Origin of the sequence: Paenibacillus phytorum (genome assembly GCF_013141715.1) — a bacterium.
Classification (GTDB): domain Bacteria; phylum Bacillota; class Bacilli; order Paenibacillales; family NBRC-103111; genus Paenibacillus_E; species Paenibacillus_E phytorum.
In genome coordinates, this window is record NZ_WHOA01000198.1 from 1 (window position 1) to 57,671 (window position 57,671).

Here is a 57,671-nt window from a genome sequence, read left to right on the forward strand (position 1 = left end):
GTTCACTCCTGTGATGGCTGCCGGCGATTTGATGCTCATGAGATTCAAAGCTACATCAGCCGGAACAACCCACGCAAATTCCATTTCCGACAAACCGACATTTCCCAAAGCATTACCGACTATCTGGAATTTGACCCATGTCACCTTCTTGGCAGGGAAATGTAGAGTATAAGCGCTCCCGTCAGTCGGGATTCCTGTAAACGTCAAAGTGCTTCCGTCGCTGAAAGTAAGCGTTCCGCCGGTCGCCCAGTCGCCCAAGTTGGGCCGATCATAGAAGGTAATCATGCTGATCGTTTGATCCGTCTGCCAATTCACCTGGATCCATGGATTCTGTTCTAGTTTGGAAGCCCATTCGTAATTATTATCTAGATCTCTTTTGCCATCGATCACTTTGTTGGGCGTATAACGGTTATTGGAATATGATGAAGCGGTAGCGGTAGCGGTAGTCGTCGACACTGAGAACTTATTAGCAATTACTCTAATGCTTGTTGTCAAAGGCACGTTATTGGGATTTGCTACTAAAGTTGGCAAAGTTACAGTTCCATTTACATTGAAGGTCTGTGGAGTCTTTACATTGGGATCATAACTTGAAGCATCTACATTCCATGTCACCTTGGCTTCCACACTGGTTCCATCATCGGTAACCAAGGAAACTGTCCCTGGCAATCCAAGGGCGGCCGCTGTCTTCGCCGTTCCGAATGCCACATCTATTACGTCAGCAGGCGCAGTGATGCTGTTTAAATTAACATTGTGAGCCATAATCTCAAGGTCCTGCGACGAACGGTTATACATGGAATCGTCGGCGAATACCCTGATTATATATGGCGTATTCGGCGACAAATCTGTAACCTTATAATGCTTGTATCCCTTGTATGGTCTGTCCATCGGCATCGAACCGCTGTTAAACGATTTGTCCACTTTCCCAGTGAGCTTGTTGATAAACTGAACATTATATTCCATAACGCTCACATTGTCAGTTGCTTCCTTTAATGTAAAACTAACTGAGTTGTTAGTGAAGTCCAAGGAATCGACCTTAATACTACTCTCATCAAGCTGCGGAGCTATGAGGTCTCTTATATCTTTCCTGCCATACGTAAAGGCATCTTTGCCTTCGCCAACGATTTTTACAGAAGGTATCCCTACATATTCATTTGTAGCAAAATTATACTGTTTGATGATCATTTTCGTACCGTAAACCTCTAAGAAATTCGTGAGCTTAGGTGTGGTAAGATATGGGAGATAATCTCCTTCTAAATATCCGCCGTATGGACCGCTATCAATCTCAGTGGAATAAGTACTCCCACCGGCGTCGAGAAACGTAGCCGAACCTTGAGTCTGAGAACGTTCGTCGGTCGGGTTGTATTGCGTATGACCATTCATATATACAACCTGCGAGAAGTTATTGTTGGCAAGAAATTGTCCCATAACATTACTTGCCGCGCTGCTCCATCCCCCTCCCCACACGGTTCCGCCTATAGGGAAGTGAGAAGATACGAATATGGGTTTGGTTGGATCGTAATCCGCTTCATTTTTAATTTGGTTGAGGAAATTGGTGGCTTTTCCCACCGTATTGCTGCTGTTAATATTTCCGTCAAAACCCACAAAATTATATCCTTTTACATTCACCCTATAAGCATCGTTATAGAAATTGTTATCGTATGAATTCGTTGAGGGGTTCCACGCGCCCGCCGTACCGATAGGTATAAAATTTTGGGAACCGACCCCATCATGGTTGCCTTTTACCATGTACCACTTCTTATTGTTTAACAAACCCTCATTTGTAAGTTGAGTGTGTATGTCTCGCATACCTTTCATAGCCACATCATTATCTGAGCCGGTAATGTCGCCAGGAATAAAGATTACGTCGGCCTGTGGGAATAATCTCAATTCTGTTCTGTAATCATTTAATCTGCCTACGTTTACCTTGGGATCCTCACCGACTTCCGGGTCGCTGTCCATAATCACATTTAAATTGGCCGGAGTTAATGTTTTATTGCTTTTTTGATAGATGAATATGGCGTTGCTTAGTTCACGTTTGGAATAATTGATGGTTTCCTGTGTATATAATTTTACGTTTTGCGTTGTTGCAACCGTAGATGCCGTATTCAAAACCTTCTTCAAAAAATCAAAATCGGTTTGGCTGAAGCCGTTGCCGAGACCGCCTGCTACTATTGTATTTGCTTCTGATATTGTGTCGTTAAGTGCGTTCATATCTACTTTATTTAAACCGTAACTTTTATAATCAGCTTGAACTGAATCATTGCTTAATGCACCTTTCCAAACCTTTAGATCAGCGATATCGAATGAATTACCACCATTGCCGCCCACTCCGTCGCTGCCTATATTTAAGGGGTTCGATGTATCTAAAGATCCGAGCCCCAGCGAAGTTTCAGCCATTTCGTAACCATCAATATACAACGATCCGAGCATTTTATCCCTGTCTACAACAAATGTCACGTAACGCCAAGTGGAAGCATTAAACGTGTCGCGCCCAAAATTTACTGATGCGGCCGGGAATCCTAAATTCATATTGACCGAATTGGTTGATGTATAAATCGCCCAGCCTGCGTTAGAGCTCTTACCAAAATCCTTGTTTGATAATATGACCTGATTATTCTTAGTGTCGCCCTTATACCAGAAGGATGTGGTAAAACTGTCATTACCAACATTCAAGCTTTGCGTCGTACTGACATAATTGCCGTTTCCGCTTTCTAAGTGCAAAGCTTTGGTCCCTGGTAATACACCGTCTACATAACTATAATTTCCGTGTGCTATCAACGATTGCCCTTGATTTGCATCGTCGTTTAAATTATTGTCGAATTTAATCGATGCAAGAAGGGGGTTGGCATTTGATACGACATTCTCTGCATTTACTGCGGTGACCGATAACATACTGAATAACATCATGAGTACGAGGGTAAAGGATAAACTTCTTTTCACTACAGAAAACCTCCATAATTTAGTTTTTTTAAGAGTCTACGACTATGACGCATAGGACAAACAATGATGATCGAAAAAGTCTGATTCGATAAATAATGGCCATCTCAATCCTTAAGCACCACCTCCCAAAATTCTCTCATCCCTGTGGAAAAAACTTGCATATCGAAAGTGAATGACTCGTTTAATACTTGGGGATGTCAACCCTTGGCTCAAACAGCGATTTTCGCGTTTAAATTCCGATGACTTACGTTCAATATTTTTATTACATTTATAATTTTCGCATTAAATAATCTGTTATTTTATGTGAGTACAAAAATTACTGTACAACAAACTCGCATTCAATTGGTTAACTCCATGTAAAAATCCTCACAACAGGAACAACAAAAAATGAGGTTTTCTCTAAAAAATAATAAAAAAGACCCTCTGAACAAGAGGGCAAATGTCATAAATAGTAAGTCTTGCCGGCCTTCTGAGCAGGCCTTCCAAATTCACCAAAAAGAGGTTCAGTCTATCGGTACTGATCGGCTATACAATTGGAGATAATGTGAACAACACGCTTCGAATCCAATAACCATAGCAGCGCTTTCAATTTAAACAATACCTCGGAAACCAGCGAACTTAATACCGCTAAAATAAACCATTCACTACCTTGTTCAAATTCTGTACATCCGCTGAGCAAATGACTCCTTTCTTCGTAGTCTCAATGTCTTTTTTAGCTAATAGTGCTTTAAACCCTTAAAAATTCAAGACTCTCGATTTAAAAGTTCCAGATAATTTTGGTAAAGATAATTTAACGGAAATGAAAAGGAAACCGTACTGCCATTCAAGAGCATATCGAGTTTGAACTTAGCAATGGAATCTCTTCATCTCTGCGTTCTTGCACTTGATCCATTTGAACAAATGAGTACAGCCAAATTCCGAGGTCTATCTCGCATGTAGAAAGCATCGCCAGTTTCGGCAGTCGGCAAGCTTGAGCAAGCTGCGCTCACAGTAACATGCATGCTGGTTAATGCAACTGTAAAAATCTTTTCATTCCTACTCCTCCATATCTAATGTTTGTGTTACATAATCATCTTAATGAACTGTCGTCAGTGAAAATCCGAAAAATCGATACAACTATCGGAGAAAATGAACATACACTCTGCAAAATAAAAATAAGGGACTGTCCCTTATCCATACTTCGTGGATATAGGACAATCCCATTACGAATGAACAGTTATACATCGGCAATCAACAATCTATTTTTTGATGGCCGAGAGAATTAATTTAACAGCTTCTGCTCTCGTGCTTTGCTCAAGAGGAGCGAATTGATTGCCGTCTCTCCCTTGAATAAAGCCCGCCTTATACGCCGACGCAACGTAGGTGGCAGCCCAGTCCGGAATTTGAGAGGTATCGGAGAACGTGGATGCAGCAGTTGAATTCACGTCTAATTTCAATGCCCGCACAACCAATGTCGTCATTTCGGCACGGTTAATTCGGTTATCAGCGCGGAAGGTATTGTCTTCATACCCGTTCACAATGCCTGCCGCTACGGCTGTCGATATGCCCGGCCTTGCCCATTGCGGGATGCGATCGTCATCTGCGAAGTCCGTCAATGCATCCTCAAGGCCAGGGAGTTGAAGCGCTCGAGTCAGCATAGCCGTAAATTCCGCACGGGTAACGAGTCCTTGCGGGCGGAACGTATGGTCTTCAAATCCATTCACGAAACCTATTTTTACCGCTTGCTCGATCGCTTCTTTCGCCCAATGATCGGCAATATCCGTGAATGCTTCAACCTTGCCGCCCTTGATCTCGGTTGTGATTCGAGCGTCGGCCTTTTGTGTAACTGAAGCCAATTGACTGCTTACCAGCTTCACCTCGTTCAGTTCTACTTTGGTTTTACCATTGCCAATTGCATCAAATGCAAGTGTACATAGGAGCGCATCTCCATCCTCCCCAGCTTTATCCCCGATCATGGTATTCGCAAATTGAATACTGCCGTTCTTCACGATTGGCGTTATGGACATGCCAGGAATGTCGCTCTTGGCCTTCTTGAAACGTAGTAGTTCAGGATCATATCCCAAGTTGACTTCATAAGCGTATAAGTCCTTAAGATCATGCCCTTTTACGCTAACTATGACCTCTTGGCCAGCTTCCGGTTTTTCGTTTGATATCGTTAAAGTAAATGAGGCACTCTCTGCCGCTAAAGCTGCGAATGGAATCAGTAAACTGAGCAGCAACAGGATCAGGTTAGCCGAAAGAAGTTTTCTTTTCATTTGATTTATCCTTTCCTGAGTTCATTTATCCGAGAATCTTTTTGGCAATGGCAGCTGCAACTTGGGCAGCCCCGGCAACTTCAGCAGTTTTGGCTGTTTTAAAACCATTGAAATCCTCCTATCCATCACCCCCTTTTAATAGGATTGAAATGATACGTGATGCCCGGTAGATTTCTATGCTTACGATAATTTCGCCTCTGAGTAATCATCTAGTTGCCCTCTTAGATTCCATCGTATCGCTATCATAAACAAAGTGAACGTATATCCTGAACAACAGAAATACATGAATTCTTCAAAGTTTGAAGAAGATGCGTCTACATTTTTTAAACTTTTCTCTAAAATCTGCGAAATAGATCTACTTGCTATTTAATTTGGTAAACTGGAATATTAAGATTCCTGCAAAAAAATATCGGCTTGCGGTCTGCAGTTTCATGCGAAACATGCAGATTTACAAGCCGATTACAATTTAATGAATAGTCATGTTGTTACTTTTTCATTTCCAACATAACGAGAATAAGCACTGTAGCTTCATCGTAGTGCTTTTAGTTCAAAATCGCTTTGGCTACAATGGCAAGGTCTACAATGTCTACTTTGCCGTCATGGTTAACATCCGCTTTCTCATTCCAACCCGCTTGACCTTGTTGTTTGCCGTAAGCAGCTGCAACGGAAGCCAAGTCGCCGATTGAGACACCGCCTCCATTGATATCTGCGGTTATTTTCTTGCTTTCGAACACTTGAACTGCCGCTTCCAATGCGACTTTCGCGCTATCCACCTGCAGTTGTGTAGCATTCGAATTGTTTGCTGCAGATTTGGCTGCATCGATAGCCGACTGTAATTGCGCTTTGGAGCCAATCGCATACAGTCCATCTCCATTCCCTTCCACTGCTGCATCGTACTTCGCCTGAGCGCTTGCGATCGTTGCGTTCAAGAGCGACTTATCTACAGGTATAGTAGGTACAGTGATTTGTATCTCACGGGAAGCTCCGCCGACCTGCAGCTCATTCCCCTGTGCATTGGCAATCTTAACATGGTCTACAGAAATTGTCGTATTGGTGGCCTCGGTTACAGATTTGGCCGTAAATTTGATTGTGAGCAAATCGCCTTGGGCAGGCACGTTCGCGCCCACGCTGGCAGCCACAATCCGGATATGACCCGGTGCCGTCTCCTTTTGATCGATGACTTGGAACCCGTCTTTCAGGGATGTCACCGAATCGAACTGCACACTTGCAGGGTCATACTGTAGTGTCAAATCTTGGGCGTAGACTTGCTGATTTACGCTTTGCGTAACACCAGTCAGCCCTATTGTCAGATTGAAAGTTTGGCCAGAATTTACTTTCTCCGCACCAGTTATAACAGTTTGCGGCACTACCGGCACTACCGATGGTTCCACAGTTACTTGAGCAGTAGCTTTGATACTTGTTCCGCTTACTGTACCTTGCACAGTAAATTCACCGACATTTGCATAACTTGCAGCCTCAATGGAATCCCATACTACTGCAACAGCTTGTTCTGATTCATCGTTGTACACGGCTGTTACTTTAGTTGGCAAAGAAGGTGCAATTCCTTGATTCGTATTGACCGTTAAAGGCTTGATGGCCGTTATGCCATAGTCTGAAGGAATCGTATAGTTTTGGCCATACAAGATCAATTCAGCGAACCCTACTCTAAATCCACCACCGGCAGATATATCCTTTATAGTTACGCGAACATAATTGATATTCTTAAATGGCTTAGCAAAAGCCTCCGGTGTAAAGTGTTGTCCCCCTACTTGGTAGTTATCAATAGCTTTACGCCATACAACGCCATCCGTTGATACTTCTAAATCATAGGTATACCAGTTACTATCCTTTTCCCAGAAAATGCGGCTCCCCGCTATAGTTTGGGGTGTCTTAAACTTAACAGTAACGGACTGTGGCATTTCATTTGATTTTGCCAACCAGCCTGTTCCTATGTTTGTATCTCCATCCCTTAACTTATCCGTACCTCGACCATCTTCAGTTTCCGATGATGCTGTTATTGAGTCGATGGCACTATCAGTAATAATATCATCCGGGATTTGTTCATCTGATGGTATAACCTTAAACTCATACAGGCATGCCCAGTAATTGTTAGTAATGCTGCCTACAACGGATAACCTTACGTATCTGCCTCTAGTATCAGCCAAAGCTGTCTCTTTACCGTTTTTAGATGTATTGGTTGATTTATCGATAACCTTAGTCCAATTCACGCCATCTTTTGAAACTTCAATGTAATATTTATATACAGCATCAGATTTCTCCCATAGCATCTGGAAGCCTTGCAATGAGTAAGTTTTCCCTAGATCAACCTGCAACCATTGGGGCAAAGAACTTCCATCTGCACACCATCTTGTAGATTCACTATTGTCTACTGCATTCTTAGGAGGGTTTCCTGGTTGCTCAGACGATGCTGTAATAGGTTTTCCAACAGCAATATTTTTATAGAATGAATCTTTAGGTTCGAATTTCTCGACTCCGCCAACCCATGGAATATGTTGTGCGACTGACACAAACTGTCCTTGGTAGGGTAACGTGCTTACAGTTGTCGTTGCTGAGGTGAGGCCTTCTGAAGTAGCAGTTATTTGTATATCCCCACTTATGTCAGAAGCTCTTACAAATGCAAAGCCTATTCCTGCTTCAACAGTCTGATCTTCAACGCCAATTCTTGGCATGCCTTTGCCTACAAGCTGACCTTGTCCTGTTACATCGATATGAATGGTATTTAACGCATTTGGAACTACTGTACCGTTTGCATCAACAACCTTGAAATATACAGGTATTAAGTCAGAACCATCCGCTACAGGTTTTCTACCTCTATCGCGAACTTCAATTTCTAGTTTATTTGCCTGACCAGGTGTCTTAACAGTGTGAGTTTTTACAACTTGTCCATCTAAGATAGCATCGGCTCTAAGTTCTCCCGCAACAAACTGGGGCAATGTAAATTTGAATATCGGGCTGCCACCTTTTGCTACTGTGTTAGGAACATCCGTTGAAGCCTGTGCTCTTGTAATTTCTTTCACCAGTACATTGTTTTGATACAACTTAACAGAATCAGCATTGCTGAATACATTGACATTAAGACTTGATGTTGAAGAATAAGTGCTTCCGATAAATACCATTGGTCCATATACAGGGTTTCTCGCTGATTGCATGGATTGCAGCCAATAGTAACCGTATTTTTCATATCTGTCTATATCTACTGTTCCGGCTCCTGCTGTCACAGAGTTTGACCCACGAGTATGGTCATTCCAAACCCACATGAAATAACCGCCTATTCTCGCATTAGCATCCATCCCGCCCCAGTCAGAATAACCATCACCATTCAGCATTCTCTGACGGTTAAGAAGTGCGGAGGTAACAGCAGCTTCGCCTTGTGCTCTCAAAGCCCTGCTACCATCGCCCCAATCACCCCATTCACGTGTTAAGAACGCTTTATTGGGAGCAAAATCCGTCCATTTACTTGGATCTGCTTGCCAATTAGTATCAACTCCCTTGTAGTTAACGTCATAGTATTCACCATGAAGCCCATAGTCGTTCGCGGTATACATCTGGTTACCCGGATATTCCGCATGAGCAATTTGAGTTACTGCTTGGTTCCATGTTGCCGGAGCAGTTGGTGTTTCATTCAACGCTGCTTCCCATAAGACGACTGAGGGTCTGTTCCGATCGCGTCTTATCATTTCGCGTGTATCTCTTAATGTTAAATCATAAAATTTGGTGGTGTTTGTCCAGTTCTGCCAACCAGGCTGACACTCTACGACCAACAAGCCAATTTCATCGGCTGCATCTAGAAATGCAGGATCATTCGGATAATGGGCAGCCCGCACCGCATTAAATCCATCTTCTTTCATTAGCAATGCATCGCGATATTGCATGGAATCAGAAGCTGCATCCCCTATATTTTGATACTGTTGATGACGATTTGCTCCACGTATAAATATCTTCTGACCATTGATATATAAACCGTCTGGCTTATACTGTATCGTTCGGACACCTACTTTAGTAGTCGTAGAATCTACTAAACTCGAAGCATTATAAACCTCGCTTACCAGAGAATATAAGTAAGGAGAATCCGGACTCCACAAACTTGGATTGGTTACAGTTAAGTTTTGATTGAATTGATAATCTCCGCTCGCAGCTATACTTGTTGGATCGGTTTCACCTTGTGCAACAACGTTTCCGTTCTTATCTACAAGCTTGCTGATTACTTTGGCCTGCGCGGAAACAGTATCTGCATTAACGACATGCGTTTTCACATTAACCGTTGCGCTTGAGCTTGTTACCTGAGGGTAGGTAACAAAAACACCGCCACTGGCTGTTTTATCGGCCTGTAAAGCATCGGAAATGTGCAAATTATTTGTAATTCTCATTTTTACATCTCGATATATGCCACCGAAATAATGGAAGTCAAGACCCGCATCAGGTTTCCCAGGAGGCGTATCAGGATTGTCGAAACTGGATACCCTTACCGCTAGAACATTGGTCTGGCCATACTTTACCTTATTCGTTATGTCCACTGAAAAACCAACATATCCGCCATTGCGCGTATAAACTTTTTCACCATTCAAGTAAATATCACTATCGATCATTACACCTTCAAAATCAATATTTATTGTTTTTCCTCTATACTGCTCATCAACTGTGAAATAATTTCTGTACCAACCTATCCCTTGGTAAACGGATTGGGCGCCATTTGCATGTTTTTTTTCAAGTCTCATTGTATGAGGAATTGTAATATTTGCAAATTTGCTGTCGTCGAAAGCAGGGGCCTCTGCGCCAGTCAAGTCACCTAGGTAAAATCCCCAATTATTGTTAAAGTTCAATATTGTTCTTTGATTCGCCCCATTTGTTTCCTGGCCAGCGCTTGCGGAAGCCTCTGAATTTGGGAGGAACATTCTTAACATAAGAGTAAGGAGTAGAAGCATAGGAGTTATTTTCTTCAATGTTAGCACCTCTTTCTTTAAAATAAACATAATCGACAATCACTAACCGCTTCACTTGATGCATTTTGTCAAAGAGAATCCTACGAATCACCCAAACTTCATGAAAATCAAAGATAGGTATGGTAAATTATTTGCCTGCTGACTTACGTGATGGTTTACATGTTTTCGAAATAATTCAAATAACTTAAATACACTTACACCCCTCCTTACATATTCTCGCCCTTTAAGAAGTATTACCGATTTATAAAACCTTCATAAAGCAGCCTTCAATTAGAATGTAACATAGTTCGGAACAATTCCCCCTTAAGAATAATGATATTTTATATTAAAATTCTCATGAGTTGTTAGATAATATGTCGGGAATATCTCATTATATGTTAAATACATGGCAGGAATACACCTGAGTTTTACCGTGGCAACTTAGATCTTTTCGCAGCAGATGGGTTTTTCAGTTTTCCACTTGGTAGTACAGATCTCCTAGCTGCTATGCATGCTTTTTGGCATTTTCCATATTTTTGGTGCCTTTAATGATTTGTACAGTAGCCGGAGATACCATGGATCAGGAAATGCGATCTTGCCTTTTAGATTCGGATTGAGAAGATCCTCAAAGCCTTCAATTTTAATATCGCCAATCAGCTTCTTGTTCACTAAAAGCACCATATGAATGAACTTTGTTTCGAGTAATCGATCCCTCAGCATTTTTATCCGAGTTTATAATAGCGCTCTCATTTTCTGGATTATACGGTTCAAAATAACTACGAATCACATTCCTTTGTTTGAAGATTATTTAGATGCCCGGTAGATTTCTATGTTTACGATAATTTCGCCTCTGAGTAATCATCTAGTTGCCCCCTTAGTTTCAATCTATCACTATCATAAGCAAAGTGAACGTATCTCCTGAACAACAGAAATACATGAATTCTTCAAAGTTTGAAGGTCATGCGTCTACTTTTTTTAAACTTTTCTCTAAAATCTGCGGCTGACAGTTATATTCCATCCATAATTCCTTGAAAAAAACGATACAATCATCCAAGAAAATGAACATACTCTCAATCATCGATATTCAACTGTCAACTACATAGGCTGCCTCATTTTCTGCAAAATAAAAATAAGGGACTGTCCCTTAACCATACTTCATGGATATAGGACAATCCCACTACTAATGAACAGTTATGCATGGGCAATCAACATATTTTTTTAATGGCAGAGAGAATTAATGTAACAGCTTCCGATCTCGTACTTTGCTCTAGTCAGCATAGCCGTAAATTCCGCATGGGTAACGAGTCCTTGCGGGCGGTACGTATGGTCTTCAAATCCGTTCACGAAACCTTGGTCCCTTGCTTGCCAATAACAGCCGGATAGAGCCCGAAATCGCTTTCTCCTCGATAATAGCCACTCCGTCCTGCAATGCGATAGATGAAACGTAATCAAAAATGATCACTCAATAATTTTTCTTGCCATATAGGCCAGATCTACGATATCAATTCTGCCGTCCGGTACGAGATCTGCATACTTGTAAAGATCCCAATCTGAATCAGCGGACGTTTTACCGTATGCCCGTGCGACCTTAGCCAGGTCGCCAATTGTAAATTTGCCGTCACCGTTCATATCGCCTGGAAGGCTCGTATTGACAGACGCTTCGAAGGCTCGAACTGCCGCCGTCAAGTTATTCAATGCCTGATCCACTTGCGTCTGGTCGGCAGTCGCAGCGTTCGCGACAGCATTGGCCTGCTGTATCTCAGCCAAGAACGCCGCTTTCGCTGCAGCCGGATATTGTCCAGGTTTGCTGCCCTCTACAGCCGCATCGTATTTGGCTTGTGCATCAGCAATCGCTGTGATTAAAGCATCTTTGTGAATCGTTTCAATGTTAATTCTAAACTGGTTACCATTAACGTTCACTTCTGCTCCTTGATTGTCAGCAATAACCAAAGTACTTACGGAAATATCAGTGTATGTTGATTGCGTAACCGATTCATTTTTTGCTGTAAAAGCTAGTTTTAGCAGATTCTCGCCTGATTGAATGCTGGAACCAAGAGCTGCCGCCAACACTCTGAGTTTGCCTGGCTCTAGCTCTTTTTTCTCAACGATGTCAAATTGATCTTGCATGGAAGTAACATCATTGAGAAGGACTTGCTGCGGATTGTAATTGACGATAAAGTCAAGCGCATACACGCTTTGTGTAACACTGTCCAATCGTAAAGCAAGGTCAAACGGCTGGTTAGACTTTACCAAGCTTTCACCGCTAAGAACAGCAGAAGGGTTTTTGCTTGGAATGAGCTTGGCGTCTGCCCAATCTCCATGATCATTACCGTTGCCGTCGCCATTATCCCTGATGACCAGCTTCAGTTCTTTCACACCTTTTACATCCAGATTAACCGCTTTGGAAACCGTCGTTGCGCTCATCATGCCGCTATCGAAAGCCTTGACTCCATCCAGGAACACCTGGAACACAATCGAGCCTGCTGTGCCACCAACCTCTTGGTCAACGCCAACGACCGCCGAGAAGGATTCAACATTTTTACCTGCCAAGTTATAAATGATTTCGGAATTCGCATGCGTGCCGATTCCCTTCGCATAGGTGACCGTTCCTGACGGGCCTCTCAGGCGAAGCGAATTACCGTCGATGCTCTTATCCTTTTTGATCGAGGACCAACCGACTGTTGCACTTACCCAATCCATGTCGCTCAAATAATGATCAACCACTTTGAATTGAATTTCATACGTCTTGGTGATGAGGCCGTCTGCAGAGGATACGGTAATGACGGTTTTGCCGTTTACATCTGCTGCAGGAGTCACTTGTACCTTTACCGTGTTGTTTGATGATTGCACATCAACCGTCGGCACTTGGTTATTGCCGCGAAAAATATTGTACGTGTAGCTTAATTTCTCAGGATCGAATCCGTCCAACGCTAGTCCATTTACTTGGATGGATTTCACCAGATTGATCGTCGTCACGGATTTGCTCAGCTGCATCAAATCCGCTGTATGAGCGGCAATTGGTCTGAGCGTATAACTGTAACTATAGTCCTTATTCGCAAACAGCCTGTATTCATCATGAGGTCTGGCTTTGCCACTCCAACTGTCATCACCGCCAACGCCCATTTGCTTATAGTTGACGCGAAGCGTGATGTCATCGCGATGAGTCGCTTGATACGGATGCGCCGGTCCAGTCAGATCATCCGGCGTGTAGTGCAGCGCATTAGCCTCAATGACTGGAGCACCGATTGCCATCAGACCCGATCCGGCGTCGTTCGTCAAAGCAACCCAACGCACATCGGTTTTATTGCCCGTTTCCGAAGGCAGAATATAAGGGAAAAATTGCGCTTCTACGGTGCTATTATACATCCCGACATCAGAACCGGAATTTCTGTCCTGATAGTTTTCGTTCGGTCCGCGGCCATACCAGGTAATATGCTCAAACTCTTGCGGAATCGTCAGCATGTTTCCGACCTCAGGCATATCCGGAAGCGAACTGGAGCCCGGCTTCATATAATTGGCCACCGTGATGTCGCCGTTGCCGAAGATTGTATAAGACGTTTTATAGGAGGAAACCGTCGTCGTTGGCAGCGTTCCTTCCACATCAATGCGTACAATTTTATCCCCGATTGGGGTGACAGTTGCTCTGGTTACGTTTCTGTTTTTTCCGGCATTTTTCCAGGTTGCGGTTCTGTTAGGATCGTTGCCTTTATCGTTATCGGTAGGCGCTCTCCAGAAGTTAGGCGTCGGACCTTGTCTAATCAAGTCTTTACCTAGATATTTGAAAGTATCGATTGTGCCTGTTGATTTGTTGAAATTGATCTGCAAATCAGTAGTATTAATCGTTACTTGTGTTCCTTGATCCTGCACATTCAACGCCGGCAATGTAGAAAGATCGACGGACGGTTGCTGAGGAGCATTCATGGATAGGCTTAGCTGCTGACTCGCGATCTCGTGACCTTTCTTCGCCCACAGCGTATCCGATTTCAATTTGAAGCTGAAATTCAGCCAGTATTCAACGCCAGGTTCAGCCGTCGGCAAGCTGTAAGGAACTGTAATTTGTCTCGTCGTCAAAGCGGGAATATCCAGATTGTCCAAAATGCCTTGCTGAATGACTTCGTTATCCGCTCGCAATTCCCAGCTTGCATCGTAGGCGTTGACATTGGTGAACAGGAATTCATTTCGGATGTCGACCTTGCCTTTCGCAAGATCTGCGGCTTTCACGAGAATGTTTTGATAAACATGCTTCACTTGGGAAAGCTGCGGCTTTGGCGTGCGGTCTGCCTGGAGAAGACCATCAGCGAGTGTTGTACCATCATTATTTATATCCCCGAAGTCTCCGCCGTAGCCGAAGAATTCGTGCTTCTCAAGAGGCATGGCATTCTCTGTATTGAAATCCTGCCACAAGACAGCAGTTGCATCTGCTGTACGCGTATCATCGTTTAGCTCCGTCAACGATAATGCGCGATTGTAAACGCGTACTTTATCGAAGCTCATTCGGGAAGAGCGGCCTGTCTCCTTATCCGTACCGATGGTAAGCGGGTAGCTGTTGGAGCTCAAGCTGCCTGTGAAAGCTCTCGTTGCGACGACAGTACCGTCCACATAAAGATTTAAGTTCGCTCCGTCATAGGAACCGGCAACATGATGCCAGTTATTCAACCAGTTCGCGGGCAATGCTGCGGAGACTGATGTCCAGCCATTTTTATAAACGAAAAATTCCAATTTGGTCGTGCCAGCCATTTTCAAAGCGAACTGCTTATCCCCTTTGGCAATGATCGGACTGTCCGAAACATTCATTAACGGTTTGACCCAAGCTTCCAGCGTGAGCGGTCCTGTGAGATTGTATTTCGCATCGTTCGGCATCGTCATTGTAGCGATGCTTGCATCGTTCGGCTGAAGAACGCCGCTTGCAGCACCGTCATTGTCTATAACAGTTCCCGTGTATTTAGCTTGATAGGTTCCGCCTGCGTCTGTCAAATACCGTATGCGTGGCGTTTGATTGACCCAATCCCAGATGAATCCACCCTGGAGATTCGGATACTTTTTGATCACATCCCAGTAATCCTGCACACTACCGTTACTGTTACCCATGGCGTGGGCATATTCACACATAATATACGGTCTTGGATCGCTGCTCTTGGCATACGTTTCCAATTCCGCGACATGCGGATACATATTGCTGACCATATCCGTTACGGTCTTATCGTTGTATTGCTCGTAATGAATCGGACGGGTAGGATCGAGACTGCGGATAAAATCGGATTCGATTTTGAAATCACTGCCGGAGCCCGCTTCATTGCCTAATGACCAGATGATGACAGAAGGATGATTTTTATCCCTTTGGACCATGCTGTTTGCGCGATCCTTTATGTTTTCCACCCATTCAGGTTTGTTGGTCGGAACTGTGTCCAATACGCCATGCGATTCCAAATTGACCTCATCGAGCACATAGAGACCGTATTTGTTCGTCAGATCGTACCAGAACGGATGGCTCGGATAGTGAGAGCTACGAACCGCATTCATGTTGTATTGCTTCATTAATTCGATATCTTTGATCATCAGATCCAGATTGGTCGCTTTCCCCGTATCGGGGCTTGTATCGTGACGGTTAGCACCTTTGATCATAATTGGCTTGCCGTTGAGCTTCATTTGCTGCTTGCCACTGCCATCGGACATCGTCTTGATTTCAAATTCCCGGAAACCGACTCGTGTACCAGCCGTTTCGATTACATTGCCGGAAGAATCTTTCAAGCTCAGGACAAGCGTATACAGGTTCGGATCTTCAGCCGACCATTTCTTAGGATTGGCGACTAGTTTGGAAGAACTGACCTGAACCTCAGAATTGCTGCCAAACGCTGTTTCCATGATGACTGGCTCATTAAATACCGGCTGATTGTTGGCGTCATACAGCATCGCTTCTACTTTATGATTGGCCGGCGTGGTGCCATCGTTATAATTTTTGACGTTTACTTTCAGATTTAGCGCAGCATCCTGATAGGAAGCATCCAAATCCGTAACGACGCCAAAATCCCGCATATGAACCGAAGGCGTACTGAAAAGAAACACATCACGCACAATGCCGCTTAACCGTATGGAATCTTGGTCTTCGAGCCAACTGCCGTCCGACCAACGATAGACTTCAACAGCAAGCGTATTCTCGCCGGACTTCAGATACGGGGTAATGTTAAAGTCTTTGGGTGAATAGCTATCTTCACTGTATCCGACTTTTTGGCCGTTAACCCACACGTAGAATGCGGTTTCTACTCCCTGGAAGGAAATGAAGGTTTTCCGGTCGGACCAATTGTCCGGAACCGTAAATGTGCGCTTATATGATCCTACCGGATTATATTCCGTAGGAGCGACAGGCGGCTGAACATTGTTGGAGTTGCCATTGCCCCAGAACGGATACGTAATATTGGTAACTATGGGGAAATCATAACCTTGCATTTGCCATTCGCCAGGTACTTTAATCTCATTCCATGAACTCGTATCATAGCTATCTTTGTAGAAGTCTAAAGGACGAGCATCAGGGTTCTTCGCGAAGTTAAATTTCCATTGACCGTTGAGAGATTGGTAGAAAGGGGACAGATGCTCCGTCATCGCAGATATCATGTCCGCTCCCCGCAAGGCAGAGGGCACATCACCATACGGAATAAAGCTGGCATGTGCAGGCTCTCGGTTCACCTGGAAAATATCCGGATTGTTATTCCATTCCGGGTACCCGTTTGCAGGAGCAGCCGATGCGCCTAAAGTACTAAAGCAGTTGACCGCCATAAGGAGCATAAGCGTCAACGATATTTTCTTTTTCCACTTCATAAATGTCCTCCAAATCGATTTCTTTAGATTATATCCATCTCATTGAGTAAATAACTTTGTTGTCTAAGTAGATGGCAACGCTTACAAAAATACGTGCTTTGTTCCATCAATCCCGCCTTCAAGTTCCTTCACGTTCCGCAAGCAATTCGACAAGCTTACCTGAAATCGCTTTGGCAGATACGAGAACACTCATGGAGGTTCTAAGCGAAGTTTCGACCGTATTAAGCCACAAGCCTTCAATTTCAAAAGCCCATCTTCCCAATATTCTGGCTTGTTCAAATTCTGTACATCTACTGATATGGATCTTTATTGCTCTACATACTAGGATCGGATGCTTGTCTCCCCCCCCATGATCAACAGAAATTGTGGTGCTTGTTGCCTGGGTTACAGATTTGGCTTTAAATTGGATTGCGAGCAAATCGCCTTTGTTGTGATTGCCAATGCAGAGGGGGATGAGTTGCAGGCCGCCATATGGCTGTCCCCCCAGGTCGTATCCGGACTCCATTGAATCATGCCAAATGGAACTGCAGCTCCCGGAAAAGTCATCCCTGCGCCGCCCCCGGTCCCATGATCTGCTGTTGCAAAATCGGAGCCTGAGAACGGATTTACATATTGCGTTAGATTCATTTCTGCAACTTGGGCAGCCCCGGCAGCTTCAGCAGCTTCGGCTGTCCTTGGTGTACTAAACCCAGTAGACAATAAAGTAACTACGAATGATACCGATAGGAAAGCAAATAGCTTTTTTTTGAACATCGAATTCCTCCTATTTCTTTGATTAAAACGCTTGGATGATTAGTTAAGTGTCAGAAGTCCAACACCCCCTTTGATAGACATTGATATGATACATTTTGTAACGTGTAGCGCAAAAAAATGACAAAGTTAATTGTCAGTATAAAATCATTTTTTTTCATATCTTCGAAATCACTTTCATTTGTTTGTTGATTATTGAGATGTACCATAGATCTCTAGGCTTACCATAATTTCACTTCGTTTCCATTCTATCGCTATCATAAGCAAAGTGAGCGTATATCCTGAACAACAGAAATACATGAATTCTTCAAAGTTTGAAGAACGTGCATCTACTTTTTTTAAACTTTTCTCTAAATTCTGCACCTTCAGAAATCGCATTTATTTTTTTGCCGCTGTCCACGCATCCAAGCGATCTCCAGAAAATGAAAAAGTCTCCAAAACCCGAGTGGTTTTGAAGACTTTTTGCTATTTCCCGTTAGCTTTACGCCATTCGTCCAACTGCTTCTGTTTCTCGGTGATAACCTTATCGACACCGGATTTCTTCAGCTCGTCGATAAATTCCGGTTGAATTTTGTCAGGATCGGCCGTTCCTGTCGTCAGTGCAGATAAATATTGATCGATCACGACTTGGCACTGCGCGATTTCCGATTTGACAGCTTCCGTATTAAAAGTAAAACCGAGGATTGGAGATAAATCGGAAGTTTTATTCAATTGATCCCACTTTTCAGTCGCATCAGATGCATCGTTCTCCGTTTTCCATAAGATCAAATTATTTCCGAATACCCATGGAAAGTTCGGATCATATCCGCTATCTTTGATCCGCTCTATACGTGTATCGGATATCTTCTTATAATGTTTGCCTTCGATACCGAAGTTTAATAAATTGGCAACTTGCGGATCGCTGTTCATCAGTTCAAGAAACATCATAGCCCGCTCCGGATTTTTGGATGTTCGGGAGATAGCCGTGATTGTCGCCGCTGCACGGTCAGTCGTTATGATTGGCTTGGTAATACGTTTTCTGTACCATTCCACCCCAGTTATCGCTTTCAACCCCCCACTACTAAAAGAATCTTCAGTCGAATCGAGCGTTTGGTATGCTGGCATCGCCATTACATATCTGGCTGCTTTTCGGTCAGCTGCTATCTCTTTCGTTGTGGCAGCATCTTTTCGAAAATACTCTTTTTCATACCACTTTCGGGATTGTGCAATGAGTTTCTTGAACTCCGATGTGTCGTATTGGTCGACTACTTTCAAGTCTTTATCGTTCAAACGAACCCAGCCGGGCATTCTTTGATCACCGATAATATCGAAACCATACAATGGTGGGGCACCTACAAAAATGTCTCCAGTCTTCGAGTATTCCAGCGGAATCTTATTAGTCTCCCCTTTTTTCACAGCATTCAGAAAAGGCTCCAGATCTTCAAATGTTTTTGCATTCTTCCAATCAAAGTGATATTTATCAGCGAGTTCTTTTTGTACATCGAATCCATAGCTGGTAGCCATAACCTGGTAGTTGATCGCACCATACAACTTGCCGTTCACTTTGGCAGCATTCCATATATGAGCCGGTACACCTGCTTTTGTTTGGGGGCCATACTTATCAAGCAATTCGTCTATCGCTACATAGGCTCCTTTGGAAGCATTTTGAAAGTAGTTGTTGATCCATGTCGATGTAAACGCCAGATCGAATGGTTCGCCTGAAGCGATCATGAAGTTCATCTTCTGATCATAATTCCCAAGGTCAATCATGTTCAACTTAACTGTGGCATTTATTTTGGGTTTAATTAATCTGTTCAACTCTTCATTAATGGCTTGCAAATCCTTTTGCGGCGGGGAAGGGAAGTAATAAACCAGTTCTACTTGCGCCAGATCTTTCTGACTTGGAAGATGAGTTGCCCCGACTTGTTCAGTTGTCCCAGGCATATCTTTGGCTGGTTCCTTGGAGCCACATCCTGAAATCAATGATGCCGTTGCAAACAGGATTGCCAAAATCAATTCAGACCGCTTGGACTCCCTTTTTCTCATCAAGTTTAATCCTCCAATGGAATTTATAAGACCTATTTTCCAGTTATCTACATTCTTCATTCCATCAAAAAATGCATTTTTCTACAAATTGTATAGTTATTTATATATCGTGAAAACTTTGTGAAGGATAAAACCATGGTCTTGGAGAAATGAGAAGTACAATAAACTATCTTTAAGGAGGTTAACTCGAGCATGGAAATCCCTCATAAATCTCCTCGCAAGACCTTATTTGCAAAAATGTTGTTAACTCTTACAGTAACGGTTACTTTTTTGATTATAGGACTATCGTCGCTTCTCTATCAAAATTTCTTTACGGCTTCTTTGGATAATATCAACCGAATGAATACTTCTATCCTGTCTCAAACCAGCTACAGTATGAAGTACATGGATACTTTGGTTAGCAAATTTATAAATACCGTTATCATGAGCCCTTATACATCCGTTCTGCTGCATAATAAGGAAAACGATATGGTTACGCTCGGAGCAGCATTGCGCAACCTTGATAGCCTTTCACTTCCGCACGATTATGTACACTCCGTATATACGATCAATCTCGCTTTGAACCGTATCGTATCCACAGAGACGGGCAATTTTTATACAAAAGAAGATTTCTACGATCAAGACATTATATCATTGTTGCAAACGGTGAACAAAGACTCACTTGCCGAAATGCCTATTGCCAGAAAAATCCCAAAATCCCAAGCCGCAACAGTTTCGGAACTTGCTAATGTATACACCTATATCATGCTCGACAGTCTGGAAACGAATCCATCCTCGCGCAATGCGACTGTCATCAATATCAAAGCAAGTGTGCTTCGGGATCTGATTGCTTCATTGAATGCCAAAATGGCAGGTTCCGGCAACGAAATTATCGTGATCGATTCCAAAGGAACGATTGTCAACCATACATCAGAAAGCATGTTTCTGCACAGCGCGAAACAAGAATCATATATCCAAACTTTACTTGCAGCTGATCAAGAATCGGGAAGCTTTAAAACGAATCTGAACGGTCAAAATTATCAAGTTACCTTTGTTTCATCCGATAAACCAAAATGGAAATTTATTAGTTTGACTTCATATACAACATTTATTGGCACAGTTGATTCAATCAAAACCTCTACGCTTTGGATATGTCTAACGATCCTGGGTCTCGGTTTATTTTTCTCGTTCATCATGTCAAGATCGCTTTATATTCCTGTCGGTAGACTTGTAGAGACCGTTAAAGAACATCTCACAAGCGCTCATCATAAGGATCATTCGACAAATGACATCTATTTTCTGCAAAACGTTTTCAAAGAAATGATTACGAAAAATAATGAATGGGAAAACAAACAAAGAGAACAGCTCGCTCCCTTAAAAAACAAGTGGCTGCAAGATATACTGCTTGGTATCCGGTATGTTGATCAAGAAGCGTTGCGGGTTTCTCAAAAAGAGCTTGGTATACATTTGAATCTAAATGGCCCGCTTAGGTTGTTACTTCTTCGCCTGGACAACTATCGCGATTTCCTCGACCGATATGATGAAAAAGACCGTTGGCTCTTAAAATTCGGCATTGCTAACATCGTCAATGAAATCTTGTCCGAGGAATATAAACTGGAAACCATTTACCTGGAAAACGATCAGCTCCTATTGCTGTTGGAAATCAGCCCTTCAGAGAATGTTGATACTACAGAAAGCGCCTTAAAGGGGCTTATCGAATTAGCACAAAAAGCTGTAAACCAGTACCTGAAACTATCGATTTCCGCAATTCTAAGCATACCTGTCAATTCCTACTTGCAACTTTATGAGTCTTATTCCGATACATTGGCACTATCTTCGTATCGGATCATCGCAGGTCACGGTAGCTTCCTAACTCCAATTTTTCGAAGTTCGATCAAGGAAACACTAATTTCCTTTCCCGAGAGTAAGGCCAAATTGCTGCTTGACTCCTTGAAATTGGGCCATTTGGACAAGGCCAAGGAAGCGTATTCCGAATTTATTAGTCATCTTTCCGGAACGACTTATGAAAACTTGCTTTCGTCAATTATGCAGCTCAGCTTCATGTTGAGAACAACCTTTAATATCATTTTGGAAAGTCATGAATTTCAACAATCAGAACTATTTCAGATTGTTTCCAGAAATATAGAGCAGTTTGAAACCATTGAAGAAATTCATGAAACCTTTTCATCCCTATTTTCCGAAATCATTCGCGTCATGGAACAAAATAAACTTAATAAACACAATTCGATTATTTCAAGAATCATAAAAGTGATCGAGGAACAATACCGTGATAGTAACTTAAATCTACGTATCATCTCTGACGAGTTTCAAATGTCAAACGTTTATTTGGGGAAATTATTCAAAGAAGCTACAGGTAAATCCGTTTCAGAGTATATTACCGACGTGCGAATGAATCGTGTTAAACAACTGTTGGACAACAGCAATCTTTCAACCAAGCAAATTTTAGATCAATGCGGTTTGGAAGAGACAAACTATTTTTACACCATTTTCAAAAAACGTTTCGGCGTATCGTTGTCTCAATATAAGATTGATAAAAACAAAACGTGAGCTGGCCTACTCCAGAAGACATAAATAACAAAAAGGTATACTCTCCTCGAAGTATGAGGAGGTATACCTTTTTTAAAGTCCGCTAGTTACTGAATTCTTTTCTGATTTCAATGAGTTTGACGCCTATCCCGAAGCAAGTGTTAACCCGTTGTACAAGCTCCTTAAAAAAACCGTCGTCAGTTTGCACATCCCGAACCGCCAATGTGTATCTGAGGATGAAATTGGTACAACAGGACTTCGTGAGCCTTCAAGAAACCCATCTTAATATTATAGGACAATGGTGAAAAATTAACATGCAAGAGAGTAAGCTTTGCATGTCATTTAGTTAAGGTCAACCGCCCATCCCGAAAATGCACAACACGCTTCGCCTGCTGCGCAATAGCCAGGTCATGCGTAATCAAAACAATCGTCCTGCCCTGCTCATTCAACCTCTTGAAAATCTCCAAAATCTCCGCGCCCGTCTTCGAATCCAGTGCTCCCGTCGGCTCATCAGCCAAAATAATTGCCGGATCTCCTGCTAACGTTCTTGCAATCGCAACCCGCTGCTGCTGCCCACCGGATAACTCCGAGGGCAGATGCCGTCTGCGATCAACTAAGTCCACTGCTTCCAAAGCCTCCATGACAAGTGGCTCTCGCTCTTTCTTGCTCATTTCGCGATATATCAACGGGAGTTCGACGTTCTCGTAAGCATTTAATCTCGAAAGCAGATTGAAGCTCTGAAAAACAAAACCGATCTTCCGATTCCGAATCTCAGCTAATTGAGCATCCTTGAGCTGATTAATTGCCTTCCCATCCAGCAAATAAGCTCCTTGATCTGCAACATCTAAACACCCCATGATATTCATCAGCGTCGACTTTCCCGACCCCGACGGGCCCATAATCGCTACGAACTCGCCGTGATTGATTTCCAGGGAAATATCATCTAAGGCACGAATCGTTTCCCCGCCCAAAACATAATACTTGCTCACATGCTCGATTTGGATTAGGGTCATTCCCTTCGCCTCCATTATCTGATGCCAAATAAATGAAGTATGCGACTCATCAACCTTACCGCTTCGCTTTATAAAATTCATGATACAGCTTCATGAGCGCCCTTTTCTCTATCCTTGACACATACGACCGCGAAATCCCCAGCTCCTTCGCAATCTCCCGCTGCGTCCGCTCTTCCCCGCCTAGTTCCAACCCAAACCGCCCAACAACGACTTCTTTCTCCCGATCATCTAAAATTTCCAAATTACGGTAAATTTTACTCTTCTCTATCTTAAGCTGAACCTTATCCACGACATCATCGGCCTCCGTGCCAAGGATGTCGATCAACGTAATTTCATTCCCCTCTTTGTCCGTTCCGATGGGATCATGCAAGGAAACATCTTTACGCGTTTTCTTCAATGAACGCAGATGCATAAGGATCTCATTCTCAATACAGCGAGCGGCGAACGTCGCGAGCTTGGTCCCTTTGTTCGGCGAAAATGACTCGATCGCTTTGATCAATCCGATCGTCCCAATGGAGATCAAATCCTCTAGATCTTCTCCTGTATTGTCGAATTTTTTGAGGTTGTGAACACGAAGCAACGTAAAAAAGCGAAAAATCACTACTCATGGCTGAGCCAAAAGTAGTGATTCTTACTAAATTACATATAGGGTACTAAGGAAACTCATTATTTTTCTAATCTCTCACTTTTTTCAAACCCCATTAAGGCAATCACTTTTCCTTGTTCATCGTATATAGGTGAAAAGATAACATCCTTATGAAAATGACTAACTTTATCTCCTTCAATTACAAAAGGCTCTAACGGTAATATCTTTCCAAGAAGATCTTCTCTACTAAATCCATGCAGCTTCCCAAATATTTCATTAACCTCCACGATTTTTCCTTCTAGATCCACAATCACCATGCCGTCTGAAGAAAGATTCATAAGTGCATGCATAAACTGAGCTACATGCCGTGGAATAATTTTCTCATTAGCCATTAAGGCATTGAACATAATTTGTGCTCCCTACCCCAATCGAGTTTTTGGCATCCAAAGCTTCCGTTTGCCGCAATCTGATATAGTTTAATCTGCATGACGACACTCTCCAATAAAATCTATTTCTTTTTTTCCTTCACAAACTGTCCTGGTGTCAATCCGGTTATCTGTTTGAATCGGCGTATGAAGCTGGAGGAATTCATATAGCCTACCTGAATGGATATTTCATTAAGGTTTAAATCGCTTGTCATTAACAGCTCCTTCGCCTTATTCATCCTTAAATTCGTTGTAAATTCAATAATCGTTTGTCCGGTTTGATTTTTGAAGTATTGGCTTAAGTTCGTAAGTGTCATGCCGAAATGGTCAGCCATATTTTGAATAGAGAAATCACAATTCGCAAAATTGCTTTGAATATAGGAGGCCGCATCCTTGATAAGGCTTCGATCCTTTACGTCTTTACTCTCGCGGATAAATTCACAGATATGAGAACATATGTTTTTGACAAGGTTTGTTAATTCTTCAATCGTCTCAAATTCAGCAAGCATAGAGACATTCGAATATTCACCTTTGGGAAGCAGAAGCTCCTTGTTGACCTCTGCAAAAGTCCGCCAGATGATGTTCAAGATATCAAAGCAAAGCCCTCTTGCAACAAATAGAGGGATATTGCAAGTTTTCATATAATTGATGATATTGTTCAACGCATATTCAATTTCCAGATCATTGCCCTGTTTGATCAAGCTTTTCAAAATATCAAGTTCTTTATGCGGATAGGAATCCAAGGATTCCTCCTGATGGGATAATTCATCATTGAAAATAATGCTGCCATTTCCTTTCACCAGGCGGTAATCAAGGGCGGCAGAGGCTTCCACATAGGATTGCGGAATAACTTTAACATCCTCGTATACGTTGCCAACCCCAATTGTTGTTTGAATACTTATAGCTTCTTTCAAATGCATTTGAAAAGCTTCAAGCTCCGCCATAAGACTTTCCGATTGAATCTCATCCAGAGACAGAATACACACCATTTTCTTTTGATCCAAATGTTCCCTTACATGCCCATTGAAAAAAAGGTTGACCGTGCTTTCAATTTGACTCAACAACTCCGGAACATCCTGAGATTTTATGGAATGAGGCGTATGTAAGAGAACGATGATCACCAAATAAAGCGGATTTCTGAACGATATCGCAAAGGGCTCCCCCTGCTGCTTTAGATCCTCCGGCGTATGAATCCGCCCCTTGAGAAGACTATCCAGAATAAAGTCCTTGGAAGCGACTCGGGTACTGGATATTAAACTTTTATTCTGATTGGAAAGATAATCGATCGTATTTTTCACAACATCGATCTCATTTTCGGCTTTGTTCGTATGCTGCAGAATCCTGCTTGCATAATTTTTAAGATTATGGATCGGTTTATAGTTAGTTCGCATATTGAAATAGATGACAATACTCCCAAGCACTAAAAGCAGAAGTACAACCAGTATAAACTCGACCTGAATGCCATCCGTTTTTTTTAGAACCTCATTAATAGGAGTAAAAGAAATATATTTCCAGCCTGTCTTATCAGACTTCATTACAGACATTAACATCCTCTGGTTGTCCTCTGAAACCGTTTTGGAAAAATGATTCTCGTTGCTGCCAAGATATTCATTAAGTTTATCCGCAGATAACCGAAGAGCATTATTGGAAGTCGTAATCACTTGATTATTCTGATCCAGAATCATAATACTTGAATGATATCCGCCAAAATTGTCTTTAATAATTTTGGTAAAGAAATTCTCATCCACCAAATAAAGAACCGTTGTGTTAGCGTCAATGCCGAAACCGGAAATGGGATAAATGAATGTTACAATTTTTTCTGCTTCACGATCATACTTGATAACATCCTCGGCAGAACGTACTTTTGGAACCTTGAGCGAATTGATATCTCTTTTAAAATCCTCTTCATTCCAGGAACTGTATTTAAAAGCTTGATTAATAAATAACGGTAAAGAATACGAACTTGAGCTGGAGTAAATAAACGAATCCCCACGAAAATAGACCATCATATCTTTAATAAAATTGTTCGAAGCCAAATATTTGCCAAGTTCACGCTGTGCATCGATAGCAAGATTCGGATCATTCAATGCGTAATAGGGATTTAAGCTCCTGTTCATTTGAATATGCGTTTGTATACTATCCAATTGCTTAATATTGGCGTCAACGATATACATGACTCGATTTAACGTATTTGCATTATTGGCAATTAACTCGTTCTTAAGTATACCTATGAACTGATAATTCACAAAAAATACCATAACTACAATACAAATAAATAAAATAACGACATAAGACATCAGATATCTAAAAAATAAAGCTTTTTCCTGTATGTAAGATTTCATCTTCGCTTCAGCCCCTCTAGGATGTCCTATTATAACTATACTGGGCTTGCCAAGCAAACGAAAGTCTTTATTCCAAAAAGGTTTTCAGCCCATTATTTTAAATTGACAACGACCGTATTCGGCTTACCGACTTCAGGTATTCCAGGCATTTTGATTGGAACTGCATGCCATTCATTGTCAATGGTATTCCCATCACCAACAAGCGGAATGGTCAAGTAAATAATTAGTTCATCCAAATTCACATCCTGATTAGGGTCGCTTACCGTAATAAACAGCTTGTCTCCCTCTTGCTCCAACATGACTACAGTAGGTTTGGAAACCTTCATCTTCAACGTCTCTGTACTGCATACTGTTTCATTATCATAGAACACAGCTTGAATCATACTATTATTGGCCACAGCTTGAAGTTTGGTTGTGTTGGAAATGATTTGAACAGGATTTGAAGCTAGATACGATTGCGGCTCCTGATCGCCGGCATACATGAGATACGAATACTTGCAATCAACAGGCGCCGCCCCATGATTCACCCAAATCTGGAATATCGGGCACAGCTCATTGTCTGCCTCATTATTTGTAAAGTTTAACAGTTCCCAATGCGTTTTCCTTTCCTCTGCTAACATGACGACTTCCCCGGACGTATGCTCAGGAAGTACCGCATAAAGAATGCCATCCTGCTTTACCCAAGGAATATCCTTGCTCCTGGACTCGCACCCTTTAAGTGTTACCTTTACACCATTTTTGTCCATACCGTAAGTCTCTATCGAAGGACTCCCTGCCGTATGATACAAAATATCCGTAGCCCACTTCGTCTGATTGATCGTGGTCCGTATCTCGCTGCCCATTTCAGGTCGATGATCCGAGATCCCCGCACCCAAGCAGACAATCGTATCGCCTATAATAAAATAACCTTTATGCGCCTTTACTCCGAAGATTTCTTTGCTGCCATCTTGATGGATAACACCGGCTCCATCCAGCTTCTTCCGATCATCTTTCTCAAAAATAAATCCTGCTGCACCGTTGTCATTGCGGGCAACTCCTCCCGCGTAAGGATGAATACTGTTATAACCAGACCAATTTGTCCCGGGCACAAGCTTTGCAGTCTCTATATAGCGGGCTGTTATGCCAGGTAAAGAAGCAAGTTCCCAGGCCCCTTTGCTTTCAGCCCATTCAGTGCCGTCTCTTGCTATGACATAGGAACCATCCGCTGTAAATAGATTAAGCTTATCTGCCATAATATGAGCGAATTCTACACCGTCGCAACGATTTGAAGCCATGTTCAAATAGAAATACAGCTTATCCGTTTTCTTGATCAAATCATCATTGTTCCAGAAGTAGCGTACTCCTTTGTAATAACCTGAAGGATACCCGTCCATCATTTGAACATCTTTATGATCAAGTAGATCGTTCATTTCTTTCAACTGTTCTTCCGTTAACAAATAACTAAAATTTTCTATCAGTAATTGTGCCAAATTATAAATATAGCTGACGTCATCTTTCATCTTCCTTGTGAAAATATGCCTGGACTGCATGGGTGCGTCAAAGCCCTTGTAATGACTCCAACTGATTCCGCGAATAAAGTTGATCAGCCAATCCATATTTCGGTAAGTGATCTCTTTCTCCCAGGGTGTTCCTTTCAGATCCTTGATGATATTCAATCCGCTCAGTATACCATCCTTCGGATAGCCATTATTATAGGCTTGCGGACCATGCCCCCAACCGAAGCCATCGGCGCATATCCCTTCGTCCCAATAGGACTCGTTGCTGTTCGTATGAGAAGTCGGCGTAAAAATATGACTGACGACATGTGTCATAGTATCTATCATTTCTACAGATTGAAGCATTACTGCTGTATAAAAGGAAGGACGATAGGTCAACGCATTACCGCCTACCCACCAGACATGCATTCGGAACCGCTCAGGACTGATCGGATGGCTGTCGGTATGATCGCCGCGAAGCGGCAATGTCCATGACTGAAGCGCACATCGGCTCAGCTGCTTATGTACTTCCTTTGTTAGCGAATCATCCTTAGTTCCTTTCTCAACAGCTTCCATATCGTCAAGAAAGAAGACAAACAGATTCACAGCTGCAAGAGGGACAGCAAAAACAGAGCTGTGAAACCGAGTAGCCTTCTTGTCCTCCCTGTCCGCTTCCATTTTGCAATAATAAGCAATGCCTTTAAAAATCCTGGATTTCAAGTTTTCATCCTGCATCGGTTTTTCTCGTGACCAATGAAAGGGTTCAGAAAGCGAGGTCAGCCGCAGGATGGCATCATACACGTCCTTAAAAGAATCACCTAAATCTGCAAAGCGTCCATCTTCTGATAACTGTGAAATATAATAATCTCTTTGATTATAGTTACTATAAAGTTTATGAGCGCGAATTGGCTGGCGAGCAATTTGCCTTCGTAAAACGACAATTGCTTGCAATTTGTTTGCAAGCATCTCGGCCGAATTCTCGTTAAGTTTATGTAGACATTCACTGCATGATAAAGAGCTCTTCCATAAGGTTTCAGGTAGTAGATCAGCATATATGGTGTTATAAGTATTCATAGTTACCCCTTTCTTATTCTTCATCCTATTTATTCCAGATATCTTTTGTAGTTGCGAGAACTTCATCCAGTTTTATTCTTAACTCTTTGACGAGTTCGTCATGAACATCGGCAATATTTCTCTGTTGGTAGAGGTCATTCAGATCGTCGTACAAAATGTAAGATTCTCTCTCGACATAGTCTTTTTTGACTAAGAATGTGTACTGCTTTGTCTTGAGTCCCCTCATATTTGTGAATGCATTAATAAATAATCCCTCTGTATCACCATCTTGGAGACCGTAAAAATAGTCTGCCTTATTATCACCCTCAACGTCATCCGGTATTTGATCCTCAAGTCCCATCATAGTTAGCAAGCTTGGCATAATATCAGGAACATTTAATATAAAATCGGATTTACCTGGTTTTATCTTCCCAGGGTGTCTGATTAAAAAAGGTACTTTGAAGCTTTCAGCGTACCAATGCGGTTTCCCCATAACGTTATGGCTTCCCATCATCTCTCCATGATCTGAAGTGAAGACCACAATCGTATCGTCCTTTATTCCCATTCCCTCAATGGCATCGAGTATTCTCTTAAAGTGTTCATCCACACCCGTAATGGCGGCAAAATAATTTTTCACATTATTTCGTGCAATTTCCTTACCATTTTGGGGTTTATCGCTTATCTGTAAATACTCTTCCGGGGTTTTATCCGTTACGTTTTCCCTGTTCAGCAAATCCTCTACGCTTTTTCCTTCGTACATATCGACGTACTTTTGAGGAACCTGTTTAAATGGCGGATGCGGAGGATTTAGGGACATCATCAAAGCAAACGGCTTGCTTTCATCCCGATATTTCCCATCCTTATTCCGGATATAATTGATCGCTACGTCAGTCTCGTGCTTGACTGACCATTCTTCCGGCTTGATTTTCTCCTCAATCTTCGCATTATTCACCCAATAGTGCGGTTCAAGATGATTGTCGCAGGCGCCGTATGCGTGCCAAAACGTGAAGTTATGTCTTCTATTCGGCAACGTATAGGAATCCCACATCACGCCATCTTCCCTGCGTCCCTCTGTATACTTTTCTTGCGATAGATCTACCGGATCCAGATGCCACTTGCCAATATACCCCGTATTGTAGCCGTTTTCGAATAAAACGTCCGAAATGCATCTTTCATCTTTTTTCAGGTACACGCCATACGTGTTTCTGTTGCTGTTGCAGTTTGCGATTACGCCATTTGAATATGGATATTTGCCGGTTAACAACATGCCTCTGTACGGACTACATAAAGGGAAATTGCTCAGCGCATTTTCGAGTACTAAACTTTCTTGGCTGAATTGGTCTAGATTAGGTGTGATTACCGGATCTGCATTCATAAACCCAAGTGCTTGCTGCCTCCATTGATCTGGAAAAAAATAAATTAAATTCGGATGTTTCATTTTCAAAACACTCCTATCCTTTTATAGAACCAACCATAACTCCTTTGATAAAGTACCTCTGAAGAAAAGGATACAAGAAAAGCATCGGAACGCTTGCGATAATAATGACGCCATATTTGATCTGTTCCGCAATAATTCGGGCTTCCTCAGCCTGTGTAATATCATCGGTCATAGTCGTCAAGTTTTGGGACTGGATCAGGATAGATCTTAAGATTAACTGAAGCGGAAACTTCTCTGAGCTGTTTAAGAAAATCATTGCTTTAAAATAATCATTCCAATGCCCCACACCATAGTAAAGCGCCAAAACGGCCATCACAGACTTAGACAAAGGAAGCACCATCGAAATAAAAAACCTGAACGGCGAACATCCATCAATCGCTGCCGCCTGTTCGATTTCTTCTGAAATATTGGATTCCAAAAAGCTGCGCGTGATAATAATATTAAACACCCCAACCGCGCCAAGGATAACCATCGCCATCGCCGTGTCACGAAGACCAAGACTCTTGACCAACAAATAATGCGGAATTAAACCGCCGCTAAAATACATCGTGATCATCAGTACGATCATAATTACTTTGCGTCCCGAGAAATATTTGCGGGATAAAGGGAAGCCAATCATCATGGTCAATATAACATTGAGCGTAGTTCCAACAACCGTATATAAAATGGTATTGCCATATCCCGTCCAAATTCTTGTATCCTTGAATATTCTTTCGTATCCTTCCAAGGTAATGCCTTTGGGCAACATAATCACATTGCCGCTAACTACGTCATTTGGACTCGATATGGAAGCTATGAAAACAAAATATAAAGGGTATAACACGATAAGCAGGAAAAATCCCAGCACACTATAATTAATGATATCAAATACGAGATCCTCTTTAGATCTTTTAATTGTTTTCATCGTCGTCGAACTCCTTTCTTACCAGAGACTGGAACCACTCAGCTTTTTAGCGATACGGTTTGTGCTGATCAGCAAAATAATATTGATTATCGTATTAAAAAGTCCGATTGCCGTTGAATAGCTGAACTGGCTGCCTTCAAGACCAATTTTATATACATAAGTTGAAATCACTTCAGATGCATCAATATTCAGAGCGTTTTGCAGCAAGTAAGCTTTCTGGAAACCAACATTCATGACAGAACCCACGTTGAGGATAAATAAAATAACCATCGTTTGTGAAATTCCTGGAATATCTACATGCCGAATGATCTGTAACTTGCTGGCTCCGTCAACTTTTGCAGCCTCATACAATTCAGGGCTTATTGAAGACAATGCAGCGATATAAATAATGGTTCCCCAACCGGCATTCTGCCAAATGCCTGACCATACAAATATGCTTTTCCACAAGTCGGGACGCGCCATAAAGTTAATTTTTTCTCCGCCAAATGATGCGATAATCGTATTGACTACACCGATACTGGGCGATAAAAAGATAAGCAGCATGCTTGAGAGAACAACAACCGATATAAAATGGGGAGCATACGTTACTGTTTGCACAATTTTTTTGAAACGCAGGTTTCTCACCTGATTTAAAAGCAATGCCAGAATGATAGGAATTGGAAAACCTACAATCAATTCATAGAGACTTACGCCAAGCGTATTTTTCAACACCGTCATGAACTGGTAGGATCCCAAAAATCTTTCAAAATGCTTAAATCCTACCCAAGGACTGCCCCATATCCCCTTTGAAATCACAAAATCCTTGAATGCCAGTTGAATACCATACATAGGAACATAGTCAAAAATAATAATGTAAATCAGTGCAGGAAGGCACAATAGGTATAAATGATAATCGCGAGAGAATACTTTTTTTAGAAGCCTTTTCTTGTTGACTTGCGGATATCCCTCTGTTTTTACATCATTCTTTGAAGCCATTTTTGCAATTTCCACAGCAGCCCATCTCCTTCACCTTACTTGAAAGCGCTTAAATATCATGCCTCTAAATATATACAAACGCTTAACATACGTATATAAACATTATTTTCTGCATATGCAGAATTTCAATAAAGGTTCAAATCCATGTCTTGCAAGAGCTTTAGATCGTGAAGAAGGAGGAATAGCGCCCGCGAGCGCCTTCCTCCCCCAATTTCACAGCTCTTTAATTATGTGACAATATATAATTGGCGTCACGCAGCAATAAGGTTGCCGTATCATTTGAAATGTGCTTCCCACTTTGCGCTTTCACTTCATTCACAAAACTGTTTAAATTATTTTTTACCAATTCCGTCTGTAAGCTATTGGCAATTCCCGCATTGTCAATCTGGCTGGTACTCAAGAAGAGAGATACCAATTTTTTTAAGGAATCGACGGTAGCAGCGGTCTGGAATTGAACAGTCTTGATTCCCTGTTTACCAGATATGTCAGTGGAGGTAATTAGAAGTGTGTGTTGACCCAGCGGCAACGAATAGAGCGGAATGGTCGTTCCCATTTGGAATGCATACGTATCCAGCGTAACCGTTGTCTTGCTGTTGTCGACACCGGACAAGTCATCGGTCAATGTAAACTGCGGCCTCAATTCCTCAGAATCATCATATACGCTGCCGTCTTTCGGATTGGACACCGAAATAGCCGGCGGTGTTTGGTCGACGATAAATGTCGGTAAAGAAATATGAACCTTTACATCACCTGGTATGACATACGGTACCCCGCTGCCTGGCGGCTCTTCCATGACGAATTTGCCATCTTCCATTATTCGGTTAGGCCAGTATAACCATTTCCCGCCACCGTTTACAACTTCAAAAGCCGGAGGTTGCTCAATCGTTAAAACTGTATGATGCTCTTTGGTTTCAACACCGACAACCTTCAATCCCCAACCGGAAGTATCACCAAATTCAGTCTGTACCCATTGATTCTTTAAGAGCTCAGCATTCTCAACGATACCATCCAGCGTCATTGTATTTGGAGATGTGCCGTCTATCGAATCAGTCGTTGACAATACCTTGAAGGTTTGATCTTTTTTGCCAGTCAATACATTGCCGTTAAGTTCCGTATTCCCTTCTTCACCATGATATATCCAAAGAATTTCACCGTTATCTCTAGCTTTCCTAACAATGGATACTTTGCCTGAGAAGGTGATTCCTTCCACGCTTCTCTTTAACGAATCATTACTAATATACACAATATCTTCATAATCTTTTGTCGTGACAACTGCAGCAATGGTCATTCCAGTAGGATCTTCCGGATAAATCCATCTGACATTTTCAACCTGTGGCGTTTCCGTCTTGCTCTTCCATGTCTCGTATACCCCAGCATACTTGGTAACGGTATCAGGCGATACAAGATTTCTCCGGTAAAGTTGGTATCCAGGGAAATTGCTCTGCAACTCTGTTTTATTCAGCGTCTTTCTGAGTGTCGGGACTCGAGTAAAATACGTTTCCGCGCCTGGTACGCCGTTAATAAAGCTTTTTACTGCAACACCCGTGTCTTTGCCAATCCATGAAAAACTAAATGCACCTTCTCCACTCCCAGTTTTCGGATTCTTCATTAGGTTTCGGAATTCGCTAAGCCCTTCTTCGTGGCCGGTACTCTTCAGATATTGCGCCATATCTGTGCCATCATGAGTCTGCAATTGGAGTGACGTCTCTAGATTCGTATCTTCTTCCTCAATAGCACGTAAATAGGATTCATGAGCGTCGCCACCCTTTAGTCTTTGCAAATCAAGCACATAGGACTTATTACCATCCACTTTCATAAGTAATATCATACGCCTGTTCATCTCAGCCAAATCACCTATAGGACCAGGTGAGGACGCTTCCAAAAGCTGCACTTGTTTTCCATTCTTTGTTCCAGGATCATAAGCCAACTGTGACGCTCTGCGCGTTTCATGACTTCTGCTCGTATAACTGCTACCAGCTTTTTTGGACCATACCCAGCCAATATTGTGAGCTTGGGAAGACATATGATAAAAACCGTTGGAAGTTCGCCCTCTCGGATACCCCGGATCAGGAAATACTTCACTGCCCGATCCCCATAATGTCAATTGCAGGTGATCCCCATGTGCATGCCCCGTAGAATAAGGCAATCCTCCTGCAATAGGCGGAAAAGTCAGAGATACTTGTGTTGCATTCTCGGTATCCCCTTGTGTAAGCGCATAGTATCCCGATGCATTTAATTCAATATTAGACAAATACTCCGGTAAAATAGGGTCTTTTTGAGAACGTACAAAATGATCCGTATCGTTCAGGAATATCTTTTGTCCATTGGGAAATTTCATTTTATTCATGAGGTCTTTGCCCTTTTGGAGCATTGGCCAACGGTTGGACAGGTTTGTATGATCTAACTTTAATCTAAATTGATTATCAATGTAACCCTGAGGATCTTTGAAACAGCTCTCTAAAAGCAAAGCGGCATCACCTGTATTTACCATTTGCCCGTGATAGGTAATAGTCGCTTCTTGCCAAAAGCCGTCGGCAAAAAATTGATCCGGTCCCATGTAAGTATCTACCCATGGCAGAACTAACCTTATTAATTCCGGATCATTTAATACGGATGCCACTCCGAATACAGCCTTTATTGCATAAGGCACAAGATTGGAATAATAAAAACCATTATTCAGATTATACATATCAATCACAGTGGATCTTAACCAGGTTTCTACAACGCTTCGGGCATCTTCTCCGACTTGAGATGAGATCTGATCCCACTGGCTTGAATTATAAACCAAGTCATATGCATAAACAGCATGAACAGGCACATAATTTGGAAAGGCATGGAACAAATCATCTTTAGTAATTTTTGGAATATTCGAGTAGTCCTTAGCAAACCTATAAAGCGCCTGAATCGCTCTTTTCGAATATGTTTCATCCTTAGTAGTACTATAGAGAAAGCTCATTTGTCTGATCGTTTTTTCAAAATTCGGACGAGCGTCTAACGTTTTTCTGCTTAGCGATTCAGTTTGAATACGCGTCAAATAAGAACTGTCAGATAATGCCATAACAGGGTCAACTGTTGGCTTGGTTAACGTAGTGTCTAATTCTTCTTTTTTTACTCCTTGCATATCACCAAAGAACGGAAACATTAAGATTAATTGATTCGGATAACTAGTAGTTGGCACTCGTATAGGATGTTTAATGTCTGTACTGTCCCATGTAACAATGGCATTGATCATGTTGCTTATTTCAACAGGTTCAAAAGACAGTTGAGAATCACTTACAACCAATAAACCGCTTTCATTTTCATATACACTTTTGTCTAGAGCTGTTGCAATCGTCTGTATAGGTACAAGGGGCTCATAGCTTCCTGGCTTACTGGCAACATCTACAGATTTGTTTGCAAAAGTGAATCTTAAAGTGTTATTTTCCAGCTGTACAGGAGCCTGTAATTGGAGGCTTTTTACAACAAAACTGACCGGGACATAGAGCATGTCATCAATTTTCGTTGCGTTTACTTCCGGATTGTTTGCATCAATTTTGACTCTGTTATTATTCACATAAGCATTGTTATTGCCTGCATAAATGACCAAAGCGTTGCTTAGTTTGCTTACTATTGAACCCGTTAACTGTTTGGGTGCCCAGTCTCTGAATGCAGTCTTTTCCGTTTTATAGGGTGGACCTTCTGATCCAGTGGAAGCTGCAATACTTGATATTTGAAACGTCATCATCAAAACAAGCAACAAGGCTACAATTCTTCCATACTGTTTAGTCAAATCTAACACTCCTCGTTAATTAACAAATTATTTTGAGTTTCAGTAAATCGGGACAGATTTAACTATTGCTAGCTACAATTCTGCCCCGTCTAGTTGCTTATATTTGATTATTTCGTACTGTCATAGGCTTTCTGATTAATTTTGATATAATCGTCCATCCCGAGTTTTTTCAACTGATTCACGTATTCATTCCAATCAGCATCAATCCCGCCGCTATAGATCCACTTTGCCGTCATTTTGGTTACATATTGCCCGAGATCTGCTACAACAATTGAGTTACGTTCCGCGTCCTTTTGTTCCATGAAAGGACTCCCATAGGCTTCTTTCTGGAAAAATGGACTGTAGATCTTTTCCGCTTCTTCCTTTGATATTGTGGCGGCTGATTTTTTATTTAATGTTACATCGCCCATAAGTTGAATATACAAGGAGGAATTTACAGGTGTATCTGCAGATTTTTCAATCCCTGTAAATTGTTTACCGTCTGCCTTCAGTATCTCTTCGAACATTCCGTTGCCCAGTTTTTTAAGGTACTTGTCATAGGGTCCACTGGAATTCTGAATGGATGTATCCGTATCGTAATTCAGATCTGCCCATTTCATCAAAACTTCCGGATTTTTCGCCTTATTCGTGATTGCAAAAGCAATATTGAAATTCACTGGCGTTAGCCTTTTCGCCCAGCGTTGCTTGCCATCGGGTCCTTTAAGAGGAGGGCCATAAACAAAATTATCACTATTTGTATTTGCTGTTGACCAGTAAATACCGCCGCCTACTGAAGGTACTTTACTTGTCATTTTTGCCGTGTATGCAGAACCGTCCATTGTAAAAGCTTCTTTATCAATAAGCCCTTCAGTCGCCAACTTATTTAAGAATTTAATGGCTTCTTTATATTCATTTTGTCCAGGTACAAAAATGAGTTTACCGTCTTTGACATCAATCATCGACTGTGGCATAACAAGTCCGGAAAACCCGATCAAGGAAGAAATGCCATTTATTTTATCTACTTGTCCATTGGTACCATATCGGAACGTAAAAGGAATTTCATCGTCTTTGCCATTTCCATTCAAATCTTTCGCCGCTTTGATTGCTTTCAGGTATTCGTAAAACTCATCCGTTGTGGTAGGAATCTTCAAACCTAGCTTATCCAACCAAAGCTTGTTATAAAGGATGGTGTCATTGGTATTGGTAGTTCCTTCAGAATACGAAGGCAATCCATATACGTGTCCATCAGGTGCTGTCATTTGCTTAAGTATATTCGGGTTTCTTTCTATCAGTTTTGTTAAATTAGGCATGATATCTTTATTGATCATCTTTTCCAGTGGAATAAGAACTCCCTGAGTGCCGTAGTTCACATAATCACTTGTTTCAATAGCAAAGCCACCATAAAAGGCGTCCGGCAGATCTCCGCTTGCAAAGGCCAGCTGTCTTTTTTGCTTAAAGGCATCTCCTGTGCCCCAATCCAACCAATCAATCTGAACGTTTGACTTTTTCTCAAACTGCTCGTTCCATGATGTCAATGTTTGGAAGGGTTTAAAACCGTCGGATCTGTTTTGTGCAAAAGTGTACTTCACTTTTTCCTTTAGTGGAAATTCCACGGATTTTGCAGTTACTGACGAATTCTTGGGCGATTCCGCCACCTTGCCTGCATCCTTATCGCTACTGCAGCCTGTTACCATAGCTGAAGCAAGCATGCTGAGAGCGATGAAAGACGATACTCTCTTCTTCATTAAGACCCACTCCTTTGTGAAATGTAAAATCAACCAAATGTAAACGCTTAACAATTACATTTCTCATATTAGTACAACGCTATTTTGACGTATATATACATTATTTTCTGCATGTGCAGAATTCCAATTCACCTTATAGACCCACGTTCCACAAGGATTATAGCGCATGATTCCCTTGTATTGCACGGAATTTCTACTGTCTCTTTCCCCACCTTCAAGTTATGTAATCCATTTTGACCAAACATATAGCATTTTGTTTATTGTATTATGATTGCCCATAGTCCTTCCCAAGGAAGGACTATGGCTGTTTCGATTTGCTGTAACATGTTTTTCGTTCACGTCCGCAAGATGTCAGTCTCATATAGTAACCGTTTTCACTATTCACTTTTATCACAGCTCTGTCAGCAGGTACATATGCCAGATCGCCAAATCGGAAATGCGAGATTTTGATATTCGCCTGTTTGGCGGCGGAATCAACGACTATTTACTCAAGAATGAAAAAGTTTGGTTTGCGAATTTCGACCCAAACATCCCCAGGAATGATTCTAGGCTGCCGCTTTTCCACATTTAGGTTGTTTTGGCCACTTAACAGCGCGCCGGTTTGGTCTTGAACGTTCGGATAGAAAAGCATCTTCGCTCCCTGCTCCGTCAACTCGAAGGGAGGGCGATCCTGCACACGAATCATACTGCCTTGTGCGTCGGCAATTTTCATGCCGTAACCCGATTGGTCGCCGAATGTCATTTGCAGCCAAAGGTCTTTCATAGAAGGATCGTTTGGTATCAAGCCGTCTATTCGGATTTTGCTTTCGGACTTGTCCTTATTGGAGCCTTTAGCATCCACTGCTTTAAATCTTAGGTCCGCAGCCCCTTTAACCGATACGCCTTCCCCTTCAATTTGGCCTTCACCGTAAAGATAAGCCCAAATCGGCTTTCCAGTCGCCTTGTCTCTGCGCACTAAGGCCGTCTTGCCTGCAAATCGGAAACCCTCCGCTTCGCGTGTTGCCGTATCGTCGCTGATATAGATAATATCCTCGTATGACCCGGCCTGAACGACAATCGCACTGCTCATCGGATCCGCCGGCGCCGTCTCTTTCCACTGAACCGATTGCACCATCGGCTGCAGACTGCTTCTCCACGTTTCGTAAACAGCTCCGTAGCGCGTGACCGTCTCCGGATTCACAATATGACGGCGGTACAAATGCCAGCCCGGGAAATCGAAAGCTTTCTTCGCGTCTCCACCCGTTCTGCGCATTGTCGGTACTTCCGAGAAAATAACCTCGCTATCCGGAATCCCGTTCATATAGGCGCGAATCGAAGAACCGCTTGTCGAACCGATCGAAGTGAATTGGAAATCCGCTGAACCGTTGCCAACCTGCGGATTTGTCATCAGGTTCCGGTAGTCGGGTAACCCTTCCTCCTTGCCGATGCTTTTCAAATAACCTTCCGTCGTCTCGCCCGGATGCTGCACCAGCTCCATTGGCGTTGAAACTTGCGACGCTTCGTCCTCCTCGGAGCGCAAATATAGCTCATGCGCCTGACCGCCTTTCAGTCGTTGCAGGTCGACGACATATGAGCGGTTGCCATCAATTTGAACAAGCATCAGCTGACGGCGCTTGACTTCGGCCAGATCGCCTTCCGGCCCAGGCGAGGAAGCTTCGATCAACTGCACCCGTTTCCCGGACAGCGTCCCCGGGTCGTACGCCAGCATCGATGCACGTGTCGGCTGCGACGCTCTGCTCTTGTAGTTGCTCGCATCTTTAGACCATACCCAGCCGACATTGTGATCAACCGCATCCATATGGAAAAAGCGGGTCGGACCGGAGCGCATGTAACCGGAATCGGGCAGCATTTCCATACCGGCTCCCCATAGAATCAATCCTAGGTTGTTCGCATGGTAATGCCCTCCAGAATAAGGAGTACCTTCCGCCAGCGGATTAAAGCTGAGATTCACTTGAGTCGCATCGTCCCTATCCCCGGCTGTCAGCGCAATATGCCCGAAGTGCCATAGCTCGATGTTATTCAGGTTCTTGATCGGATCAGCCGCGGATTTGTTATTCGTGTTGGCATCGGCATCGTTAAGAGCAATCGGTCTACCGTCCGGAAACTGCAGTATCGTTGGGATTTGTTTCGCTTTCTCCAGAAGCGACCACATGGGGCTTAAATCAGTGTGATCGAGCTTTAAGCCCAGCTTCTTGTCGACGTATCCTTTCGGATCCGAATAGGTGAGTTTCAACAAATCGAGAGCCGCAACGATATTGCCGACAACCTGATTGTGGTAGCTGATCGTCCCTTCATGCCACATGCCATCCGCGTGAAAATAGGTTCCGGACAACAACTTTTCGAACCAAGGAATAAATAGACGAATCATATCGGGATCGTTCAGGATGACCGCCGTCCCCAATACATTGCGGAGCCCGTAAGGAACGATATTGCTGAGGTAAGCTTCATTCCCAAGATTGTACATGTCCATGGCTGCTTCTCGGAACCAGTCTTCGATCGACGACCGAATGTCACCGCCGACCTCGGATGAAAGAGTCTTCCACTGTTCCGAATTATAAATCAGATCGTAGGCGTAAACGCACTGGATCGGTATGATGTCCTTATAGGAATGGAACTGGATATTTACCGATTTCGGAACAGCTCCGTAACCTTGGGCAAATTGCTGCATGACGAGAATAGCCCGTCTTGCATACTGCTCATCACCCGTTTTGCCATACATTTGAGCCATCCGGCTAACCATCGTCTCGTACTCGGGGTGAATGTCAATTCGAGTACGGGTTTCGGCGTTCTTCCTGGCTGCTTCAATTAGGTCCTCTTCCGTCATCGCCATGATCGGGGCAATGCCTTGCATGATTTTGGCGTCATTCTCGTTGGGCTTCTGGAAGGAAGCGAACATTTTCGTAATGGCTGCAACCTCATTCCCGTTCTCCTTGACGGTAAACGGAATAGGATGCTTAACATCCGCACTGGACCATTTTCCGATAACGTTTGACGCTGTTTTCAAGACTGCGGAATCAGCTGAGGACGCCTCAGCTCGCAAATTGAAATCCGCATTCGCAATAGGCAAAGACGTGACGGCCAAACTCACTCCCAAACTAAGTATCACTGTATAACGACCAACCGGACGTGCCATAACCGACCACCTTTCCGAGTGAACACCGTTTGTCCGCATAATCGAACAGCAAATCTCACTCATCCTGTTTTTATTACCCACGTTCCAAGCATTGTGTTTATTGCACCTTTCTTTTCTGAGGTATATCTACATTTCATGCAGTCCTGTTCCATAAGGGTTTTTATGATTGCCCATAGTCCTTCCCAAGGAAGAACTATGGGCAACATTAAATACACTGCTCTACTTTTTCGACAATACATATTCAGCATCTCGCAGTAAATAGGTCGCCGCTTCGCTTGAAATATGCTTCCCGTTTTGCGCATGAACCTCATTCACAAAGCTGTAGAAATTGTTTTCGGCCAATTTTTCAAGAAGACTATTTGCAACACCGGCATTGTCGATCCACTTATTGTCAGTAAAGCGTGTCACCAATGCATTCAAGGAATCGACAGAGGCCACCGTCCGAATCGTGACGCTTTGGCTTCCCTGGTTACCCGCCAAATCGCTTGAATCAATAACAAGTGTATGCACCCCGAGCGGCAATTTATATAGCGGAATCGCGTCTCCGGTCGTGTAAGAAATCGTATCCAGTGTCACCGTCGTCTTACCGTCATCGATACCCGACAGAATATCATTCAGCGTAAACTGCGGCGTCAGATCAATGGAATTTTCAAAAGTGCCGTCTTCAACCGGAACAGACACCAGCACCGTCGGCGCAGTCTTGTCGATGCTAACGGTTGCCGAATGGGCCTGTTCCACGTTGCCTGCGTTATCGACGCTCCAATAAACAAGCGTATGGACTCCCTCCGTCTTCAATGTAATCGCATTGCCGCTTTGCTGTGCGCCGCCGTCTACGGTGTAATACGTAGCCGCTACTACTGAGCTGTCATCAACGGCGTTCAAGGTGACGGTTGTATCCTGATTAACCCATCCGGCAGGGGCGTTATCCGTCGTAACAGGCGGTGTTAAATCCTTCTGATATACCCGGACATAATCAACGGTCATATCTGAAGTGCTGCTGCTCGAGGAGCCGTAGCCGCCCGTCGGAATATTGCCTGCCCAACCATTATTTTTAACCTCCGTGCTCAGAATAATATATTCCGGAACGTTGGATACAGCCGCTAATGTTGACCATTTCAGCACACCGTCAAAATAATAGTTCGTCCCGGTTGGGGACCACTCCACTGCATATGTATGGTAACCAGTTCCCGTATCTCCTTCCCATAACACGCTGCTTTGCGACTTGTGATAAGCGCCATAGCCGTCCCAGTGAATGTTGTTCATCCCTTTGGACGATACGTTTGTGCCGTTACTTGTTACATTGCGATGTTCAATAATATCCATCTCCACACCGGAATTGGACGGATCGCCAATGATTTGTCCATAGGTTGGCGACTGCAGCCAGAAGGCCGACCATTGCCCCGGACTGGTGTTAAATTTGATACGAGCCTCGAATTTACCGTATTTCCACATATTCTTGCTCCTGATCATACCGGTATAATGAGTGTTGTTCTCGGTGTATGCTTTCACCAAAAGATTTCCGCTACCATCAAGAACGACCGCATCCTTGGTGTTGATGGAATCATTGCGCGGTCCGAGATAGCGGTAATCCCATTTGGATGTATCCATGCTTGAGCCTGCCGCTCCGTTGAATTCATCCTCAAAGACAAGTTGATATCCTGAGTTATCGAACCCTGCCGCGGTCGCCTGCTGTAGGTTGCATGCTATCAGCACCGCGATCGATACAACCGTTCCCATAATGGCCTTCCAATTTTTCTTCATTTATTGATCCTCCTCCATTTGTAAAAAAGTCCTTGTCGTAAAATCTCTTTCAGTCCGTATCCAGATCCGTTTCCGAATCTGCTCAGGATCCTTTGTCCTTATGTGGGTACTGTATTCTCCTGCGGAGGCCCTCTTGCACAATTAGGGTCATTCGTCAGCTTGTGTAGCTGAGTGTACAGTCTGGCGTATCTTTAAAAATACGTTCTCCAATTCCGAAACGTGAGCTTAGCTGACTCCGCTTTTACCACCAGAATGAAAGCGTTATCACGAATGCGTTATCACCACTCCTTTCTAATTATTCCAAATTGTGTAACAAGTGGCATGTAATAACTTCTAGCACATCAACCGAATGTAAACGCTTAACAATTACATTTTCCATATTAGTACAACGCTATTTTGACGTATATATACATTATTTTCTGCATGTGCAGAATTCCAATTTACCCTGTAAACCCACGTTCCATAAGGATTATAGCGCATGATTCCCTTGTATAGCACGGAATTTCTACTATCTCTTTCCCCACCTTCAAGTTATGTAATCCATTTTGACCGAACATATAGCATTGTGTTTATTGCACCCTTCTTTTCTGAGGTATATATACATTTTTTTCATGATACGCAGAATTAAATCAAGCTGTATACATGAAAATGCACCTCACATGTGGTTAATTGGGATGGTGTGTGACAAGCTGTATTCGCTTCCAAAAAAAACAACTTAGAGCCAGCACCGTCATCGACGAGTCCCGCCAAATTATTACCCATTGTTGTAGCAACAGTCCCCAATAATTTGGTATCCAGTGTATAGGTGCCATTTGTAACCGTGGGAGCGCTTGCATTAAAATCAACATTTGTGAAGTCCCTGAGACAATACTTGGATCCCTTTGCACCGCTGCTAGACTACTTCCACAAACGGGAAATATCAAGGCCACTAGCAACATCGATAATAAGACAAGCATTACTTGTTTTCCAATTTTCACACATAATTCCTCCATGACTTGGTAGTTTGATTTACTTCGATTGAAAATAGAGGAGAGTGCCAGATTAATCAATCAACGGTAGTCCAGGCTATAATATTCAAGTTTTTCCTTCAATCATAGGAATTCACCTCACGAGTACTAATTAGTCATAGTGTAATTAGCAATGGGCATTAGAGGTGTGATACATTTTTGCCTGAATGTGCAATTCCCCTACTTCCTGCTTTACTAGCATTAAAAATGTAAAACGGGCAAGAGCTCGCGAATCATGCATCGCAAGCTCTATTACCCGCATTAAGTCATGAATGCACTATTTTTGTAACAAAATAGATTCAGCGTCCCGCAGCAAATATTTCGCAGCTTCACTAGAAATGTGCTTCCCGCTTTGCGCCTGCACCTCATTCACAAAACTCTTCAAATTGGTTTTTGCCAATTTTGCCTGCAGACTATTGGCGATTCCAGCATTATCAATCAAATTGGAATCGGCAAAGTGCGTCACCAATGTTTTTAAGGAATCGATGCTGGCTACAGTCTGAAAGCGAACGGTTTCACTTCCTTGATTGCCGGCTAGGTCACTCGTAGATACAACGAGTGTATGAAGACCAAGCTGTAACGTATACAAGGGAATTGTCGCCCCTTGTTGTAACGTATTTGCATCCAACATGACCGTTGTCTTGGTGTTATCAACCCCGGACAAATTATCAACCAGCGAAATAACTGGAGTTATGCTCCCGGAATCGTTAAATGTACCATACACCACTTCGGATATAGTAATTGTTGGCGCAATCGTATCCAGGTTGAAACTGATTGTTTTGGCAGTTTCAACATTCCCGGCGATGTCTGTTGAACGATAACTCAATGTGTACTTGCTGTCTTGATTCAACGTTACCGGGGCCGTATACCTTTGCCAAGTAGCCCTGTCATCTAGACTGTATTCAGTCTTAGCAGCACCGGACAAAGCATCATACGCGTTCAGGCTTACCGTAACCGGATGCACATACCATCCGTTCAGTCCGTCCGGTTGTAAAGGCGTTACAACCGCCGTCGTTACAGGCGGCGTCTTGTCTATACTGAAAGTAACCGTATGCGCCTGTTCCAAGTTGCCTGCATTATCCACGCTCCAATAAACAAGCTTATGGACTCCCTCCGTATTAAACAAAACCGTATTGCCGCTTTGCTGTGCGCCGCCGTCTACGGTGTAATACGTAGCCGCTACTCCCGAGCCGACATCAACGGCGTTCAAAGAGACGGTCGTGTATTGGTTGACCCATCCGGCTGGCGCGTTATCGGTCGTAACGGGAGGCGTAAAATCTGACGTAAATTTCGGTTGATTGAACACAACGTAAACCTTTCCTGGAATAGATAGTTCTGGAAAGAATAACGTATCCACACCTTGATCCGTCACGCGGAAAGGATTGTAACTTTCAACAGTAAGCACCGTGGAATCAGTAAGCTCGGTGACGCTTTCCACTTTCAGCCCGTATCCCGATCCATCACCGAATTTCGTTTGGATTCTCTGTCCTACTAATGCATTCGGATTCGAGAATTTTCCATTTACGGTAATCGTGTTACCTCTTACGGCCGGGTCAAGCGCCGTATTCGTGGAAGCCGTCGTTGTTGCTGTGATCTCCAGTTGTTGCGTGCCATAGCCGACTGTATTTGCAGCTTGCATTGCCACTTTACCTGGGCCGTTAACATAGGAATATACAAGATTTCCAGTTACGGCGTCAGTTCTCGCAACGGCAATATTTCCTGCAAAGGTGATGCCGTTGTAATTGCGTTCTTTCATATCGCCGCTTGTATAAATAATGTCTACGTAGTTATTGCTTCTTACAACGGCAAAGTTCGTCATTGGATCCGCATCGTCTGGTTTTACCCAAACAACACTGCTTACCTGTCCTGTTTGACCTTGTTTGAACATTTCATACACAGAACCATACTGTGTAATTTGGCTGCTGTCCGATACAATGTGTCTTCTAGCAAGGTGAGACGTCACATACTTGGATTCTTCAGCTTTCGTTGTCGTTCTTCTGCCGGTTGGAATCAGCGATAAAAATACATCCGAGCCGCCAACCCCATTCATGAATGTACGGAGGGACGCGCCTGTTTGCTTTCCTGTCCAAGTAAAGGAGAAGCTGTTATTTCCGGATCCGGCTTGCGGCTTCAACAGTTGATTTCTATCGGTAGACAATCCTGCAGTACTGTTAATGCTAGTCAAGTAGTCCTGCAAGTTGGCTTTTCCCGTATCTGCGAGCTGAACGTCTTGCACCTGAACGTCCATGTTTTCCAATTCCGAGCCGCGTTGATAGATTTCATGCGCCTGGCCGCCTTGCATTCGAGTCAAGTCAAAGGTGTAGTTGCTGTTCCCGCCCAGATTGACAAGCATGATTAATCTGCGGTTCATAGCTGCGCCTTTTCCATCTGGTCCTGGATCGGAAGCTTCAACCAGCTGCACCTGTTTGCTGTTCGACGCCCCGGAATCGTAAGCCAATAATGAAGGCTTTGTCCATGCACCAGTTGATGCCGTATTCGCTCCGTCCTGTCTCCATACCCACGGCATATTTCTCCAGAGCGGCCGCATCGAAGGATATCGTAAGGTAGCCCCGCTTCCATCGCCGTAGCTAGTTCTATTCAGATAGCCTGTATATGGCAGCATTTCAACTCCGGCTCCCCACAGATCAAGGGATAAGAAGTTCGAATGCGTATGACCGCCTGCGAAGCCAAGGTCTGTAGGCTGATACAACAACCCGGCATGGGTAGCTTCAGTTAGATCTCCCTGGAACAGTCCATAATAGCCTAAGCCCGGCAATTCGATGTTTTTCAATCCTTTGTCGACAATCGGCAATGCTTGCGGATCTCCGGTTTTACCATACGTATCACTGATTGGAATGGCTTTGCCATCCGGATAGATCAGCTTGTCGGAACTAAAATTAGTAGACATTGACAGCAGTGGCCATCTTGAGCTCAGATCCGTCTTATCCAGTTTGAGACCCAATTTGGTATCCACATAGTCTTGTGGATCCGTCCAGTTTTTCAACACATCCACCATCGTTTTCACATTACCGGATACCTGATCTCCATAGCTGGTCGTTTCTTCTCCCCACATGCCGTCGGAGAAATAATAGGTCCCGCTAAGAAGTCGGTCATTGAGATCAATCGCTTCCCGGATCAGATCGGGGTCAGTTAGAAGCATGCCCGTTACAGCAGAGGATCGGGTACCGTATGGCGTGATATTGTTCAAAGGCATGCTGTTGACGAGTCTGATATTCTCGTAGGCACCAGGTTTGAGCCAAAGCTCCTCGATCGTTTGCTTAACCTCTGCAGAGGAGATCGCAGGGTCTAGCTCACCCCATATACTTAAGTCAATAAGCGTGCCATAAGCGTAGACCGCGTCCTGCGGGAATTCATAATTTCCTCCCCAGAAGTCGGTATAGTTTTTATTGACCACAATGCGAGGATAATCCAGCGCCTGATAATAAAGGATGATAGCGGCTTTCCTTGCATATTTGGGGTCATTGGTGAGCTTATAAAGCTGAGCAAATAGCCTTGCATATTTTTCAAACTTGGTATGAATATCCGGAATTGAAATTTTGGCTGATGCCGCTTTAACCTCCTGGATGAAATCACTTTCATTCATATCCAAATATGTTTGAAGCTCAGAGTTCAGCGTCATGATTTGGCCTACACTATAAGTAAGCTCGCTCCGAGACGCTGACGTAAGAACCGCTGCCAGATCCCCTCCGTCGATAGCGTGCGAGTTCCACGCATGAGCCGGTTCTTGCACAGTAACCTGGAAAGACCTGCTCAGTCCGCTTGCTGTTTCCGTCGCGGTAATCGTTGCCACTCCCGTATTCAGCGCGAGCAGTCCGTTGCCAACCACTTTTGCGATACTTGGGTCCGAGGATGTCCAGATTACACTTTCCACATAGGCCGGGTCGGGAAGCGTCTTGATGGTTAAAATGGATCCTTTTCCTTTATCTACAGATATATCGGAAACAATAATGTCTTGGAGCGGAGGAACGATTGAACCCGCTTTCAAGTATGCGATCATCGTCCGGCTTGCCGTCTTACTTGCATTTGTAATTTGCGTGATATTATTTTGATATAGACCAATCCAATTGCCCAAATCCTGTTGGTTGATCCTCAGCGTTCCGTTGATCCAGATACTATACCAATGGTTTGGCGTATCCACTTCGACAACGATGTCGTACCACTGATCCGCTGTATAGGGACCAAGCACATTCCCTTTGGAATCTTTGATATTTCCATTCTGATCAAAAACAAGCAATGATGGCCAAGCAGGCGTACCTGAAGGCGGGGTCATGCTCTTCATCTGGAAGACATTTCTTTGCGAATTCGTATTATTGAATTTCAATCTAGTTTGTATACCGAACCGGTCCGTCTTATTAATGCCGGCTTTATACGAACCGACACTGGCTGTATCCGCTTCCAAAAAAAACAAGCTCGAACCGGTTCCATCTGCGACAAGTCCAGCCAAATTTTTGCCCGCTGTCGTTGCAACAGTTCCCAACAATTTTGTATCCAACGTATATGTGCCATTCGCAACCGCAGGAGCGCTTACATTAAAGTCAACGCTTGTGAAATCTCCGGTGATCAGTACAGGCTCCCCTTGGGCCGCTACTAAGCCTTTAGCAAACACAGGAACTGCGGATGTTATTAGCAATATCGATAAAAAAACAATCATGATTTTTTTTCCAATTTTCACACGAGATCCCCCCAAGTCGTAATAATTTGATTTAGTTCAATTGATTGTAGTGGAGAGCGCTTAATCAAACTGTATTTTTCCAATAAAGATAATTTCGTGTCATTTGTTTGATCATTAGATTCCTCCTCCCGATATAATGAACAACTAGTCACAGTATAAACAGTAAAGTACTCTGCAGGTATGCTTAATTTTTACCTGAATGTGCAATTTCACTACTTTCTGTTTAAGACAAAGCGCTTTTGTAGACCACTACTAATAAATTAAATAGTGGGTTGTATTGCAAAAATAAAAATGTTAAAGAGTAGTAGCGCCACATCATTGGATAAGTTAGAGGGCAGTCGAATTATGTTCGGACTGCCCTTTCCTAATCATATGCATGGCCTTGATTCCCTTTAATGATAACGACAAGCGTTTTAAAAGAAAAAATCCTTGTGGGATGTATACCCCAAAGGATTTTCTGCGATCTTTCTGACGCACTCTATTAAAATGGCGCTTGATCCCTTGGTTGGTTATCATTAGATAGGAATCCATCTTTGTATCTTGCTTTGTTTAAATCGCTGCGTTCAGCATCCGGAATTGGTAAATCCTTGTACAATCGATTGAATTACCGGAGCCAAAGTATGTCTTGCGGGTTCGTTCGCAACGTTCTATTTCCAATGTCGATCTCATTGGCCACGGATCATAACTTCCCATATTTCCCCTTATAGTCGACCGGGCTTATTCCGTTGTATTTCTTGAATACCTTCGAGAAATACGTGCGGTCTGAATAACCAAGCTTGGCGGCGATCATTTCAATCGTCATCTCTCTGTTCTTTAACAACTGAAGCGCGATTTTCATCTTAGAATGATGTACGTAATCGGTGAAGTTGACTCCGCTCATTTTCTTGAAGTACCTTGAGAAATAACTCGGATTCAGGTATAAATGGTTAGCAATAGAAACCAAAGAAATATTTTCGGACAGATGCTCCATAATATAGCGGTCGATCATTTGCAGCTTGTGTTTGTCAATTCCCGATAATTCATCAGAGGAATTCTCGAACAGGATTGTTTTAATCCGCCCCTTTACACTCTGCAAGGTTTCCTGAAGTCGCACAGTTCTTTCTAAGCCGGAATGAAACAAGGCATGATCCTTGTCGTATCCGGAATCGTACTCTAATAATCGTACCCACTGCGACAATTGAGCGATTAAGGAAGAGGGCGAAGACTGGTCGGCCGCAGTCTGTTTTGCAACGTTATCTATGATATCTGAGATGGCATCTATATCTTTATCGCGATAGGCTTGTAGCAGTGTTTCTTTGAAGCTCTCCCCGCTGGGATCAAAGACATTCATAAAGGAACGGGAATGACTAGAGGGCATCGTATGGAATGATGCCTTTTCGTAATAGAGACTGCTGTTATACAATTTCAGCTCTCCGAGTGTATTGCCGATCTCCTTCAGTCCCTGAAACTCATAGCTGTTTACAAAATAGGTGCAGACCTTTAAGTACGCTTCGGCCTTGCTCTGCAAATCAGCTGCAAAACGGCGAAAAGTTTCATGAGCATTAACAACCAGATTTCGTTGATAATTCATCACGAAATATAACTCTAGTCCCTCATGTGCAAAAACAGTAACTCCCTTCAGGCTTTCGGCTAGCTCCTGGGCAATGTTATATATCGCATAATATATAAGCTGCTCATCCTTCAAGTCGTAACACCGAAGCAGAGAAGAATAATCAATGTGGATGAGTCCCAGCATAAAATGCAGGTCCTTCCAATCGATTCCGAGTTTCCTCCCTGAACTCAAAGTCACTTCCGAGTAATCCTCGGCGACGATCTGCTTCCAGAATGATCGCTTCAGCAAATCGCGGTTTCTATCCACTTCCTCACGATAAGATATATTTTCGCTTCTATCCCGCATGAAACCAATGAGCCTGACTGCTTTTTCGACGCTTTGTTTGAGCGAATCGGCGGTCAATTCGTCTTTGATTAAATAATCATCTGCCTTTAGTTTGACGGCTTCCTTTGCATAATGAAAATCCTCGTGACAGGTCAGAAAAATGATCCTCACATCAGGGTTCATCTGCTTCAGCCGATCCGCAAGCTCGATGCCGTCCATCTTGGGCATACCGATATCGGTAATAACCAGATGCGGCTCCGTTTCTTGAAACATTTGCAAAGCTTTGGCTCCCGATTGGGCGGTCGCCGTAATTTGCAAGCCCATTTCATTCCATGGGATCAGTTTGTGCAAATATTTGAACATCGGGACATCGTCATCAACAAGCATTACTTTAATCATTGTTGCTCTCCTTTCCAATTATCCTCTCTATATTCTCGGAAAATGAAGAATGATCGATACGCCGCCAAACTCATTGGATTGAATGTCCATATTAACTTTGGTGCCGTAGGTCAGCCTAAGCCTGTTATATACATTGGCTAGTCCGATCCGTTGATTCGAAGCCTGCGGTTCCGTCTTGGATTGCAGCACTCTTTTTAGCAACTCTTTCATTTCTGTTTCATTCATTCCCGTTCCGTTGTCTTTTACTTCGATGCGGCAATCTCCATCACTTTGTTCAGCGCTGACCCAAATGGAAGCATGTTCAGGAATCTCTGAAAACCCGTGGACAATTGCATTCTCTACCAGCGGTTGAAGCACGAGACGCGGCACCTCTATATCCTCCAGTTCTTCTACGAGATCGATATGAAGCTGCAGCCGCATATCATTTCGCATCTGCATAATTTCCACATAATCTACAAGGAGCTTGCATTCCTGTTTAAGATAGCATGGTTCGTTTACACGCATATAAGCCCTCAGCAAACTCATTAAAGCATTAATTTGCCTGCTATTGACAGAGTCTCCTTCTGACGCCAAATTGCACTTGATCGAATTCAACGTATTCAGCAGAAAATGAGGCCGAATTTGCGAGAATAGCGCGTCGAGTTCAATAATTCGCTTCTCTTCCTGCTCCTGCTCGACTTCCGCAATGAGTAGATTGATCTGCTCAAGCATACGGTTAAAGGCCAAACCAAGCACAGCCACTTCATCTTTGCCGCTTACAGGAAAGCGAACAAGTCTATTGCCGTCGCCGAATTGTTCCGCTGTTTTTCGAAGCTTGTTCAAAGGAGTATGAAGCGTTCTGGCAATGAAAACCGAGATAATTAAAAAAGAAAGAATACACATAGACAGAATGATCGCATATATGCTGAACATCCTCGAAATCTCAGCCGTAATCTCTTGAGAAGAGAACCTGTAAACGAGCTTCCACCCTACTTTTTGGATATTACTCTGCACTTCCAACTCATGCTTTCGGTCCGGCAAAGCGGCTTCGTTCGGATATTGGTAAATCAGCTCGCCTTCGGTGGTATACAGCTGGAATTGACCAGTCCCCCCTCTAACAAACGTGCGCGCAAAGTATTCATGGGGTATACCGACATACAACGTTCCGAGTATCTCCCCGTTATCGGGATCACTGATCACCTTCACTGCAAAATAATAAGATTCCGTCTCAGAACTGTAACTCTGCTTCAAATGATCAACTTCCATCCACCGAATTGGAATCGGTCCCACATTCTTGTTCAATTCCGTTTTGTTTACTTCGGATAACCAGCGGGTTAAATCCGGATAGTCCAGTGAATTGTTGGTAGCATAAATAACAAAATGGCTTTTGTTTACAAAAAACACTTGAGCATTAAGCCCCGAAGTTTTCGAGAACGACATATCCAGAAACTCGGATATTCGTTTATTGGTAAAGTAGTCTTTGGAATTGTTCAGTTTCTGAACATCCTTAAAGGCAAGCAAATCGCTAAACAAGCTGCTGCCCTTGTTGCTGAATAAATAAGAGGCGTAAATGATGTCCTCCACATTTTTGTTCAAGTCGGATGAAATAACATCAACCACATTCTGGTTCGAAGCGTGCACCTTGTCAATGACCACGCCTTTGATTAGAAAATAAGACAGTATAGAAACGAAAACGAGCGGAAGCAGAATTAGAATAGAAAACGAAAGTTGGGTTTTTCTGTAAAATGAAAATCTCATTAGCCAATTCATGCTAGTCCTCTCCAATTCCCCATTTTCTTTGATTTAATATACCATAGATTCACGGGTATTTGAGAATGCAGAAGGGCAGCCTTACGGCCGCCCTTAAACTTATTTTTTATTTTGTTGAATAATTTTATTAGCCTCGTCAATCATTTGTTTTTGCGCTGCTTCTGGGGTCAATTTATCAAGCAGGAATGTGCTCAGTCCGTTTTCTAATACCGGTTTTAATTGGCTGGAATAAGGTGTGGAATAGTTCGGATCATAGACGGATTTAATTCTCTTGTCGAACATCGTTGCAGAGAGTGAATCAACATCAATCAAATCCGCTTTATCACCGACTAGAGCCTTGATTACTTTATCTTTATCCGCCGATTTCAAGCCTGGTAAATCGCGAATGACATCCATTTGCTACGTAACATATTTGATAAATTCGTAAGATTCTTGCTTATGCTTCGAGCTTTGCCCTATGCTCATAAAACCGCCGCCGAGATTGGATGTTCCGATCTCTACACTTTTTGAGGAGACAGGCATCGGTGCGAATACTGTTTTGAACGTATGCGGGAATTTGTTGGTATCCTTGATCAAATTCACAACAAAGTTAGCAGTTGGAATCATGGCTGCCTTGCCGCCCAGGAACTCGGAATCGTAACGCAGTTTTCCTCCAATAATATCCGAGTAAGGTTTGACAGATTGGTCGTCCTTCTCCATTGCACGACGAAGATTGAAGAAAGTTTTGAACGATTCGTCGCCGAACACAGGTGTTTGGTCCTTCTTCAAATATGGATGAGGCAGCTCGGTATAGGCCGTCATGTTCGCATATTCGCCCCAAGTATGGAAGAAAGCTCCATATTGCTTAGTATCTCCGCTACCTTTGGTCATCTTCTTCGCATAGTCGCGGAAATCATCCCAAGTCCAGCCCCATGTTGGCACAGGCAATTTGGCAGCGTCCAAAGCATCTTTGTTGATTGCGACCAACCATAGTTGACTGCTATTCTCTAACCCATATACCTTATTTTGATATTTCGGCGTCATGTAATACGTATCGTCAACTTTAATCCCGTCTTTATTGAGATATTCATCAAGCGGCTGCAATACACCTCGGGAAGCCCTTTCAGTTACAAAATCGACATTAGAGAAATCAGCCACGTCGATGGCTTCTCCGGATGCAGCCATAAGGTCCAGCTTCTTGTAAAATTCGAGGGAGTTTCCGTTATTCACCAGTTGTACGTTCTCTACATGAATATTCGGATTCTTCTTCTCGAAGTTGGCAATGATTTGATTGATCTGTTCAATAGATGGACCGGTAGCCCAGTTATAGTACTTGATCGTTACTGGATTGGCAGTGGTTGCGGCAGAAGTCGCTGCTGCGCTGCCTGCTTTAGGTGCCTCTGGCTTGCTTCCACAGCCAGCCAACATCGAGACAGTAAGCCCTGACACTAACATCATTTTTAAGACTTTCATGTTTGTTCCCCCTATGAATATAAATGGATTTGTTACTGAGTCCATTGTATACGGTTCATTCATTTTGCTGTGTGCACTATTTTGATCAGGTTGTGCACTTTAATTGTTTATTATCCTTTAACCCCGCCGCCGGCAATTCCGTTGATCACCTGTTTCTGCAAGATAATAAAAATGATCACAAGTGGAATAATCGCTGAAACTGAAGCCATCATCGTAACGGCGTAGCTGGTCGCATACTCATCTTTGAAAGCCCCCATGCCTAGTGGTATTGTAAATAATTTACGATTCATCAAGAAGATAAGCGGATTTTGATAGTCGTTCCAAGTCCACAAAAATTTCAAGATGCCGACCGTGGCTACAATTGGCTTCGCCATAGGCAGAACGATCTGCCAGTAAATCCGCAAATACCCTGCTCCATCTATCTTAGCCGCTTCCAAATATTCATGGTGAATACTAAGCATGAACTGTCTCATTAAGAAGGTCAAGGCTATCGAAAACGCCCCCATCAGAATCAAAGCCGCATGAGTGTCGTATATGCCAAGCCATTTGATCATAATAAATCGAGGCACCAGTGTGGACTCAGATGGAACGAGATAAAACGACAATAGCAAGATGAACATCAGATTTTTGTAAGGAAAATTAAGTTTCGCAAATGAAAAGCCCGCCATTGATGAGAACAGTAGAGTAAGTAACGTCATTATAATTGAAATCTTCAAGGAGTTAAAATAATTCTGACCAAAGGGAATGCTTCCCATCCATACCGTTTTGAAGTTCTCAATGAAATTCCAGTTTTGTGGAATCCATTGAATCGGATAAGTCATAACATCTTTTTCAATTTTGGATGCCGCAGAAAGCATCCATATTAATGGTGATATGAATAGAAGAGATATCAATCCTATACACACAGTTATAATGCTCTTTGTCATTATTTTTGTACTCATCGTGTCTCCATCCTTTAAAATTGTTTTTTCTGAATTCGCCAGGTGACGGAAGTAACAATGGCAATAATCAGAAACAAGACCCATGACAGGGCAGATGCATAGCCCATTCTGAAATTTTTGAAACCTTCTTCGTAAATATAATACACAAGCACATTTGTAGAATTATTCGGACCGCCTTCCGTCAAGAAAGCAATCAGGTCGAATACCTTGAATGAAGCGACTATCGATGTGATGCTGAGAAAGAACGTGGTCGGGCCAAGTAACGGCAAGGTAATTTTCGTTAATCTCTGTATCCATGAAGCCCCGTCAATCTGCGCCGATTCGTATATGTCTTCCGAAATATTCGTCAAACCTGCCATATAGATGACAATGTTATAACCGAGCTGCATCCAGATCGCTACAATAATAATGGCCCAGAGCGCATAATCGGTGCTTCCCAGCCATTTAGGCGGATCAGATACTCCAAGGCTCATAAGCAAATGATTGACCGGACCGTTCGAAGGATGGAACAAAGCCGTGAAAACTGTTGCGACTGCAACTCCCGTAGCAATATAAGGAATGAAAAATACAACTTTGAAATATTCCTTCAGGTATACTGCGGAATTGATTATAACTGCAAGTATAAATCCAAGAGCCATTCCCATTGGAACGGTCACTATGGTAAACAGCGCATTGTTTTTAAGAGAGAGGAATAACTTTTTATCATGCAGCAAAGCTTTATAGTTATCCAATCCGATGAAATGAATGGCCTTGACGCCACCCACCAGGTTCCATTCCGTAAAACTCAAATATAGCGAAAAAAACAGTGGGAAAACACCGAGTAATAGAATCCCCAGAAATTCCGGTGTAACGAACAATAATCCTACTGCTGATTCTCTTCGCTGATTCGTCCAAAAGGATCTTTTACGAAACTTTCGGTGCACCTCTTCCCTGTTCATGTTTACATTCACTGCCACTCACACTCACCCCTTATCCATTTGTGTCACGTTTCTCTCATATCAATTAGCACCTAGGAAACGTGCGATTCTCTATTCGATGGTAACAACCCCATTGCCGCTCTTTGTATGGTATCTTCCGAGTGCATTGGATTGATTTTTATGATAATTGAAATGAAAATAAACTACGAGGTGTGAATTTTACCGGAGTGTGCAAAATATCTACTATTTTTAAAAATTCATAGATAAGTGATCTACAAGCGATCAACTAATCGCCAATTAAGCCCATGCATCGTTGCATGGGCTGCTCCCAGATATCACCTGCAGCAAATTAATTCCGTTTCAAAGGGATAACCATGTTCCAGGTATTCACAGCGTTAGTAAATTCGCCAGGACCATCTGCTGTCGCAAAAAACATATGGGTAGGCTCATTATCTTCAAATAAGATAAATGGTCTTTCAAGGCTTCCCATCACCTGTTCCGCTCCATCATCCCACTTTATCATTCGCGTATATGATTTTTGTCCTTCAAGCGCTTCCCATTTCACGCCGTCTTTAGACCTTGCGATAATCCCTCCGTGGTACTCCCCGCAAATATTGCCTGTCATATCCTTGGCTATCATTTCATAGCCGCCAGGCACTTGATAAATAAAAGGATCCTCCAAATTGAATTTCTCAGAAGGAAAAATAGTCTCTTCCGATAAAGCCTTATAAGGCCCCATATAATGACTAGCACGCGCAACTCCAAAAGACATTTGAAAGCTATGCAAAAAAGTCGGATACGGCCTTGACTTGTAGGTTCTAGTTTTGTAAACAAGCAGCACTGAACCGTCTTCATGAACGCATGGCGCTGGATTGGAAGTAAAAAAGTTGTCAAACTTGCTTGGTCTTGGCTGCAAAATAGGGCTGTCCAGTCTCTCCCATGGGCCCGATAAACTTTTGGAAGTGGCAATCCCAATCCGCTTATTGGAACGTGCTACTATAACTCTTGGATCATTTAAGTCAAGTTGTTCATCTAATGAAAAATCCTTGAATGGGTGGGTTGACCCCATATAGTATAAAATATACGTATCCTGATGTTTAACAATTTGCGGATTATGGGTACTTCTTCCATCCCAGTATTCCGCCCCTCTTGAAGGCAAAACAACTTCTTCAAATTGGTAGGGGCCCTCTGGGGCATCTGAAACAGCACGTACAATCTCTGATGCAAGAAGCCAGCCTGGATGCATAGGCAGGTCTTTGGACCATCTTGAGGCAAACATATGATATCTGTTGTCTTCGCCCTTTATAACAGAGCCGCACCAAACCCAATAGCCTTCCATTCTAAAACCGCCGTTTCTAGGCGCTTGAAGCATCTTTTCATACAGCATCTTATGATTCATCTACTACTAATCCCTTTCATAAATTAACTTTTGAATGCGAATAATTTCACTTTGAAAATCACCTTTAAGATTAACCTTAATTCCTACTTTCATTAATGCCTTTCCACTGAGAGGTTGCTCGGTGCCTTCAACTTGATACAACGTCAATTCATCAAGGCCCTGCAAACGAATCCTTGGAAGTTCATTGGCAAAGTTATTCGAGTGTAAGAACACAAAAACTCTCGTCTGCTCTCAAGGACAAGCTTCGTATCCGGAAGCATGACACGACTCAATTGCGTCTCAGCAGGCCAACGTCCTGCAAGATAAGTAAGTCTATAATCCTTCTCCCTTGGCAGGTATATGGAGCAGGTCAATGCTTGTTCCAATGTCACATTAGCCTCACCTCGGTTTA

31 protein-coding genes and 1 pseudogene (1 of these 32 running past the window's edge) are annotated in these 57,671 nt (G+C 42.9%); 1 reads left to right on the forward strand and 31 read right to left on the reverse strand.

What is annotated here, in order from left to right:
• The 9 genes and pseudogenes from GC098_RS28480 to GC098_RS28520 form a co-directional block, all read right to left on the reverse strand.
• Nucleotides 1-2,940, reverse strand: a 2,940-nt coding sequence (locus GC098_RS28480; RefSeq protein ID WP_171646576.1) for a DUF7402 domain-containing protein, incomplete at its 3' end; no start/stop codon positions are given.
• 1,238 nt (nucleotides 2,941-4,178) lie between these two features.
• Nucleotides 4,179-5,195 carry an S-layer homology domain-containing protein gene (locus GC098_RS28485; protein ID WP_171646578.1) on the reverse strand — a complete coding sequence of 339 codons (1,017 nt, stop codon included), beginning with the start codon at nucleotides 5,193-5,195 and terminating at the stop codon, nucleotides 4,179-4,181.
• A gap of 542 nt (nucleotides 5,196-5,737) precedes the next feature.
• Nucleotides 5,738-10,036 carry a discoidin domain-containing protein gene (locus tag GC098_RS28490; protein WP_171646580.1) on the reverse strand — a complete coding sequence of 1,433 codons (4,299 nt, stop codon included), beginning with the start codon at nucleotides 10,034-10,036 and terminating at the stop codon, nucleotides 5,738-5,740.
• Complete coding sequence (locus GC098_RS28495; RefSeq protein WP_171646582.1) at nucleotides 10,026-10,220, reverse strand: hypothetical protein; 195 nt, start codon at nucleotides 10,218-10,220, stop codon at nucleotides 10,026-10,028. Before GC098_RS28495 ends, GC098_RS28490 begins: the two co-directional genes overlap by 11 nt.
• 491 nt (nucleotides 10,221-10,711) lie before the next feature.
• A pseudogene (locus tag GC098_RS42030) lies at nucleotides 10,712-10,816 on the reverse strand (iron ABC transporter substrate-binding protein); the annotation flags it as partial.
• 537 nt (nucleotides 10,817-11,353) lie between these two features.
• A complete protein-coding gene (locus tag GC098_RS41760) occupies nucleotides 11,354-11,479 on the reverse strand; it encodes an S-layer homology domain-containing protein (protein ID WP_376773968.1) in 126 nt (41 codons plus the stop codon).
• A gap of 114 nt (nucleotides 11,480-11,593) precedes the next feature.
• Nucleotides 11,594-16,948, reverse strand: a complete 5,355-nt coding sequence (locus GC098_RS28510) for a glycoside hydrolase family 2 TIM barrel-domain containing protein (protein WP_171646586.1) — start codon at nucleotides 16,946-16,948, stop codon at nucleotides 11,594-11,596.
• A gap of 384 nt (nucleotides 16,949-17,332) precedes the next feature.
• Nucleotides 17,333-17,701, reverse strand: a complete 369-nt coding sequence (locus tag GC098_RS28515) for a hypothetical protein (RefSeq protein ID WP_171646588.1) — start codon at nucleotides 17,699-17,701, stop codon at nucleotides 17,333-17,335.
• Between the two features lie 462 nt (nucleotides 17,702-18,163).
• Nucleotides 18,164-19,723: an ABC transporter substrate-binding protein gene (locus GC098_RS28520; RefSeq protein WP_246359026.1), complete on the reverse strand. Its 1,560-nt coding sequence runs from the start codon at nucleotides 19,721-19,723 to the stop codon at nucleotides 18,164-18,166.
• 192 nt (nucleotides 19,724-19,915) lie between these two features.
• On the opposite strand from GC098_RS28520, the gene GC098_RS28525 reads away from it, so the two are divergent.
• Nucleotides 19,916-22,270, forward strand: a complete 2,355-nt coding sequence (locus GC098_RS28525) for a helix-turn-helix domain-containing protein (protein WP_171646592.1) — start codon at nucleotides 19,916-19,918, stop codon at nucleotides 22,268-22,270.
• 317 nt (nucleotides 22,271-22,587) lie between these two features.
• On the opposite strand, the gene GC098_RS28530 is transcribed toward GC098_RS28525, so the two are convergent.
• From GC098_RS28530 to GC098_RS41765, 22 genes are all read right to left on the reverse strand, one after another.
• Nucleotides 22,588-23,262, reverse strand: coding sequence for an ABC transporter ATP-binding protein (locus GC098_RS28530; RefSeq protein WP_171646594.1), 675 nt, complete (start codon nucleotides 23,260-23,262; stop codon nucleotides 22,588-22,590).
• A gap of 55 nt (nucleotides 23,263-23,317) precedes the next feature.
• Nucleotides 23,318-23,863, reverse strand: a complete 546-nt coding sequence (gene sigK, locus GC098_RS28535) for an RNA polymerase sporulation sigma factor SigK (RefSeq protein ID WP_171646596.1) — start codon at nucleotides 23,861-23,863, stop codon at nucleotides 23,318-23,320.
• Nucleotides 23,864-23,928: 65 nt separating this feature from the next.
• Nucleotides 23,929-24,255, reverse strand: a complete 327-nt coding sequence (locus GC098_RS28540; protein WP_171646598.1) for a PAS domain S-box protein — start codon at nucleotides 24,253-24,255, stop codon at nucleotides 23,929-23,931.
• A gap of 101 nt (nucleotides 24,256-24,356) precedes the next feature.
• The gene (locus GC098_RS28545; RefSeq protein ID WP_171646600.1) at nucleotides 24,357-26,615 is read right to left on the reverse strand and encodes a helix-turn-helix domain-containing protein; all 2,259 of its coding nucleotides are present in this window, start codon (nucleotides 26,613-26,615) and stop codon (nucleotides 24,357-24,359) included.
• Between the two features lie 92 nt (nucleotides 26,616-26,707).
• A complete protein-coding gene (locus GC098_RS28550) occupies nucleotides 26,708-29,056 on the reverse strand; it encodes a polysaccharide lyase family 8 super-sandwich domain-containing protein (RefSeq protein WP_171646602.1) in 2,349 nt (782 codons plus the stop codon).
• Between the two features lie 133 nt (nucleotides 29,057-29,189).
• Nucleotides 29,190-30,581 (reverse strand): sulfatase family protein, encoded by a 1,392-nt coding sequence (locus GC098_RS28555; RefSeq protein ID WP_171646604.1) that lies wholly within the window; start codon nucleotides 30,579-30,581, stop codon nucleotides 29,190-29,192.
• A gap of 13 nt (nucleotides 30,582-30,594) precedes the next feature.
• Nucleotides 30,595-31,485 (reverse strand): carbohydrate ABC transporter permease, encoded by an 891-nt coding sequence (locus GC098_RS28560; protein ID WP_171646607.1) that lies wholly within the window; start codon nucleotides 31,483-31,485, stop codon nucleotides 30,595-30,597.
• Nucleotides 31,486-31,503: 18 nt separating this feature from the next.
• Nucleotides 31,504-32,460 carry an ABC transporter permease gene (locus GC098_RS28565; protein WP_171646639.1) on the reverse strand — a complete coding sequence of 319 codons (957 nt, stop codon included), beginning with the start codon at nucleotides 32,458-32,460 and terminating at the stop codon, nucleotides 31,504-31,506.
• Nucleotides 32,461-32,683: 223 nt separating this feature from the next.
• On the reverse strand, nucleotides 32,684-36,229 hold the full coding sequence (locus GC098_RS28570; RefSeq protein ID WP_171646609.1) for a heparinase II/III domain-containing protein: 3,546 nt from the start codon (nucleotides 36,227-36,229) through the stop codon (nucleotides 32,684-32,686).
• 107 nt (nucleotides 36,230-36,336) lie between these two features.
• Nucleotides 36,337-37,953, reverse strand: coding sequence for a type 2 periplasmic-binding domain-containing protein (locus GC098_RS28575; protein WP_171646611.1), 1,617 nt, complete (start codon nucleotides 37,951-37,953; stop codon nucleotides 36,337-36,339).
• A 484-nt stretch (nucleotides 37,954-38,437) separates the two neighbouring features.
• Nucleotides 38,438-41,086, reverse strand: coding sequence for an alginate lyase family protein (locus tag GC098_RS28580; RefSeq protein ID WP_171646613.1), 2,649 nt, complete (start codon nucleotides 41,084-41,086; stop codon nucleotides 38,438-38,440).
• A 219-nt stretch (nucleotides 41,087-41,305) separates the two neighbouring features.
• The gene (locus GC098_RS28585; protein WP_171646615.1) at nucleotides 41,306-42,847 is read right to left on the reverse strand and encodes a glycoside hydrolase family 16 protein; all 1,542 of its coding nucleotides are present in this window, start codon (nucleotides 42,845-42,847) and stop codon (nucleotides 41,306-41,308) included.
• A gap of 1,284 nt (nucleotides 42,848-44,131) precedes the next feature.
• A complete protein-coding gene (locus GC098_RS28590; protein WP_171646617.1) occupies nucleotides 44,132-48,547 on the reverse strand; it encodes an OmpL47-type beta-barrel domain-containing protein in 4,416 nt (1,471 codons plus the stop codon).
• 679 nt (nucleotides 48,548-49,226) lie between these two features.
• Nucleotides 49,227-50,822, reverse strand: a complete 1,596-nt coding sequence (locus tag GC098_RS28595) for a response regulator transcription factor (RefSeq protein ID WP_171646619.1) — start codon at nucleotides 50,820-50,822, stop codon at nucleotides 49,227-49,229.
• Nucleotides 50,823-50,849: 27 nt separating this feature from the next.
• Nucleotides 50,850-52,571 (reverse strand): cache domain-containing sensor histidine kinase, encoded by a 1,722-nt coding sequence (locus tag GC098_RS28600; RefSeq protein ID WP_171646621.1) that lies wholly within the window; start codon nucleotides 52,569-52,571, stop codon nucleotides 50,850-50,852.
• A 99-nt stretch (nucleotides 52,572-52,670) separates the two neighbouring features.
• On the reverse strand, nucleotides 52,671-52,967 hold the full coding sequence (locus GC098_RS28605) for a hypothetical protein (protein WP_171646623.1): 297 nt from the start codon (nucleotides 52,965-52,967) through the stop codon (nucleotides 52,671-52,673).
• Nucleotides 52,968-52,970: 3 nt separating this feature from the next.
• Nucleotides 52,971-54,023, reverse strand: coding sequence for an ABC transporter substrate-binding protein (locus GC098_RS28610; RefSeq protein WP_171646625.1), 1,053 nt, complete (start codon nucleotides 54,021-54,023; stop codon nucleotides 52,971-52,973).
• A gap of 110 nt (nucleotides 54,024-54,133) precedes the next feature.
• On the reverse strand, nucleotides 54,134-54,964 hold the full coding sequence (locus GC098_RS28615) for a carbohydrate ABC transporter permease (RefSeq protein WP_171646627.1): 831 nt from the start codon (nucleotides 54,962-54,964) through the stop codon (nucleotides 54,134-54,136).
• A gap of 14 nt (nucleotides 54,965-54,978) precedes the next feature.
• Nucleotides 54,979-55,902, reverse strand: coding sequence for a carbohydrate ABC transporter permease (locus tag GC098_RS28620; protein ID WP_171646641.1), 924 nt, complete (start codon nucleotides 55,900-55,902; stop codon nucleotides 54,979-54,981).
• A 328-nt stretch (nucleotides 55,903-56,230) separates the two neighbouring features.
• The gene (locus GC098_RS28625; RefSeq protein WP_246359024.1) at nucleotides 56,231-57,280 is read right to left on the reverse strand and encodes a glycoside hydrolase family protein; all 1,050 of its coding nucleotides are present in this window, start codon (nucleotides 57,278-57,280) and stop codon (nucleotides 56,231-56,233) included.
• Between the two features lie 6 nt (nucleotides 57,281-57,286).
• Entirely contained in the window at nucleotides 57,287-57,493 is a 207-nt protein-coding gene (locus tag GC098_RS28630) for a GH36 C-terminal domain-containing protein (RefSeq protein WP_171646629.1), read from the reverse strand.
• Nucleotides 57,424-57,671: the 3' portion of a glycoside hydrolase family 36 N-terminal domain-containing protein gene (locus GC098_RS41765; protein WP_376773969.1), read on the reverse strand. 97 nt of this gene lie beyond the right edge of the window; 248 of the gene's 345 nt are visible here — the last part of the coding sequence; the start codon falls outside the window, past its right edge; the stop codon is at nucleotides 57,424-57,426. The genes GC098_RS28630 and GC098_RS41765 overlap by 70 nt, the downstream gene beginning before the upstream one ends.

Coding starts and splice junctions, on each gene's coding strand:
- GC098_RS28485 (WP_171646578.1), bottom strand. CDS start 5,195: ATGAAAAGAAAACTTCTTTCGGCTAACCTGATCCTGTTGCTGCTCAGT.
- GC098_RS28495 (WP_171646582.1), bottom strand. CDS start 10,220: ATGCATCAAGTGAAGCGGTTAGTGATTGTCGATTATGTTTATTTTAAA.
- GC098_RS28510 (WP_171646586.1), bottom strand. CDS start 16,948: ATGAAGTGGAAAAAGAAAATATCGTTGACGCTTATGCTCCTTATGGCG.
- GC098_RS28515 (WP_171646588.1), bottom strand. CDS start 17,701: ATGTTCAAAAAAAAGCTATTTGCTTTCCTATCGGTATCATTCGTAGTT.
- GC098_RS28520 (WP_246359026.1), bottom strand. CDS start 19,723: ATGAGAAAAAGGGAGTCCAAGCGGTCTGAATTGATTTTGGCAATCCTG.
- GC098_RS28525 (WP_171646592.1), top strand. CDS start 19,916: ATGGAAATCCCTCATAAATCTCCTCGCAAGACCTTATTTGCAAAAATG.
- GC098_RS28530 (WP_171646594.1), bottom strand. CDS start 23,262: ATGACCCTAATCCAAATCGAGCATGTGAGCAAGTATTATGTTTTGGGC.
- GC098_RS28540 (WP_171646598.1), bottom strand. CDS start 24,255: ATGTTCAATGCCTTAATGGCTAATGAGAAAATTATTCCACGGCATGTA.
- GC098_RS28545 (WP_171646600.1), bottom strand. CDS start 26,615: ATGAAATCTTACATACAGGAAAAAGCTTTATTTTTTAGATATCTGATG.
- GC098_RS28550 (WP_171646602.1), bottom strand. CDS start 29,056: ATGCTTGCAAACAAATTGCAAGCAATTGTCGTTTTACGAAGGCAAATT.
- GC098_RS28555 (WP_171646604.1), bottom strand. CDS start 30,581: ATGAAACATCCGAATTTAATTTATTTTTTTCCAGATCAATGGAGGCAG.
- GC098_RS28560 (WP_171646607.1), bottom strand. CDS start 31,485: ATGAAAACAATTAAAAGATCTAAAGAGGATCTCGTATTTGATATCATT.
- GC098_RS28565 (WP_171646639.1), bottom strand. CDS start 32,460: ATGGCTTCAAAGAATGATGTAAAAACAGAGGGATATCCGCAAGTCAAC.
- GC098_RS28575 (WP_171646611.1), bottom strand. CDS start 37,953: ATGAAGAAGAGAGTATCGTCTTTCATCGCTCTCAGCATGCTTGCTTCA.
- GC098_RS28580 (WP_171646613.1), bottom strand. CDS start 41,086: ATGGCACGTCCGGTTGGTCGTTATACAGTGATACTTAGTTTGGGAGTG.
- GC098_RS28585 (WP_171646615.1), bottom strand. CDS start 42,847: ATGAAGAAAAATTGGAAGGCCATTATGGGAACGGTTGTATCGATCGCG.
- GC098_RS28595 (WP_171646619.1), bottom strand. CDS start 50,822: ATGATTAAAGTAATGCTTGTTGATGACGATGTCCCGATGTTCAAATAT.
- GC098_RS28600 (WP_171646621.1), bottom strand. CDS start 52,571: ATGAATTGGCTAATGAGATTTTCATTTTACAGAAAAACCCAACTTTCG.
- GC098_RS28605 (WP_171646623.1), bottom strand. CDS start 52,967: ATGGATGTCATTCGCGATTTACCAGGCTTGAAATCGGCGGATAAAGAT.
- GC098_RS28610 (WP_171646625.1), bottom strand. CDS start 54,023: ATGAAAGTCTTAAAAATGATGTTAGTGTCAGGGCTTACTGTCTCGATG.
- GC098_RS28615 (WP_171646627.1), bottom strand. CDS start 54,964: ATGAGTACAAAAATAATGACAAAGAGCATTATAACTGTGTGTATAGGA.
- GC098_RS28620 (WP_171646641.1), bottom strand. CDS start 55,902: ATGAACAGGGAAGAGGTGCACCGAAAGTTTCGTAAAAGATCCTTTTGG.
- GC098_RS28625 (WP_246359024.1), bottom strand. CDS start 57,280: ATGAATCATAAGATGCTGTATGAAAAGATGCTTCAAGCGCCTAGAAAC.